The following is a 44,999-nucleotide window of genomic DNA, read 5'->3' on the forward strand; positions in this document are numbered from 1 at the left end:
CCGGACTGCGTGTAGGCGAGGTTGCCGGGCGCGGTGGGCGCCTGGGTGTCGCCGCTCGCCCCCTTGCGGGTGACGCTGTTGCTGTTGGCGGAGACGTTGCCCGCGGCGTCCTTGGCGCGCACGTAGTAGGTGATGTCGCTGTCGGCCGGCTGGGTGTCGGTGTAGGTCAGGACGTTCCCGGCGACGCTCGCCCGCAGTTGGCCGGTGGCGTAGACGTCGTAGCCGGTCACGGCCGTGTCGTCGGTGGCCGCGCTCCAGGTCAGCTTGATCTGCCCGGTGGCCGGCTCGGTGTAGCTCAGGTCGGCCGGCGCGGTGGGGGCCCGGGTGTCGCCGGTCGCCGGGCCGTAGACCTCCAGCTCGGACGCCTGGCCCGCGGGCCAGCCGCTGTTGGCGGTGAAGTACACGCGCACGTACCGCGTGGTGGTCGTGTCGAAGGAGATGGTCGCCGACTGGTCGTCGGAGCTGTCGAAGGTGTACGCCTTCGAGGCCGTGAGGTCGGTGAAGTTCTGGTTGTCGGTCGAGCCCTGGACCTTGAAGGTCTGGCTGCGGCCCGGCCAGCCGCTGGGCAGTCGCAGCGTCACCTGGTTCACCTGGACCGACGAGCCGAGGTCGACCTTGAGCCACTGCGGGAAGGCGTTGTTGGTGCTCTCCCAGTACGTGTCGCGGTTGCCGTCGCCGGCGTTGGCCGCGCCGTAGACGTCGGCGTGGCCGCTCTCGCTGAAGGTCTTGCCAAGGGCGAGGTTAGGGGTCGACGCGGCGGTCGTGAGGACCTGCAGCTCGGCGAGCTGGGCGGTGCCGGCCACCGAGTTGGCGGTGAAGTCGGCGCGTACGTACCGGGCGAGGGTCGCGGGGAAGGCGACCTTCACCGTGTTGTCGTTGCCCGGGCCGAAGACGTACTGCGCCGACGACTTGAGGGTGGCGAAGCTCTTTCCGTCCTCGCTGCCCCGCAGTGCCAGTGTCTGCTTGCGGGTCTGCCAGTGCTCGGGCAGGCGCAGCACGACCGCGCGGACCCGCTTGGTCCGCCCGAGGTCGGTCTGCACCCACTGGGCCGACTTCTTTCCGGCCTGCCAGTAGGTGTCGGTGTCACCGTCGGTGACGTTGGCTGCCGGGTGGGCCCCTCTGACGCTGCCCGCGCCGGTCGCCGCGTGGGCGCCGACGGCGGGCAGGCCCAGCACCATGACGGCGGAGGCGAGCGCGGCGGTGGCGGCGCGCCGTCTCCAGGATCTCGGCTTGTGTCGAGTCATGCGGGGTCACTTCCTGCTCAGGCTCGCGCGCCGGAAGGCGGCGAGGGCGGCTCGTTCCTGGCGGAGTGGTGCAGAAAGATGCGGTGCGCAGAATCTTGCGTCGTTTCATCGAAATATTGCAGAGCAATATGGACTCGTCTACCGGCAGAACTGAACTCCTTGCGTACTCCCGCGTCGGCAGCCACCGCTCCAGGTCCCGGAGAAACGACGAACGCCCCCCGAACCCTTGCGGGTCGGGGGGCGTTCGAAGAGCTCTGGTCAGCCGCGCGGGCGCTCGAAGGTGAGCAGCAGACCCTCGACGGCTCCGGGGCCTATGCGGCCCTTGACGTCGGCGGACGTGATGGCCTTGAGGGCCCAGCCGTCCTCGGCGTGCTTGTTGAGGACCTTCTCCAGTTTGTCGCTGTCCAGGGCGTCGCCGATCAGCGACTCCCGGAAGGTGACGACCTTGTACTCGTAGGTGTAGGCGCTGCTCATGACTGCGGGTCCTCCTGCCGGCCTGGCCGGATCGGGGTGGATGGGCCAGGGCCAAGACAATCATCCCCGGGTTCCGCCGCGCACAGGTGGCCGCCGTTTTCTCCGTCAGGGGCGGTCGACGCGGAAGGGGAAGCAGCCGAACTCGACGGCGCGCACGTGCACCTGGGCCGTGCCGGGGTCGTGGAAGGCCTCGGCCAGGGCGTGTTCGAAAGCCGCGTGGGCGTCGTCGGGAAGGAGCACCATGCGGCCGCCCGTGATGTGCCCCCGGTCGTCGTAGCGGCGCAGCACGCGCAGCGCCCCGGGACGGGCCCATGGGTAACCGGAGTTGTCACTCGCCGGGCCACCGCACTCCTCGGCGTGCACGAAGACCGGCCCCTGTTCGTCGTAGGCCCCGGGATCGGCGCCGGTCCGTGCGGCCCAGCGGCGCAGCGGGGCGTAGGAGACCAGGGCGATGCGCTCTCCCACCGTGCTGGACCGCAGACAGCAGCGCAGGGGCGCGCCGCCCTCGTCGTCCGGGTACGGGCGCGGCGGACGGCCGGCGTCGTCGCGCACCCGGAGTTCCTTCAGTACCGCGGACGGGATGGGGAGGGGAGGAAAGGTGGTGGTCATGGCGTCCAGTGTGGCGCCGGCCGGGCCGGAACACCGGCGGGAACCGGACGCCGTCATGATGCCCGGGGATCTTCGGCGGAGGGTCCGGTACGCACCGGTGCGTTCCCTGAGGCTCACGAGGTGTGCGACGGCGCACTTTCCGAAGCATTCACGCCACCTCGCACTCCCCGAATGCTTCAGCACCTCCTGGGCAGAGATCCCACGGTCAGCTCCGCACCCGACGGACCGCTCCCGCCGACTCCGGCCGCCCCTCTGGCGGACCACGCCCACGCCGGAGACCATGGCGCCCTGCTCACACGATCGCGACGCACCAGACGGCGTCCCGGACGACCGGCGCAACCGGCTTCGCACGCTCTTCCGACCGCACGGCGTGCGGTCACCCGAACCGCTCTCCCCGCACGCGGTCCGCCGCACCCGGGCCCGGTCCCCTACGAGGAGTCGCCGAAATGTCCTACGATCCCCCCGAGTTACCCTCGGAACGACCCCCGTACGACCGCCCGTCCCCCACCTGGTCGACCGAACCGGAGCCGTCCGGCGCCCGGTCGGCGACCCCCCGCTCCGGCGCCCACCGCACCCTGCGCCTGCTGCGGCGCGCGTACCGCTGGCAGCGGCGGGTGGCGACCGTCACCGCGCTCGGCTACTTCGCCGCCTTCCTCACCCTGACCGTCAAGGCGCCTTCCCTGATGGCCCGCCCCGGCCCCGGCGGCCTGCCCACCGGCCTGGTGCTGGCCCTCACGCAGATCCCCGTCACCTGGCTGGCGGTCCTCCTCTACGAGGCCGCCGCGCACCGCTTCGTGGACCCCCTGGCCCGCCGCGCCCGCCGTCTGACACGGGTGACCGTCGTGGACCGGGAGCAGGCGCCATGACCGGGTTCGGCGGTTCCGCCCAGTCCTGGTCCCTCGTCGCGTTCTGCTCGGTCGTCGCCCTCACCCTGCTGCTCTGTGTGCTCACCGGCCCGGAGGCCGACGACCTCCCCGAGTTCTACACCGGCTACCGGTCCCTGTCGCCGTTGCGCAACGGGCTCGCCGTCGCCGGTGACTACATCTCGGCGGCCACCGTCCTCACCATCGGGGGGATCATCGCGCTGTGCGGCTACGACGGCATCGTGCTGGCGCTCAGTGCCCTGCTGTCCCTGCTGTTGCTGATGTTCCTGCTGGCCGAACCCCTCCACAACACCGGCCGTTACACGATGGGCGACGCGCTCGCCCGCCGGCACCCGGCGCGGTCCGTACGCGTCACGGCCTGCCTGGTCACCCTCGCCGCGCTCGTCCCGATGATGGTCGTACAGCTCGCCGGGGTCGGTGAACTCCTGGCGTACGTCCTCGGGTTCACCGACGCGGGCATGAAGAACGGGTGCGTGGCCGGCGCGGGCGTCCTCATGATCAGTTACGCGGCACTGGGCGGGATGCCCGGCACGGCGCTGGTCCAGATCATCAAGACGGTGGCGCTGCTCGGCTCCGGGCTGGTGGTGAGCGTGCTGATCCTGCGCCTCTTCGACTGGCAGCCCCAGGCCCTCTTCCACGCGGCGGCCCGGCACAGCGGCGCGGGACCCGCCTATCTGACCTGGGGCCTGCAGTACTCCGGCAGTCCGCATCCCGCGCTGGACATGGCCAGCACCCAGTGCGCCATCGTGCTCGGCGGTGCCTGTCTGCCGCACGTCACCATGCGGATGTACACGGCGGGCACACCGCGGCAGGTGCGCCGGGCCATGTCCTGGGCGGTCTCCTCGGTGACCCTCTTCATCCTGATGCTCACGGTGATCTGCGTCGGCGCCACCGCGCTCGTCGGCCACGACCGCATCAGCGCCGCCGACGCGCACGGCACGACCGCCTACCTGCTGGGCGCCCGCGCCGCGTTCGGCACCGACCTGTCCCGGCCGGAGAGCCTGCTCTTCGCCACCGTCACCACCGCCGTCTTCCTCACCCTGCTGGCCTCCGTCGCCAGCATGACCCTCGCCTGCGCCAACACCCTCGCCCACGACCTGACGGCGTCCCGCGCCACTCCCCCGGCGCCGGCCCGGGAACTCGCCCTGGCCCGGTTCAGCGCCCTGGCCGTGGGCGTCCCCACCGTCCTCCTCGCCGTACTCGCCCAGCACCGCAGCCTGCAGCCGCTGGCCACGGTCTCCTTCACGCTCGGCGCCTCCGCCATCGCCCCGGCGCTTCTCTACACGCTCTTCTGGCGCCGCTACACGCGCAGGGCACTCCTGGCCACCCTCGTCGTGGGCACCCTCAGCGTGCTCGCCCTGACCCCCGGCACCACCCTGGTCTCCGGGACACCGCTGTCGGCGTTCCCGGACGCCGACTTCGCCTGGTTCCCCTACAACACGCCCGCGCTCGTCTCGGTGCCCGCGGGCTTCCTCGCCGGCTGGCTCACCACCGTGCTGTCCGGCCGCCGGGCCGGCGCCCGCGAACGCAGCCGCTACGAGTCCCACGAGCACCACCTGCTCACCGGCCCGCCGCCGCCCCACCGTTCGCCCCGGTAGTCACCGGCCGGAGCGCGCTCAGGCCCGGGGAAGGCCGCCTGGACGGACCTTCCCCGGGCCTGAGCGGACGGCCGGACCCTACTTCTTCGCCGCGGGCGGGTCCTCCAGGCCGCCGGCCATGGAGGTGGCGGCCGCGTTCAGGCCCGCCACCGCGGCCTTGGGCAGTGCCCCCGCGACCTTGGTGGCGAGGTCACGGGTGTGACCGGGGGCCGGTCCGTCCGCGGCGTGGGCAGGGGCGGCGAGAGCCACGCCCGTCAGGGCGAGCGCGGCGGCGGTGATGATCCTCTTCATGCCCTCAGGAACGACCGTCCGCGGCCCGGGACACGATGCCTGGGCCTTTCGGCGTCCCGTTCCCGGCCCGCCGCGGCGAGGCGGGGGCCGCCCGCCGGAGTGAGGCGCGGTCCGGCGCCGGAGTGAGGCAGGACCCGCCGCCGGGCCGTGCCCCGAGTGGCGGCCCCGGTCCGCTGGGACCACCCTGGATGCCGGAGAGAGCCCGGCCGGGCCGCGCCCGCCCGGGTCCGCGGGCGCGCGGTGTTTGCCCGGCAACCGCAGGGTCACCCGTTCGGCCGGAGCCCGCGGGCTCCGTCGACGACGGACGCGAGCGCACCGGTACGGCGCCGTCCCGCGGCGAGCCCACGGGCGCACCCGCCGGTCCCCGGACACCGCAAGGGCCGGTTCCCCCACTGCCCCGTGCGGAGAAAGGCAGAGCCATGACGCAGAAACCACCCCTCACCACCACCGACTCCGGTGCCCCCGTCGAGAGCGACGAGCACTCGCTGACCGTGGGGCCCGGGGGGCCGATCCTGCTCCAGGACGCCTATCTGATCGAGCAGATGGCACAGTTCAACCGGGAACGCATCCCCGAGCGCCAGCCGCACGCCAAGGGAAGCGGCGCGTTCGGCCGCTTCGAGGTGACCGAGGACGTCAGCGCGTACACCATGGCGGGCCTCTTCCAGCCCGGCACCCGCACCGACCTCGTCATCCGCTTCTCGACGGTCGCCGGTGAGCGCGGCAGCCCCGACACCTGGCGCGACCCGCGCGGCTTCGCGGTGAAGTTCTACACCGGCCAGGGCAACTACGACATGGTCGGCAACAACACGCCGGTGTTCTTCGTGAAGGACCCGATGAAGTTCCAGCACTTCATCCGGTCCCAGAAGCGCCGCGCGGACAGCAATCTGCGCGACCACGACATGCAGTGGGACTTCTGGACGCTCTCCCCGGAGTCCGCGCACCAGGTCACCTGGCTGATGGGCGACCGCGGTGTCCCCCGGACCTGGCGCCACATGAACGGCTACACCTCCCACACCTACATGTGGATCAACGCCAAGGGCGAACGGTTCTGGGTGAAGTACCACTTCAAGACCGACCAGGGCATCGAGTTCCTCACCCAGCACGAGGCCGACCAGATGGCCGCCGTCGACACGGACTACCACGTGCGTGACCTGTTCGAGCACATCCGTGACGGCCAGTTCCCGAGCTGGACCCTGTACGTGCAGCTCATGCCGTACGCGGAGGCGGCCGGCTACCGCTTCAACCCGTTCGACCTCACCAAGGTGTGGCCGCACGGCGACTATCCGCTCGTCCCGGTCGGCCGGATGACCCTGGACCGCAATCCGACCGACAACCACGCGGAGATCGAACAGGCGGCGTTCCAGCCCAACAACTTCGTGCCCGGCATCGGGCCCAGCCCCGACCGGATGCTGCTGGCCCGGCTGTTCTCCTACGCGGACGCCCACCGGCACCGGATCGGCGCCAACTACCAGCAGCTCCCGGTGAACGCACCCGTCGTCGACGTCCACAGCTACTCGAAGGACGGCGCGATGGCCTACCGGAAGACCAGCGATCCGGTGTACGCCCCCAACTCCAAGGGCGGTCCCGCCGCCGACCCCGCGAGCTTCGGCCCGCCGCCCAGCTGGGCCGCGGACGGCGAGATCACCCGCGCCGCCTATGTCTCCCATCCCGAGGACGACGACTGGGGGCAACCCGGCACCCTGGTCCGCGAGGTGCTGGACGACGCCGCCCGCGACCGGCTGGTCGACAACGTCGTCGGGCATCTCCTCGACGGCGTCACCGAACCCGTCCTGGAGCGCGCCTTCGCGTACTGGTCGAACATCGACGAGACGACCGGCAAGCGCATCGCCTACGGCGTACGCGCCAAGACGGGCCAGCGGGCCGCCCGAGGCGCCGCCCGGACACAGCCGAACCACGCCAACTGATATGAATACCTCACCGCAGGTCATGTCCACGCGGATGCCAAGGGGGCTCCGCACACCGGTGGCGGCCCGCCCGGTTGCGACGCGCTCACCGCCCGGAGACGTTGATGAGAAGTCTGGATCCCTCGGATCCGCCCGCCGTCGGCGGCTACCCGCTGCTGGCGCGGCTCGGGGAGGGCGGCATGGGGCAGGTCTTCCTCTCCCGGACGTCCTCCGGCCGCCCGCTGGCGCTGAAGACGGTGCGGAGCGAGTTCGGTCTGGATCCGGGCTTCGAGGAGCGGTTCGCACGGGAGATCGCCAGCAGTGACCAGGTGCGTTCGCCGTGGACGGTCTCGGTGGTCGACTACAGCGCGCCGGGGCAGCGGCCGCAGTGGCTGGCCACGGAGTACGTCCCGGCGCCCACCCTGGCCGACCGGGTGCAGCGGCACGGTCCGCTGCCCGAGGCGGTCGTCCGGGCCCTGGGCGCGGAGCTGGCCGAGGGTCTCCGGGCCGTGCACCGGGCGGGGCTCGCGCACCGGGACGTGAAGCCGTCCAACGTGCTGCTCGCCCGCCGTCATCCGCTGCTCATCGACTTCGGCATCGCCCGGGCCGCCGACGACACCCGCCACACCCGCACGGGCGGTGTCATCGGCTCGCCCGGGTACATGGCTCCCGAGCAGATCACGGGCGGGGCGGCGGCGGAGCCCGGCGACGTCTTCGCGCTCGCGGCGGTGCTGGTGTACGCGGCCACCGGGCAGGGGCCCTTCCTGCGCCGCGGGGAGGAGCCGTCGGCGGCGCAGCTGCTCTACCGGATCGTCCACGCGGAGCCCCGGCTCGACGACGTACCGCCGTCGCTGGTGCCGATACTGACGGACTGTCTGAACAAGGCACCGCGATCCCGCCCCACGGCACAGGAGTTGCTGGAGCGGCTCGGACCGGGTGCCGAGGAGTGGGCCGCGGTCCCGCCGCCGGGTCTGGCCGAGGACCTCGCCGCACGGGAGGCCGAGCTGCGGGCGCTGCCGGCGGCGCCGACCGCCGTCACGGCACCGCCGGTGCCGCCCGCGCCGCCGGGATTCGGGCCGCCGCCGACGGCGTACGGTCCCCCACAGACCGCCCCTCCTGCCGTCCCTGCCGCTGCCGGGAGCGGGTCGGCACGGATCCGGACGGCCCTCGCGGGCGCGGGCGTGCTGGCCGTGGTCGCGGTCGTCGCCGCAGCGACCTGGTCGGGGTGGGCCGGGGACGGGCAGGGCACGCGCGGAAAGGCCCCGTCACCGACCCCGACCCCGTCGTCGTCCTCATCCTCGGCCTCGTCCTCGTCCGGCTCGACCGCCGCCGACGCGCTGCCGGCGTCCTGGGTGGGGACCTGGCGGGGTTCCGGTCCCGGCTCCACCGCGGGCGACGGGGTGTTCACCGCCCGGACGACGGGCGTGTCGGTGACGCTCAAGCTGCACGCGGCGAAGCGGGGCGGTCTGGTGGGCCGTCAGGTCAGCCAGGTGACCGAGGCGGGCAGCGGCGACGACATCGGCTGCACCGAGACCCTGCGGCTGCAGGAGACGCACGCGACGACGATGGTGTTCCAGGCGGTCACCAGCGCCCCCACGGATCCCTCGGTCGGTGTCGTGTGCCGGCCGGGCAACCTCTACACCCTCACCAAGGACGGGGCGGACACCCTGGCGCTCGGGGACGAGGGCAGCCAGACGGCCGGATCGCCGTCCCGCCTGCATCGCGTCGGCTGACGGATCCACAGGAATCCCCCACGCCCGGACACCCACGCACACTTTCAAGCCTGGTCTGAACCAAAAAGGAAACAAATATTGACCCGGCCGAACAGGGTGCGTAGGTTCCGGGCCGAGCCGGTCGAAGAGCTGGGTCGCCGCGCCGTCGGCGCGGCCTCCCCCACTCCAGCTTCGAAGGGACGTGCCGTGCGTGGATCCCCGTCCGCCTGGAATGTCATGAGCGCGCCAAGATCATGGACGCGGAGGCCACGGGTGGCCGCCGTCCTGGCCGCCCTCGGTCTCGCGCTCGGTCTGCTGCTCGGGTTCCCGGCCGCCTCGCAGGCCGCGGGCTCGCTGCCGTGCGACATCTACGCCGCCGCCGGCACCCCGTGCGTGGCCGCGCACAGCGTCACCCGGGCCCTGCTCGCCTCCTACGACGGCCCGCTCTACCAGGTGACCCGGGTCTCGGACGGCGCGACCGCCGACATCGGGACGCTGGCGCAGGGCGGGTACGCGAACGCGGCGGCCCAGGACGCGTTCTGCGCGAACAGCGGAGGCTGCCGGGTGACGAAAATCTACGACCAGAGCGGCCGCCACAACGACCTCACCCCCGGCCCGGCCGGCACCGCCGGCATGGGCGACGACCGGGGTGCCGACGCCTCCGAGATCGCCGTCAGCGCGGGCGGGCACAAGGTGTACGGGCTGTGGATCTCGCCGGGCGTCGGCTACCGCTACACCGGGGTCGCCTCCGGCGTCGCCGTCGACGGCCAACCCGAGGGCGCCTACATGGTGGCCAGCGGCACCCATGTCGGGTCCGCCTGCTGCTTCGACTACGGCAACGCCGAGCGCACCCCGGCCGACACCGGCAACGGGCACATGGACGCCGTGTCGATCGCCACCACCTGCTACTTCGCCCCGTGCACCGGCAACGGCCCCTGGGTGGAGGCCGACCTGGAGAACGGCATGTTCCAGGGCGACAACGGCTCCAACACCGCCAACCTGGGCAACAGCAGCACCTTCGTCACCGCCGTCCTGAAGAACAACGGGCAGACCAGGTACGCGCTCAAGGGCGGCAACTCGCAGTCGGGCGGGCTGAGTACCTGGTGGGACGGGGCACTGCCCACCCGGGGCGGCTATCAGCCCATGCAGCAGGAGGGCGGCATCATCCTGGGCATCGGCGGCGACAACAGCAACTGGAACCGGGGCACCTTCTTCGAGGGCGTCATGGTCTCCGGCTATCCCACCGACGCCGCGGAGAACGCCGTCCAGGCGAACATCGTCTCCGTCGGCTACAGCGGCGAGACCGACGTGCCCAACGGTCCGCAGGGCACGATCACCGGGCCGGGCGGCACGTGCGTGGACGTCGCCGCCGACGACACCGGCACCAACGGCGCCGCCGTACAGCTGTGGGACTGCCAGACGTACGCCGAGGACCAGCACTGGACCCACAACCCGGACGGTTCGCTCTCCACCCTCGGCCGGTGCCTCGACATCGAGAACAACGGCACGACGGGCGGAGCCAAGCTGGAGCTGTGGGACTGCAACGGCGTCGGCGGCCAGAAATGGGTCCAACAGGCCGACGGCTCCCTCCTCAACCCCCAGTCAGGACGCTGCCTCGACTCCCCCAGCGGCGCCACCACCAACGGCACCCGCCTGCAGATCTGGGACTGCAACGGCGCCACCGCGCAGAAGTTCTCGGTGAACGGGGGCGGGCCGGTCAAGGGGCCGGGCGGCACCTGCGTGGACGTCGCCGCCGACGACACCGGCACCAACGGCGCCGCCGTACAGCTGTGGGGCTGCCAGTCGTACGCGATCGACCAGCACTGGTACCACCGGTCCGACAACTCGCTGTCCACGCTGGGACGTTGCCTGGACATCGTGGGCAACGGCACGGCGAACGGCACCAAGGTCGAGCTGTGGGACTGCAACGGCGTCGGCGGCCAGAAATGGGTCCAACAGGCCGACGGCTCCCTCCTCAACCCCCAGTCAGGACGCTGCCTCGACTCCCCCAGCGGCGCCACCGCCAACGGCACCCGCCTGCAGATCTGGGACTGCAACGGCGCCGACGCACAGAAGTTCGGTCTGAGCTGAGCGTGGGCCTGGCGCTATTCCGTCGAAGGGTGTCACTCATGCCACTGGGAGGTGGCTCGGCCGCTCGTTACGTTCGGTGCGTGCCCGGCAGCGGCCGGGTGCGCCGCCGTCCGGAGGAGCCGTCATGCACGCCCAGATCGTCCTGTTCGAGGGCTTCGATCCGCTCGACGTGATCGCTCCCTACGAAGTGCTGTCCGCCGGCGGAGCCGCCTCCGAAGGTGCGGTGACCGTCGAACTCGTCTCGGCCGAGGGGCCCGGTGACGTGGTCGGCGGTGTCGGCGGACTCGCGCTGCGGGCCACCGCGCGGCTGGACCCGGACCGCGCCGGACTGGTCCTGGTCCCGGGCGCGGCGGGCCGTGTCGGCGATCCCGGCGAGGTGCCCGGCCACGCGGCCGGGACAGCGGAGTCGGGGCCGGACGCGACCGTCCCCGAACTGCTGGGCCGCACCCTGAGCACCGAACTGCCCGCGCTGCTCAGGGCCGCCGCGGCCAACCCCGACGTGCTCCTCACCGCCGTCTGCGGCGGCTCGGTCGTGCTGGCGATGGCCGGTCTGCTGGAGGGGCGCCATGCCACCACGCACCACATGGGCCTGGACCTGCTCGACGCCACCGGAGCGCACGCCGTACGTGCCCGGGTGGTCGACGACGGCGACCTCGTCACCGGCGCCGGGGTGACCTCCGGCCTCGACCTGGGCCTGTACCTGCTGGAACGCGAGGTCGGCCCGCAGGTCGCACACGCCGTCGAGGAGCTGTTCGCCCATGAGCGTCGCGGCACCGTCTGGCGGAACACGGGCCCGCGGCCCGCCCGCTTCTGAGCCCCCATCCCCTTTTCCGGGCGGCGGCGGGCGCGGATGTCGGCGAGGTTTTCCTCCGGCGGGTGCCCGCTCTTCATGTGGACGCCTTCGCACCGCACTGGGATGTGCGGGCGCGGTGCGGGTGTGCCGGGTGGCATCGCGGGAGTCGTAGGTCGGGAGAGGTATGTCTGTCACAGCCGGGACGCGGGGGCGCGCAGCGCGCGGTGGACGACGCAGAGCCGGACAGGGGTTCGCGCTGGGGACCGCTCTGGCCCTGATCGCGTTCGTCCCGCCGGCCGCCGCGAGTACGGAGGTCACCGCACCGGCGGCCGGCACGTACTCCTGGACCACGCAGGACGTGGCGCCCGGTGTCCAGGTCCGCACCGGGGTGCTCGACGACTCGCGGGCGGCCGGCGTGTGGACGGTCACCGTCCAGGCCCCGGCCGTCAGCCGTCTCACCGGCGCCGCCGCCTGGGCCCCGCTCGGGGACCGCGACTGGGCCGACGCCACCGCCGAGCGGCTGCGGTCCGCCGGGTTCGCCCCGCGCCTGGAAGAGGTGACGTGGGACCGGTACGCCGACACCCCGCACGGCACCATGGGGTGGCAGGTCAGGGTCGGGCGCTACGCCACGCAGGCCGAGGCGGGCACGCTCAACTCGGCGGTGTCGGCGGCGGGTTTCCGGACGGCCGTGGAGTGGACGGGCTACGACGGGCGGCAGTTGGCCGACGCGGAGCGCGTCCATGTCGCCGTGGTCGATCCGGCCCGGCTCGCGGGTACGGTCGAGGTGAGCGACGGCGGTGACGCCGCCGACCGTGAGAAGACCTCGGCGGTGGCCGCCCGGCTGGGCTCCCTGGTGGGCGTCAACGGCGGATTCTTCATCACCTCCGACGCGGACGGCGTCCAGGGCACCTCGGCCGGACTGTCCGTGGTGCACGGGGAGTTGCAGTCCATGGCGGCCGGCTCGCGCGCCGCGCTGATCCTCCAGGACGGTGGCCGGCGGGTGCGGGTCGCGGACCTGTCGAGCACGGTCACCGTGCGCGCCGGTTCCGCCGCGCACGCGGTGGAGGGCATCAACCGGGTCCCGGGCAAGGTGCGCAACTGCGGCCGTCCCGGCGCCGTGCCCACGGCGCTCCCCCGGCAGGACGTCACCTGCACCCTCGCGGACGATCTCGTCAAGTTCACCGACGCGTTCGGGGCCGCGCTGCCGACGGGGGCCGGGGTTCAGGTGGTCCTGGACGGGCACGGTGCCGTGGTCTCGGTCGGCGACCGGGGCGGTTCGGTGCCCGCCGGGGGTTCGGTGCTCCAGGGCACCGGGGCGGCCGCCGCCTGGCTGACCGAGCACGCCGAGCCGGGGCACCGGCTGACGGTCCGCGAGGTCGTCCGGGACGCCTCGGGGCGGCAGGTGCGGCTCGGTCCCGACGACAGTGTCGTCAGCGCGGCGCCCACCCTGGTCGAGGACGGCCGGGTGTACATCGACGCGGCCGGCGAGGGCACGCTCGACCCGCTCGACCTGTCCTTCGGCTTCGCCTGGTCCAATGTGCGCCAGCCGCGCACCCTGGCCGGTGTCGACCGCCACGGCCGGCTGCTCCTGGTCACGGTCGACGGCCGCCAGCCCGGCGTCAGCGAGGGCTTCACGCTCGCCGAGGCCGCCGCGTTCATGCGGTCCCTGGGCGCCGTGCAGGCGCTGAACCTCGACGGCGGCGGCTCCACCGCGATGGCGGTCGACGGCACCCTCGTCAACACCACGTCGGACGCGACCGGCGAGCGTGCCGTCGGGGACACGATCCAGGTCCTGCCGGACGTCCGGAAGGACTGACCCGGAGCGCCCCGCCCCACGCGCCACGGGCGGGGCGCTCCTGCCGGGTCACCCGGCTACTGGTTGCTGAACGCGGCGTCGAAGGACGCCTTCGGCAGGGGCCACAGCAGCGATCGTACGAAGGTGATCGCCTCGGCGGCGCCGTGCAGGCGGTCCATGCCGGCGTCCTCCCACTCGATGGAGATGGGACCGGCGTAGCCGATGGACTCCAGGGCGCGGAAGGCGTCCTCCCAGGGGACGTCGCCGTGGCCGGTGGAGACGAAGTCCCAGCCGCGGCGCGGATCGCCCCACGGCTGGTGCGAACCGAGCACGCCGGCCCGGCCGTTGCGGGGGCGCAGCCGGGTGTCCTTGCAGTCGACGTGGTAGATGCGGTTCTTGAAGTCGGTGATGAACCCAACCGGGTCGATGTTCTGCCACATCATGTGGCTGGGGTCCCAGTTGAAGCCGAAGGCCTCCCGGTGGCCGATCGCCTCCAGGGTGCGGACACTGGTCCAGTAGTCGTAGGCGATCTCGCCGGGATGGACCTCGTGGGCGAAGCGCACGCCCTCGGCGTCGAACACGTCGAGGATCGGGTTCCAGCGGGTGGCGAAATCCTCGTAGCCCGCGTCGATGACGGACGCCGGTACCGGCGGGAACATGGCGACGTAGGGCCAGATCGAGGATCCCGTGAAGCCGACCACGGTGTCGACGCCGAGTTTGCGGGCCACGCGCGCGGCGCGCTTCATGTCCTCGGCGGCGCGCTGCCGGACGCCCTCCGGGTCGCCGTCGCCCCAGACGTACGGGCGCAGGATCGCCTGGTGGCGGAAGTCGATGGGGGCGTCGCAGACGGCCTGTCCGGCGAGGTGGTTGGAGATGGCGTGGACCGTGAGGCCGTGCCGGTCGAGGATCTCCAGGCGGGATGCCGCGTAGGCGTCGTCCTCGTCGGCGCGCCGAAGGTCGAGGTGGTCTCCCGAGGCGGCGATCTCCAGGCCGTCGTAGCCCCACTGCGCGGCGAGGCAGGCGACCTCCTCGAAGGGCAGGTCGGCCCACTGTCCGGTGAACAGGGTGACGGGGTGGGTGGCTGCGGTCATGCGGGGTCCTCCGGCTCGGGTGGGGTCTCGATCCAGGCGCCGTCCTGCGCGGCGGAGGCCAGGACGGCCTCGGTGAGCCGTGCGGCGCGCAGTCCGTCGGCGAAGGTCGGCATCCCTTCGGGGTGTCCGCCCTGTACGGCGCTGTAGACGTCGGTGACGAACGCGGTGAAGGCGTCCTGGTAGCCCAGGGCGTGGCCGGGCGGCAGGACGGACATCCGGGCGGAGTCGGGGGCGGCGGTGGCGGGGTCGCGCAGGAGCAGCCGCGACCCTTCGCGTCCGCCGATCCAGAGTTCCTCGGGGCGTTCCTGTTCGAAGCGCACGCTCTGCCGGGTGCCGTGGAGTTCGAAGGTGAGGCTGTTCTTGCGGCCGGGGGCGAGCTGGCTGACGAGCAGGGTGCCGAGCGCCCCGTTGCCGAGTTCCACGAGGAGGGCGGCGGCGTCCTCGTTGGTCACCTCGGTGTCGGCGCGCCGGCCGAAGACGGTCCGGGTGCGGGCGGCGAGGCGGTGAATGCGCTGGCCGGAGACGAACTCGACGAGGTCGCAGAGGTGGGAGCCGATGTCGGCGAACGCGCGGGAGGCACCGCCCGCCGCCGGGTCGGCGCGCCAGTTGGTGTCGCCGGGGTCCAGGAGCCAGTCCTGGAGGTAGGCGGCGTCCAGGGTGAGGACCGTGCCCAGCTGTCCGTCGGCCACGAGGGAACGGGCCTGCCGGGCCATCGGGTGGTAGCGGTAGACGAACGGGACCGCCGCCACCCGCCCGGCCTCCCGCGCGGCCCGGACCAGGCGTTCGGCGTCCGCCGCCGTGGTCGCGAGGGGCTTCTCGCAGATGACGTGGGCACCGGCCGCCAGCGCCGCCGACGCGTGTTCGGTGTGCAGGCGGTTGGGGCTGCACACGTGTACGACGTCGAGGTCGCCGGCCGCGGCGAGGCTGCGGGCGTCCGGCTCGGCACGTTCGACGCCGAGGCTCCGGGCGGCCTCCTCGCCGCGTTCGGGCGTCGAGGAGGCGAGGGCGGTCGGCCGACCGCGCGCGGCCCGGCTCGCCCGGGTGTGCACGGCCGCCATGAAGCCACCGCCGATGAATCCGGCGCGCAGCGGTGCGTTCACAGAGTGGCTCCGTAGGGGTCGCGGTCCTCGGGGACCAGCGGGGGCGCGGGGGCGGTGCTGGCGACGGGCACGGTCTCGCCGGAGACGACAGCCTCGTCGATGGAGATCATGGTGTCCAGGACGTGGTACCCGAGGTCGCCGGTGGCGATGTGGGGGTGTCCGCCTCGGATCGCCCGGGCCATGTCGAGGACGCCGAGCCCGCGGCCGGCCTCGATGCCGACGGGCGGGACGGTCTCCCACTCCGGGTCCCGGTCCCGCTGCTGCACCCGGGTGATCCGGACGTCTCCGGCGAAGGTGTTGGGGTCGGGCAGGACCAGGGTGCCCTCGGTGCCGGTGACCTCGACGAACCCGGTGCGGGTGAGCGGGGAGTCGAAGCTGAACACGCTCTGGCCGACCCCGCCGCCCTCGAACCGGGTGAGCGCGGAGACATGGGTGGGCACCGCCACGGTGAACTCGGTGCCGGCGCGTTCACCGCTCCGTACGGTCCGCACCTCGCGGGCGGTCGAGCCGAGCGCGGCGACCCGGTCGACCGGCCCGAACAGGCAGACCAGCGCGGTGAGGTAGTAGGGCCCCATGTCGAAGAGGGGCCCGGCGCCCTCGGCGAACAGGAACTCGGGGTTCGGGTGCCAGAGGTCGGGTCCGGCGTACTGCATCACGGTCTGCGCGGACAGCGGGGTGCCGATGTCGCCGCGCGCGATGGCCCGCCGGGCCGTCTGCAGGCCGGGGCCGAGGATCGTGTCGGGGGCGACGCCGACCCGCAGGCCCGCCTCGGCCGCCCGGTCGAGCAGGGCGCGGGCGTCGGCGCGGTCCACGGCGATGGGCTTCTCGGACCAGACGTGCCTGCCCGCCGCGAGGATCGCCGAGCTGACCTCCGCGTGGACGGCGGGGACGGTCAGGTTGACGACGATGTCGACGTCCGGGTGGGCGAGGACGTCCGCGGCGGTACCCCACTGCTCGACGCCGTACTTGCGGGCCTGGGTCTCGGCGCGCCCGGTGTCGAGGTCGCCCACGACGGCCACGCGCAGGTCGGGGAAGGCGGTGAGGTGGGTGAGGTACTGGTCGCTGATGTTGCCGGCGCCGATGAGGCCCACGCCGACCGGGTTGGGCGCCGCCATCAGGCGATGCCCTTCGCGTTGAGGTAGGCGACGCCGGTGGCGATGCCCTCGAAGATGGCGCCGTCGTAGTGGTCGAACTCGAGGATGGCGTACTCGGCGTGCGGGGCCGCGTCCAGCGAGGCGTCCAGCGGGATCCGGCCGCGGCCCGCGGGGACCTGCCCGGTGTCGGCCGGGTCGAAGGGGGCGCCGGAGGTGAACGGGTCGTCGATGACGGGACCGTCCTTCACATGCAGGGCGCGCACCCGTGAACCGAGGCGGTGCAGCAGGGAGACGACGTCGTTGCCGCCCGCGGAGGCCCAGAACAGGTCGATCTCCAGGGCGACTTCCGGGTTCAGCAGGTCGGCGAAGCGGTCGAAGGCGTTGACCCCGGCGACGGTGTGCACGAACTCCTGCGAGTGGTTGTGGTAGCCGACCCGGAGCCCGTGGTCGGCGGCGCGCTCGGCGGCCTCGTTCAGGAGGGTGGCGGTGCGGGTGATCTCCTTCTCGTCGGCCCACCGGGAGGCGGGGACGAACGGGTCGAAGAGGATCTCCAGGCCCAGGCGGCGGGCGGCCCGGAAGGTGTTGTCCAGGGCATCCGGTGACGCTCCTTCGGGCGACAGGAATCCGGCGTGTCCGGTCCGTGCGGACAGGCCGTGGGCGGCGAGGGCGTCGGCGAGTTCGTCGGCGCGGTCCACGAAGCCGAAGACCTCGACGTTGCTCAGTCCGAGGGCGGCCAGGCGGCCGAGGGTCGCGGCTTCGTCGTCCTGCAGAGCCTGGCGTACGGAGTAGAGCTGAACCGACAGCTGTGGTGTCGACATGAGGAACTCCTCTCGTGGCGGACGGCCGACAACAGAATACCGACAGGGGTGCTGGTTTCTAGAGGTGGTTAGCATCTCGTTCATGGCAAGGGAGACGGCGGCGCGGCCGGGGACGGCCCCACGGAACTACCCCAAGGGGGAGCGCCGGCGCGCCCAGATCATCGAGGCCGCGTTCGCCGCGTTCGGACAGGTCGGCTACCGCAACGCGAGCATGGTCCAGCTCGCCGCCGCCTGCGGAGTCTCGCGCGCGGGGCTGCTGCACCACTTCCCGACGAAGGAGTCGCTGCTGGAGGCGGTCCTGGAGCAACGCGACCGGCAGGACGGCGTGGACTTCTTCCAGTCGGGCGCGGTCGCCCACGACGGTCTCGCCTACTTCGCGAGCATGGTCCGGCTCCTCGCGCACAACCAGGCCAACCCGCTGATCGTGAGCCTCTTCGCCGTGCTGTCGAGCGAGGCCACGGCCGCGGACCACCCGGCGCGCCCGTACTTCGTCGCCCGCTACGAACGCACCCGCCGGGAGATGCAGCTGGCCGTCGACGACCTGACCCGACGTGACCTCCTGCGCCCCGGCGTGGACCCGTCCGGGCTGGCGGCGGACCTCATCGCGTTCATCGACGGACTGCAGGTCCAGTGGCTGCTCAGCCCGGACGCCATCGACATGCCGACCCATCTGCGCACCATGCTGCGCCGGCTCATCCGCGTCGAACTCCCCTAGCCGTCCCGGCCGTTCGCTCTTCCCCGTCCGTCCTGCCCCGTCGACCAGCTCCGAGAGGACGAGCCGCCATGGATGTGTACGAAGCCGTGGACAGCCGCCGGGCCGTACGGGCGTTCAGCGACGAGCCGGTGGACCGCGAGGTGCTCGCACGGGTGCTGGCCGCGGCGGCCCGGGCGCCGTCGAGCGGGAACCTCCAGCCCTGGCGGGTGTACGTGGTGACCGGGGAGCCCCTGGCCGAACTGAAGCGGCGGGCGACGGCCAGGGCCCGGGCGGGCGACCCGGGCGACGAGCGGGAGTACCCGATGTACCCGGCCGAGCTGGGCCCGCCGTACCGGGACCGTTTCGCGGAGGCGGCGGCCCAGCGGTACGCGGCGCTGGGCATCGAACGCCACGACCCGGACCGGCCCTCGAAGATCGCCGCCCTGAACTCGGAGGCGTTCGGGGCACCCGTCGTGCTGTTCTGCTACCTCGACCGGACCATGGGTCCCGGGCAGTGGGCGGACGCCGGGATGTACCTGCAGACGGTCATGCTGTTGCTGCGGGCCGAAGGGCTGCACAGCTGCCCCCAGGTGATGTGGACGATGTACCGCGAGACCGTCGGCCGGCTGGTCGGGGCCGCCGACGGACTCGTACTGCTCTGCGGAGTCGCGGTGGGCTTCGAGCGGCAGGGCGTGCCACCGGTGCGCACCGGACGGGCGGACCTGGCGGAGACGGTGCGGTTCGTCGGGGAGTGACCAGGGGCCGGTGAGCCTCGGTTCGGCCATGTGCTTGAATGCCCGCCATGGACGGCTCCGCCCGCATGTGGATCAGCGCGATTCCCTCGCTCGACCCGGACTACCGGGCCGTGATCCTGGACCTCGACCACACCTCCTCCGACCCGGCCGAGCGCATGGCCGGTGTGCTGCTGAACCGGGGTCACGAGGGCGAGGAGGGCGTGTTCTACCTGCTGCCGCACGATCTCTGGGCCCGCTACGAGCGGACCGGCGACCGGCTCGCCGTGTCCCTGCTGACCTACCGCAGCCTCCTCGCCGACGACCTGACCTCGCATCCGGCCGAGCTGCGCGCCCACTTGGACGCGCTTCCCCGCGATCCCCTGGACGAGGACCGGGTCGTCCTCGTGCGCCGCGAGACCGTCACCGATTTCGAACCCGCCGAACGGGACGGTTTCCGGCAGCCGGTCGCGCTGATCGGCCACGGCCGCGGACCGGTCTCCCTGGCCGAGCTGCTCGGCCTGTTCGAGAAGCTGGAGGTGGGTGTGGCCGTCGTCGCCGCACCCGAGCCGCCACCGGCCTGACCGTCCGACCGGCCGCGCGGCCCCCGGCACCCGGCACCCGGTGTCTTGGTCAGACCCCGAACAGGCGCGCCGCGTTGTCGTGGCACACCGCCCGCAGCCACTCCGGTCCGAGGTCCAGCCGTTCCAGGGCCTGGAGCTGGTGCAGGTAGGGGTAGGGGATGTTGGGGAAGTCGGAGCCGAGCAGGATGCGGTCGCCCAGGTCGGCGACCCGGGGCAGGGCACGGCCGGGGAACGGCATGAACTGCTCGGTGAAGTCCGTGAACGCCATCGTCGTGTCCAGCCGCACCTCCGCGTAGCGCTCGGCGAGGCCGAGGAACTCCTCGTACTCGGGCATCCCCATGTGCGCGACGATCAGCCGCAGTCGCGGATGCCGGGCCAGCACCCGGGCGATCGACTCGGGGCCGGTGTGCTTGCCGGGGGCGGGACCGGAGCCGCAGTGGATCACGACCGGTGTCCCGGCGTCGGCCAGCAACCCCCAGGCAGGGTCGAGGAGTTCGTCGGCCGGGTCGTAGGCCCCCACCTGGACGTGCGCCTTGAACACCCGGGCGCCCGCCGCGACGGCCTCGCCGACGTACGTCTCGACGCCGGGCTCGGGGAAGAGAGTCGCGGTGTGCAGGCAGTCGGGGGTACGGCCGGCGAAGTCGGCGGCCCACGCGTTCAGCCAGGTCGCCATGGCGGGCTTGTGCGGGTAGAGCATCGAGGTGAAGGCCCGGACGCCGAACTCCCGCAGCAGAGCGGTCCGTTCCGCCTCCTCCTTGCGGTAGGTGATCGGCCACTCCAGACCGCCGATCAGCGGTCCGTTCGTGTCGAAGTAGTCCCAGACCTTGTGCAGCACGCGCTCGGGCATGAAGTGCGTGTGGACGTCGACCAGTCCGGGCAGCCCGAGCCGCTCCGTGAAACGGCGTACCGCCGCGGCCTCCGCGGCACCGGCGGCCCCGCTCGGCGCCGGTGTTCCCGCCGGGTGGAAGTGGCCATGGTCGGAGGCGGGTTCGGCAGGGCCCGCGGGTGCCGTGCGGTGATCGTTCATACCGCCCACGATCGGTGCCGGCGGGCGGCGCGTCCAGCCCTTACCGGGCGGCACCACCCGAGGGGCTCGTCACGCCGCCATGGCCGCGCGGGGGCGTGGCGAGCGGCACCCGGGCACGCGGGTGCCGCCCTTCCGGCGCCTCGGACCGGCCGGGCCCTCAGGACAGGTTCCCCTCCACCTCGGCCTCTGGTCCTGTCGTGGCTGCCTCTTTCCGGACGGCGGAGTGGTTCGGCGTACGACGAGGCGCCCACCCCTCTCCCCCACCGGGTGTACGGTGATCGGCGGAAAGCGGTTGCTGAAGGCCGGGCGCACCAGGGGGGACACCGTCGATGGCATCGACGTCGCAGAGACCGCTCGACCACCGCTACCGGGGCGAACACCCCGTCCGCACCCTCGCCTACCTGCTGCGCGCCGACCGCCGCAGCCTGGCGGTGGCGGTCCTGGTGTTCACCGTCAAGCACAGTCCCATCTGGCTGCTGCCGCTGATCACCGCGTCCGTCGTCGACACGGTCGTCGGGCACCGGCCGGTCTCCCGGCTGTGGACCGCCGTGGCGCTGATCATGGCGATCCTGCTGGTCAACTACCCGTTGCACGTGCTGTACGTTCGGCTGCTCTACGGCAGCGTCCGCCGGATGGGCACCACGCTGCGCTCGGCGCTGTGCACGCGCATGCAGCAGCTGTCGATCGGCTACCACTCCCGGGTCAGCGCGGGCGTGCTGCAGGCCAAGGTGGTGCGGGACGTCGAGACCGTCGAGCAGATGGTCCAGCAGACCGCCGAACAGGGCCTGGGCGCGCTGACCGTGCTGGCCGGCGGACTGGTCATCATCGGTGTCCGCACACCGGAGTTCCTGCCGGTCTTCCTGATCGTGGTGCCGGGCGCGACGCTGATCGTGGCCCGGCTGCGGTCGCGCCTGCGCAGCCACAACGAGCACTTCCGGCACGAGGTGGAGACCCTGTCCTCCCGGGTGACCGAGATGACGCGGCTCATCCCGGTCACCCGCGCCCACGGCCTGGAGGGCAAGGCGCTGCGCCGGATGGACGGCACCCTGCGCCGGCTGCTCACCTCCGGGATGCGCCTGGACCTGGTCAACGGCCGTTTCGGCTCGCTGGCCTGGGTGGTCCTCAACGTGATCGGCGTCTCCGTGCTGGCCGCCGCCGCGCTGGTGTCGTACTACGGCGTCTGGGGTGTCAGCGCCGGCGACGTCGTCATGCTCAGCGCCTTCCTGACCACCCTCACCAACTCCACGACGACGCTGACCAGTCTGGCCCCGGTCATCACCAAGGGGCTGGAGTCGGTGCGTTCGGTGGGCGAAGTGCTGCAGGCGCCCGAACTGGAGGACAACGAGGGCCGGACGGAGGTCACCGCCGTGCGCGGCGCCGTCGCCTTCGACCGGGTGGGCTTCGCCTACGAGGACACCGGCCGCCCGGCCGTAGCGGACTTCACCCTCGATGTCGTCCCCGGCGAGACCGTCGCCCTGGTGGGTGCCTCGGGCGCCGGCAAGTCCACCGTGCTCAACCTCGTCATCGGGTTCATCCGGCCCACCGCCGGTCGGCTGCTCCTGGACGGCACCGACATGAGCGGCCTCGATCTGCGCACCTACCGGCGGTTCGTCTCGGTCGTGCCGCAGGAGTCGATCCTCTTCGACGGCACGGTCCGGGAGAACGTCGCCTACGGCATGGAGGACGAGGCCGACGAGGAGGCGGTGCGCGCGGCGCTGCGTGACGCCAACGCCCTGGAGTTCGTGGACCGGCTGCCCCAGGGCCTGGACACCGTGGTCGGCGAGCGGGGCGCCCGCCTCTCCGGCGGTCAGCGCCAACGCCTGGCCATCGCACGGGCGTTGATCCGCGATCCACGGGTGCTGGTGCTGGACGAGGCCACCTCGGCACTGGACACCCGCTCCGAGGCACTGGTGCAGCAGGCCCTGGCCCGGCTGCTGCGGGGCCGTACCACCTTCGTGGTGGCCCACCGGCTGTCCACCGTGCGCGGCGCCGACCGGATCGTGGTGATGGACGAGGGCCGTATCCGCGAGATCGGCACCCACGAGGAACTGCTGCGCCGGGGCGGTGTCTACACCGCGCTGCACGGCGGACAGGTGGCCTGACGGAACGGGGACACGGCAGGCGCGCGCGGTGGCCGGCCGCGTGTCCGGAAGAGCGGGCGGCCCGCTGACGGCATGCTGGAAGCATGATGGTGCTCGCCGTGCTCTTCGCCGTCCTGGGTGCCGTCAGCAATGCCACGGGCACGGCCTTCCAGCGCAAGGCCGCCGCCACCGCGCCCGGCAGCCGTGGGGTGCGCCTGCTGCTCACCCTGATGCGGCGGCCCGCCTGGGCCATCGGCATCGCCGGGGTCGCGGGCGCCGCCGTGTTCCAGGCGCTGGCCCTGGTGAACGGCCCGATGGCGCTGGTCCAGCCGCTGTTCATGCTGGAGCTGCCGTTCGCCCTGCTGATCGCCGTACCGCTGCTGCACCGGCGGCCGAACGCGCAGGGCTGGTGGGCGGTCGCCGTGGTGGTGGGCGGCCTGGCCCTGCTGCTCGGCTCGGCGGCGCCGTCCGGCGGGCGGGACCAGGCGTCCATGGAGCGGTGGATCCCGGCCCTGGCCCTCACCCTGGGCGCCATGGGCGGCACCGTGCTGCTGGAGCGGTCCTCCTCGTCGCCGCTGTTCCGGGCGGCGGCCCTGGCGACGGGGGCCGCGATCGGCAACGCGCTGACCGCCGCGCTCATGAAGTCCGCCACCGACCGGCTCGCCCAGGCGGGTCTGCCCGCCTTTCTCACCACCTGGCAGACCTACGGTTTCGCGCTCGCCGGGATCACCGCGCTGATCCTCCTGGAGAACGCGTTGCAGGCCGGTCCGCTCGTGGCCTCCCAGCCCGCGCTGACCATCGGCGACGCGGCGGTCAGCCTGCTGCTGGGCGTCGCCCTGTTCGACGAGTCGGTACGGACCGGCTGGTGGCTGCTGCCCGAGGCGATGGGCGCCGGCCTCATCCTGTGGGGGGTGGTCCGGCTGACGCGTGTGGTGCCCCATCTCGCCGATGTCGTGCACTGAGCGGGCGCCCCGCGCCGCGCGTTCGCGCGCGGACGGCAAGCGGACGGCAAGGCGAAGGGCCCGTCCACCGTGTGGACGGGCCCTTTCGTCGAGCGCCGGGCAGGCCTTGCACCTGCATTTCTCCGCAGGAAGCGAAGCGTCTTTCCTTGGACCACCAACGCGTCACCGAGCGCCGGGACTTCACGGCGACCGGCTCTGGATCAAGAATAGCGCACCCGATGGTGTGATGGTCACACCGGACCCGCGGGCCCGCCCCGCACTCAGCCGTCACCGGTGGAGAGTTCCGGGGCGGCGGCGACGATCGCGTGCACGGTCTCGGTGACCAGGCGCCGGTCCAGGGGGGCGTCGGCGAAGGCGCGGTGCATCGGCCAGCCCTCGATCAGCGCGTCGAGCGCGCGGGACACCCCGGGCGTGAAGTGCAGGGCGAGGCTGTCCCTGCTGCGCTCCAGCCAGGTGCGGGTGGTGGCGGAGACCGCCTCGTTGTGGTTGGCGTAGGCGTACATCTCGAAGATGAGCGTCATGTCGCGCTCGGTCGCGTAGGCCGGTCCGCAGATCAGCTCGACGACGGCCGCCTCGGCCTCGGCCGTCGAGGCGGCGGACTGCAGGGTCCGCCGGTAGAGATGCGACATCGTGTCCGAGAGCCGGGCGAAGGCCTGGGCCAGCAGGTCCGCGATGCCGTCGAAGTAGTACGTCAGCGAACCGAGCGGGACCTCCGCCCGCGCCGCGATCTTCCGATGGGTGGTCCGGTGCACACCCCCCTCGGCGATCACCTCGAGGGCGGCGTCCAGAATGCGCTCCTTGCGTCCTGGGTCGTTCGGGATCTCGCGTCGTGTGCCGCTCACGCCCTCAATGTGCCATGGGTGAAGCGGTCCCGAGTGTGTACAGATGTACAAGCAAGTGTGTACGGTCGTACAGACTCGGTCGCACAGACTCCTGCACGACACCTCTGGAGACCCCGCCCATGACCGCCGATCCCACCCGGCGCCGTACCGCCGTCTTCGTCCTGTTCTTCGCCCCCGGCCTGACGCTCTCCTCCTGGGTCACCCGCACCCCCGACGTACGCGATCTGCTCGGCGTGTCCACCGCGCAGATGGGTCTGATCCTGTTCGGGCTCTCGGTCGGTTCGATGGCCGGGATCCTGTGCTCGGGCGCGGTCGTGGCCCGCTGGGGCGCCCGGCTGGTCATCCTGGTCGGCACCTCGATCGTGGCGGCCGGTACGGCGGTCGTCGGGGTCGGCGCCGCCGTCGGCTCGGGTGCCGCCGTGGCGCTGGGCCTGGGACTGTTCGGTCTCGGCATGGGCGGCGACGAGGTGGCCCTGAACATCGAGGGCGCGGAGGTGGAACGGCTGCTGGGGCGCTCCACGCTGCCCGCCATGCACGGCTTCTTCAGCCTGGGCACCGTCGTCGGCGCGGTCGGCGGCATGTGCCTGACGGCGATCGACTTCCCCGTCCTGGTCCATCTCCTCGCCGTCACCGCCGTCGTCCTGGTCGCACTCGCCCTGGTCATCCGGCGCGTACCGGCCGAGGTCGGCCGGCAGGCCGCCACCGGCGCCCGTGAACCGGGCGCGCCCCGTACGGCGGTCTGGAAGGACCCCACGCTCCTGCTCATCGGCTGTGTCATCCTCGCCCTCGCCCTGGCCGAGGGCACCGCGAACGACTGGCTGCCGCTGGTCATGGTGGACGGGCACGGCTTCGACGCCGCGCTGGGCTCGGCCGTGTACGCCGTGTTCGCCGCCGCGATGACCGTCGGGCGGTTCGCCGGCGGGCGGTTCGTCGACCGGTTCGGGCGGGCGGCGGCGCTGTGCGGGAGCGCGCTGGTGGGGGCCGCCGGCCTGGCCCTGGTGATCTTCGTCGACAACCAGGCCGTGGCGGCGGCCGCCGCGGTCCTGTGGGGACTCGGGGCCTCGCTCGGGTTCCCCGTCGCGCTCTCCGCCGCGGGCGACTCCGGCGAGGACGCGGCCGCGCGGGTCTCGCTCGCCGCGACCGTCGGCTATGTCGCCTTCCTGGTGGGCCCGCCGTCCCTCGGCTATCTCGGTGAGCACTTCGGACTGCGGCACGCGCTGATCCCGGTGCTCCTCCTGGTGGTGGCCGCGGCCTTCGCCACGCCTGCCGCGCGTTCGCCGCGGACGGTGCCGGGGGCGCGGGAAGTACGGGCGGTACGGGACCCGGAGGCGGCCCGCAGGTACCTGTCGGAATCCGCAGCCGCGTCGGCATCGGCATCGGCATCGGCATCGGCGCCGACGTCGACGTCGACGGCGACGCCGTCCGTCAGCTCGTCGGATGCGAGCCCGGAGTGTGACCGAAAGCCCGACGGAAGGCGTCGATGAAGGCGCTGGCCGACGACCAGCCGCAGGCGTGGGCCACCGTCGTCACCGGGGTGCGGTCGGCGAGCAGGACCAGCGCGTGGTGCAGCCGCAGTTGGGTGCGCCACTGCGGGAAACTCATGCCGAGGTCGCTGCGGAACAGCCGGGACAGGGTGCGGTCACTGGCGCCGACGACGCGGCCGAGTTCCTTGAGCGTGCGGTCGTCGGCCGGGTCCGCCCGCAGGACCGCGCACAGTTCGCGCAGCAGGGGTGTGGTCGGGGTGGGCAGGTGGAGCGGCTGCTGCGGTGCGGCCCTCAGCTGGTCGAGGAGGACCGCGCGGAGCCGGGCCCGTTCGGGGCTGTCGTCGTCCTCGGCGCGGGTGTAGGCGATGATCAGCTCGCGCAGCAGCGGGCCGACGGCCAGGACCGTCGGGGCGTCGAGCCCGAGGGGGTTCTCGGTGGCGGGCAGCCCGAGGAAGTGCAGTTCGAGTTCGCCGTAGGCCCGGTGCGCGTGGACGGTGCCGGCCGGTACCCAGATGGCCCGGGTGCCCGGGGCGACCCAGGAGCCCGCGCCGGTCGTCACGGCCAGCACTCCGCGGCCCGCGTAGACGATCTGGTGGTCGTCGTGCCGGTGGGCGTCGATCTCGTGGCCGGGGGCCAGCCGCCGGGTGCGGGTCGGGGCGACCGGATCGTGGCGGACTTCCGTCATCACTTGGCAGATTACCGGAAGTGCGACAGGCGGCCGGGCCCGGAGCATGGCGGGGTGCGCAGGAACACCTCGATCACTCTGCTGTCCGTCGGCCATGGCTGTGTCGACATCTACCAAGGTGCCGTGGCGGCACTGCTGCCGTTCTTCGTCTCCGAGCGCGGCTATTCGTACGCGGTGGCCTCCGGTGTCGTCCTGGCCGCGTCCGTCCTCTCGTCGGTGGCCCAGCCGTTGTTCGGCATGCTCACCGACCGCCGGCCGCTGCCCTGGCTGCTGCCGGCCAGCACCCTGCTGAGCGGTGCCGGTGTCGCGCTGAGCGGGGTGGGCGGCTCCTACCCGCTCACCCTCGCCTGCATGGCGCTGTCCGGGATCGGGGTGGCCGCCTATCACCCCGAGTCCGCGCGGGTCGCGCGCCTCGCCGGCGGGGGCGGTCACAGCGCGATGGCGGTGTTCGCCACCGGCGGCAACATCGGCTTCGCGCTGGCCCCGCTGACGGTGGGCGCCGTCGTGGCGGGCGGCGGGCTGCGCTGGACGCCCCTGCTGCTGATACCGGCGCTGGCCGGTACCGCGCTGTGCCTGCCGGCGCTGCGCGCCCTGCGGGACGGGAAGGCCCTGGGCGCCGCCGCGCGGATGCCGGCCGGGAAGGACGACGTGCCCTCCTTCGTACGGCTGTCCCTGGCCGTGGTGTTCCGGTCGGTCGTGTTCGTCGGCCTGAGCACCTTCGTCTCGCTGTACGCCCGGCAGCGCACGGGCGGCGGCACCGGCGCCGGTACGGCGGCGCTGACCGTCCTCTACCTCGGGGGCGCGGTCGGTTCCGTACTGGGCGGGTCCCTGGCGGGCCGCTGGGGACGGGTGGCCGTCTGCCGCTGGTCGTACACGCTCGCCGCCTTGGCCGTCGCGGGTGTGGTGTGGGTGCCGGGCCCGGCCCTCTACCTGTTCGTGGCGCTGACGTCGGCCGGGCTGTACGTGCCGTTCTCGCTCCAGGTGACGCTCGGGCAGGACTATCTGCCCTCGCGGATCGGCACGGCCAGCGGGGTCACCCTCGGCCTGACCGTGAGCATCGGCGGCCTGGCCGGCCCCGCCCTCGGCAGCCTCGCCGACGCCACCTCGCTGCAGACGGCCCTGGCGCCGCTGGTCCTGATGCCGGTCCTGAGCGGCCTGCTGTTCGGCACCCTGCGCGAACCCGGTGTGCCCGGCCACCAGCCGGACCCGCACCGGGAAGTGAGCGACCGAGCCCCCTGCTAAGGTGCGCCGATGTCATCGATCAAGAAGGTCCAAGTCACCTTCGACTGCGCGCAGCCCGAGCGCGTCGCCCGCTTCTGGTGCGAGGTGCTGGGGTACGAACCACCGCCGCCACCGGAGGGGTTCGCCACTTGGGACGATTTCAACAGCTCCCTGTCTCCGGAGGACCGGGACAAGTGGTTCTCCTGCAGCGATCCCTCGGGTGTGGGCCCCCGGCTGTACTTCCAGCGCGTTCCCGAGGGCAAGGTCGTCAAGAACCGGGTGCACCTCGACGTACGGGTGGCCACCGGGCTCGTGGGGGAAGAGCGCCTGGCGACGCTGGAGGCCGAATGTGCGCGGCTGGTCGCGCTCGGCGCGGTGCGCGTGCAGGTGCTGCTCGCCGACGACGAGAACGAGTCCTGCATGGTGATGCAGGACGTCGAGGGCAACGAGTTCTGCCTCGACTGAGCGCGCCGCGATGACCGCGAGCCGGTGAACCGCCTCCCATCCCCCGCGCGCCGCACGGTTGTTGGCGACGGTGGATGGAAAGGCGGTGCCGGTCCGTTACCGCTTGTTCCGTTACCGCCCGTCCCGTTACTGCTCGTCGTGCTCGGCCCGCCGTCGGGCGATCTCGGCCTTGACGGACTCGTGCAACTCGTCCGACGTGAAGCCGAGGTTGCGCAGGATCCGCGCGGCCGGGCTCTCCTCGACGCGGATCAGACCCAGCAGTGTGTGTTCCGTGCCGACCCAGTCGTGGCCGAGGTCCGCCGACGCGCGGCGCGCCTGCCCGATCGCGTCCTTGCTCTCCTCCCGGAACGGGATGTGGCCCCGCAGCGCCTTCGGCCCGGCCGCCGGCATCACTTCCGTGATCGCGTCGCGGACGCGCTGCTCCGACTCGGTCCTCGCCACCAGCACCTCGTACGCCAGGCCCCGCGGTTCGCCGAGCAGGCCGAGCAGCAGGTGTTCGGTGCCGATGGAGTCGTGCTTGTACGTGCGCGCGGCCTCCTGCGCCAGCACGATGCTGTGCCGGTTCAGATGGGTGAACCCCTCGAACGCGGAGGGCGCGTGGCGTTGCTGGGCGGCCTGCTTGGACACCCCGATGGCGTCGCCGATCTCGGTCCAGGACGCGCCGGTCTGCTTGGCCTTGCTGACGTAGTGGTCGATGAGCTGGTCACCGAGGTCGGACAGCGTCTGCGCACGAAGTCGCGCCTCGCTGATGCGGGCCAGCTCGTCGGCTTCAGGGAGTTCCTCGTCGAGACGGGCGATCAGGTCCGCGAGGCTGATGTCGAGTGGACTCATGCGTCAATCTTAAGTTGACGATGCCTCAGCGTCAACTTGTAATTGACGATCAGAGCCGGGTGACGCGGCGCTCGAAAATCAGTGGAGCGCAGCCACCGTGCGCCCGTACCGTGCTGCGGATCCCAGTCGTCTGGCCAAGGACGTGCCGTTGTACACCGTGTGAGACCCCCCGAGCGCTGATCTGTCGCGCGTCGCACCTGTGCGCCGCGCTGCTTCTTGCTGCGGTCTTCTCACTGAAACCGGTGTACTGCTGTGCTCAACATCTGGGTGGTCATGCCCACCTGCCTGCCGCTCGTTCTCCGCCGTTGCCACACGTGCGCGTCCGGGACCTTCCGGGCGAGCGGCAAGTTCCGCGTCAACGCACACCACAAACTCATCGACGTCTGGCTCCTCGTGCTCTGCACCGGCTGCGGGGAAACGGCGAAACTCACGGTCCTGGAGCGGGTCAACGTGCGCTCCGTACGGCCGGAACTGCTGGACCGGCTGCACGACAACGACCTCGACCTGACAGCCGAGTTGCTCCAGGACCCGGTGGTGCAGCGCCGCAACCGCATCGCCCTCGACTGGGCCGGCGCCTGGCGCCTCGACACCGGCGACGCGCACCACCTGGACCGCGAGGCCATCGACGTCTCCGTCCGCTTCGCCGCCCCGATCCCCGTCCGGCCGGTGCGGCTGATCGCCGAGGGGTGCGGTCTCTCCCGAGCCGAGGTCGAGCGGCTGCTCACGGACGGGCAACTCGTCTCCGCGATCCGGCTGAACGGCAAGCTCTCCGGCGACTTCACCTTCACACTCAAGCGCCGGGAGGGCCGGCCGGGCACGGTCCCGCCGCGAACAGGGCTGATTTGACGGGGATTTCAGGTGAGAGATTCGGTAAGCAAATCCCATCCAACCCTCAACTGGCGTCTTGAATCGGCGTTCTCACGGCGCCGTATTCACGCTCGAACCGCACACGCGGGACGTACGGGAGAGAAAGGGAGGAGTGGCTGTGTCCTTCGCGAAGATCACGTTGGCAAAGAAGGCCAAGAAGAAGGAAGTCGGGTGTGCCGCCAAGGAGGCGCATCACCCGCACCACCACAAGAAGCACCACCGTAAGCACAAGAAGCACGCCAAGTAACGCGACCGCCGGACGGCGCCGGGGTCCGACCGCCCTTCGTCACAGGGTGGACGGCCCCGGCGCGCCCATGGAGTCAGGGAGTACCGGCCGGTCATGTCCACCGCCGCACCGCTCGACAGATCCGCCCACGCCGGCCCCGCGAGTCCCACCAACCCCATCGACCCCACCGGCCCCGCCAGTCCTGCCAGACCCGCCGCCGCGTCGGCGCGGATGCGGCACGCCCGGCTCTCACCGTGGGCCGCGTTCCGTACGTTCTGGCCGTTGGTCAGCGGCAATCGCACCGCCGTACTGGTGTCGGCGCTGCTCCTGGTGGTGTCGGCGGGCTGTGACGCGGGCGCGATCGGCCTCGCGGGCCGGCTCACCGACGACGTGCTCACGCCCGGAGACCTCGCCGCCTTCTGGAATCCCGCCGCCCTGTGGCTGGGGCTCGCCGTGTGCGGCGCGGTCGCCGCCGCGGCCGGTGGCTGTCTGGCCGGCTGGACGAGCGAGCACTTCCTGCTCGGTCTGCGGGACCGTCTCTTCGCCCATCTCCAGCGGCTGCCACCGGACGGCCTTGACCGCTTCGGCACCGGCGACCTCGTCTCCCGTCTCACCGGGGACGTCGAGGTCGTGGAGACCCTGGTGGCCTCCGCGCCCGTCGAACTGCTCACCTCGGCCGTCGGCGCGCTCGTCTTCGCCGCCGCCGCGCTGTACACCAGCTGGCGGCTGGCGCTGATCACGTTCGCCGCCGCCCCGCTGATCTGGCTCGGCGCCCGGGTCTTCGGCACCCTGATGCGCAGCGCCACCCGCGCGGAACGCGACAGCAACGGACGGCTGGCCTCCCTGCTGGAGGAGAGCCTCGCCAACATGCCGCTGGTGCAGGCCTACGGCCGTCAGCAGGCCGAGCGCGCCAAGGTGCACCGCGAGGGACGGCACTGGATGCGCGCCGGGCTCCGGCAGATCCGGCTGTCGTCGGTGTACGGCCCGCTCGGCGAACTCCTGGAGACGGTCAGCGTGCTGACCGTGATCGGAGCCGGCGCCTGGCAGATCTCCGCGCACCACCTCAGCGTCGGCGGACTGCTCGCCTTCGCCGCCTACCTCGGCTATCTCCACCCGCGGCTGCAGGAACTCGGCGAACTGGTCGTCGGCGCCTCCTCGGCGACCGCCGCCTGCGAACGGCTCGTCGAGGTCCTGCGCACCGCCCCGGGTCCGGACGTGTCCGGTCCGGGTGTCCCGGCGCCGACCGGGCCGGTGCGGGGTGCCGTCACCTTCGAGGACGTCGGTTTCGCCTATCCCGGCGAGCGGTGGCCCGTGCTGGACCGGGTGCACCTCGATGTTCCGCCGGGTCTGCTGGTCGCGGTCACCGGGCCGAGCGGCGCGGGCAAGTCCACGCTGGCCGGTCTGCTGCTGCGGTTCCACGAGCCCTCGCGGGGCCGCATCCTGCTCGACGGGCAGGACATCGCCTCCCTCCCCGTGGACGAGGTGCGCCGGCACGTCACACTGCTGCCCCAGGAGAGCATGCTCTTCGACGGCACGGTCCGCGAGAACATCGCCTTCGGCCGGCCCGACGCCGACGACGCGGAGGTGCGCGCCGCCGCCGTCGCGGCCGACGCCCATGACTTCGTGGCCGCGCTTCCCGACGGCTACGACACCCCGGTCGGCAGACGGGGCAGCGCGCTCTCCGGGGGCCAGCGCCGCAGGATCGCGCTGGCCCGCGCCCTGCTGCGGACCGCTCCCGTGCTCGTCCTCGACGAGCCCACCGCCGGCCTCGACGACGCCGCCGCGGCCCGCGTGATGGGGCCCCTGGGCCGGCTGGCGGCGGGCCGTACGACGTTTCTGATCACCCATGACCTACGGCTGACCGCCCGGGCCGACCTCGTCCTGCACCTGTCCGACGGCACCGTGACCAGCACGGCACCGCCCGCGCCTGAAGGCGCGGGCGGGTAGGGAGGGGCGAGGACGGACAGGGAGCGGCGCAGGCGCATAGCGAGGGGCGCGGGCGGACAGGTAGGGGCGCGGACAGCTGTGGGCAGGCAGTCGGACTCGGCGAGGGCGCGGCCGGCTGCCGGCGTGCGCGGACAGGCGAAGGCGGGTGCGGACGGACGAAGACGGGTGCGGACGGACGAGGGCGCGCGCGAACGGACGAAGGCGCGCGCGAACGGACGAGGGCGCGTGCGAACGGACGAAGGCGCGTGCGAACGGACGAGGGCGCGCGCGAACGGACGAGGGCGCGTGCGAACGGACGAAGGCGCGTGCGAACGGACGAGGGCGCGTGCAGACGAGCGAGGGCGGGTGTGTCAGACGGTCGGCCGACGGTCTTCGACGGCGCGGTCCCGCACGCCCCCGCCCTCGCCCCCGGCCCCGCCCCCGGCCTCGCCTTCGGACGCGGAGGCGTGGCCCCCCTCGCCGACGCCCTGCGCGGTGACGACCTTCGAGGGACGGTCGCCGCGGTCCAGGAAGCCGCCGGTGACGGCGAGTCCCAGGCCCGCCATGGCGAGCACCGCGCCGACCAGGTTGGGCGCGGCCCAGCCCCAGCCCGCCGAGATGACGAGGCCGCCGAGCCAGGCACCGGCCGCGTTGGCCATGTTGAAGGCGGAGTGGTTGGAGGCCGCCGCCATCGTCGGGGCGTCCTTCGCGTTGATCATCAGCAGCATCTGGACGGGCGTGGTGATGAGCGCGCCCATCGCACCGATGAAGGTGACCGTCACCAGGGCCGGCACCGTGCTGTGGACGGTGAAGTAGAAGGTTACGAGCGCGGCGGCGAGCAGGGTGATGCCGGCGTACAGCGTGGGACGCAGGGCGCGGTCGGTGAGGGGGCCCGCGACCAGGGTGCCGACGGTCATGCCGACGCCGTAGAGGGCGAGGACCAGGGTGGTCGACGCGTCGGAGATCCCGGTCAGGTGCGTCAGCATGGGGACGAGGTAGCTGTACACGGCGAAGAAGCCGCCGAAGCCGACGACGGCGGTGGCCAGGCCGATGAAGACCTGCCGGTTGCCCATCGCGCGCAGTTCCCGACGGATGCCCGCCTGCGGGCCGCGCGGCTGGTGGGGCACGAGGAGGGCGAGGGCGGCGAGCGCCACCAGGCCGATGACGGCGACCGCGCAGTAGGCGTAGCGCCAGCCCAGGTGCTGGCCGAGGGCCGTGCCGGCGGGGACACCGATGATGTTCGCGATGGTGAGGCCGAGGAACACCCGGGAGACGGCGCGTGCCGCGCGGTCGGGGGCGACCAGCCTGGAGGCGACGACGGCGCCGACGCCGAAGAGTGCGCCGTGCGGCAGACCGGCGAGGAAGCGGGCGGCGAAGAGCAGGCCGAAGTTCGGGGCGAGCGCGGACGCCGTGTTGCCCACCACGAACAGCCCGGTGAGCAGGAGCAGCAGCCGCTTGTGGGGAACCCGCGCGCCGATGCCGGTGAGGACGGGGGCACCGACGACGACGCCGAGCGCGTACGCCGACACGAGGTTGCCCGCGTGCGGCACCGACACCCCGAGTCCGTCCGCGATCTGGGGCAGCAGGCCCATGGTGGCGAACTCGGTGGTGCCGATGCCGAAGGTGACGACGGCAAGGGCCAGCAGAGCCAATGGCATGGTGGCGGAGGGGCCTTTCGGGGACGGTTGATCCGGGGACGGGGAGCGGGGCGGAACCGGGACGGTGTCTCCGGGACCGGCCGCGCCGAGCGTCCTTGCCCAGCACACCCCAAGAACGTTGCAGCGAGATCAACCGAGCGTGCATTCCGGGATCGGCCCCCGCAACGGGGTGAGCTGCGTCACCACGCGGGACGTCGGGATCCTCAGCCCCGCGCGAGGACCTCCTGGCATCCCGCGCACAGGCCCCACCAGGTGATCTCGGCCTCGTCGACGGCGAAGCCCAGGTCCTTCTCGGGGCTGAGGCAGGGTGCGGCACCCACGCTGCAGTCGACGTCCTCGATCAGGCCGCAGCGGCGGCAGACCAGGTGATGGTGGTTGTCCCCGACCCGCAGCTCGTACCGGGCGGGCGAACCGGCCGGCTCGATGCAGCGGATCAGCTGTGCCTTGGTGAGGTCTTCGAGGACGTTGTAGAGGCCCTGCCGGGAGAGTCCGCCGGCCGCGGCCGGGTCCGTGCCGATACGGGTCTCGAGGTCCGCCGCCGTGGAGTGCGGATGGCCCTGCAGCGCCGTCAGCACCGCCCGGCGCTGGGCGGTGCTGCGCAGCCCGTTGCGCCTGAGCAGATCGGCCACCGGCTGCTCCATGGTCATGTCACTCTCCTAGGGCCTGCCTGCCGGGCGGCACTCCTGCGCGGCCCCGGCGCCTCCCGCCCCACGATAACAACCCAGAGTTGACTGAGTCAGTTCTAGGCGACTCTAGGCGACCTCGGCCGTACGGCATGCGCCGCACACCAGACGCCGCGCCTGGACGGCACTGGTCATGGGGATGACCCCGACGGGCCGCTGAACGGTCGTACGCGTGATCCGCGAGTGGTCGGCGCAGGTGAAGAGTCCGCAGCGCGCGCAGGCGCCGATCCCGGTGCGGTCGGTGCGGCCCTCCTGGGCGCAGTCGTAACAGTGCATGGCGTTTCCCGAAGTGAACTGGCCCACTCACCTTGCGCGGTGGGGTGTCGGATGTCTGCGCGACGGGCGCTCACGCCCTCGCCGCCCTTCGAACATAGCCCGCTAGTTTTGACAGAGTCAACTCTAGGAATCCATGGAACCACCCCCGGAACCACCCGCGGGACCACCCATCGAACTCCCGGCACCTCTGGACCACGAGCACTTGTTCACCTACTGCCTAGACATGCCTGGACAGGTTTACAAACACCAACGCATCGCTCACGTTCTGGCCGACGAGATCCGCGCCGGGGTCCACGCCGACGGCAGCCGGCTCCCCGGGGAGCACGCGCTCAGGGAGCGGTTCGGCGTCAGCCGGACCACCCTTCGGCAGGCCCTTCAGGTCCTCGGCGAGGAGGGCCTCATCGCCACCCACGCGGGGATCGGCTCGTTCGTCACCTTCGACGGGACACCGCTCGACAACCGGCTGGGCTGGACCCGGGCGCTGGCCGAGCAGGGCACCGAGCTGACGACCGAGATCCTCCGCTTCGAGGAGGTCCCCGATCCGGAGCTGGCCGCCCGGCTGGGGCTCGCGTCGGGCGCGTTCATCGCCCTGGACCGGGTCCGGCGGCTCGCCGGGGGGCCGGGCGTGTCCCTGGAGCGCAGCAGGGTGCCGGCCGTCGGCGGCCTGGCCGGGCTGCCCGGGCGCGGGCTGGACGGCGGTTCGCTCAGCCGGGCGCTGATCGCGGCGGGCCGGGTCACCGACTCCGGTGAGGGCGTGGTGTCGGTGCGCGGCCTCACGGAGGCCGAGACGGCGGTGCTGCACCGCTCCCCCGGTGAGTCCTTCCTCCGCCTGGACCAGGTCTACCGGGCCGCCGACGGCTCGGTGGTCGAGCAGGTGAGCAGTCTGCTCGACCCCGCCCACTTCGAACTGCACGTCCGCTCGGGCAGGGGAGGCCGGCCGTGACCGACCGGCTCGACCGCGCCCTGGGCGCCTTCTACGGACTCGCCCTCGGTGACGCCCTCGGTATGCCCACGCAGGTGATGTCCCGTCAGGACGTCGTGCGCGTGTACGGCGCCATCACCGGGTTCGCGTCCGCCCGGCCCGACAACCCGGTCAGCGCGGGCATGCCCGCGGGGTCCGTCACCGACGACACCGAGCAGGCCGTCCTCGTCGGCCGGCTCCTCGTCGAGGGCGACGGACGGATCGATCCGCTCCGGCTGGCCCGCGAACTCCTCGACTGTGAGCGGGAGATGAAGGCCAAGGGGTCCTTCGACCTCTCCCCCGTCCTGGCCCGCACCGACTGGCTCAGCGCCAACGCCCGCGAGGCCCGCCTGATGACCGGGCACGAGGACCCCCGCAGCGCGGCGGCGGCGCTCGGGCGACGGCTGGCACCGGGGGCGGGCGTGCTCGTACGGGCCGACAAGGACGGCTGCTGGCTGGCCGCCGCCGATCAACCTCCCGTCCACGTACCGAGGTTCCCAGTCACCGCGATCGACAGCAACGGCGCGGGCGACGCGCACGTCGGTGCGTTCCTCGCCCTTCTCGCCGAGGGCCTCGACCCGGTGACGGCCGCGCGGGGCGCCAACGCGGCGGCGGCCTGCGCGGTGACCCGCCGCGGTCCCGCCACGGCACCCGACCGGGCCGAACTGGCCGCCTTCCTGGCCGGCGACCCCCTCGCGGAACGGCTCTCCCTCCCCCGGGGCCGCTGAGCCGCCGACCGGCCCGGTTCTCAGGTCCACGGCCGGCTACCGCCCGCCCTGCCGGGACTCCGGGCAGGGCGGGCGGTAGCGCACTCCGGGGAGGTACCGCTTCCATTCGGCGCGGGTGAGGGGCGGGTGGGCGGTGGCGCAGACGCGTGCGGTGGCGCGGCCGATGTCGGTTTCCCACAGCCGCAGGGTGTGGTCGTTGCCGCCGGCGGCGACGGTGTGGCCGTCGGGGCTGAACGCCACGGCGGGAACGGCGAGTTCGTTCCCGGTGAGGTTGGCCAGCTCCCTGGGCTGCCGGGGGTTGCTCACGTCCCACACGCGGGCCTTCTTGCCGCTGTCACCGGTGACGAGGCGGCGGCCGTCGGGGGCGAACGCCACCGCGTACACGAAGCCGGTGTAGCCGGTCAGCAGGGCCAGTTGCCGGGGGCGGCGGGGATCGGTCATGTCCAGCAGTCGTACGGTGTTGTCGGCGGTGTCCACGGTGGCCAGGACGCGGCCGTCGGGGCTGAAGGAACCGGGCCGCACGAAGTCGGAGGCGTAGGCGAAATCGAGTGCGCTCGGTCGTCGTGGGTCGCCGATGTCCCACAGCACCGACTTCTCGTTGCCGCCCGTGGCCAGGAAGCGGCCGTCCGGACTGAACACGGCCGCCGCGCCGTCTCCTTGGTACCCGCCGAGGCGGGCCAGCGGTCCGGGCTTGTCGCGCTCGGTCACGTCCCACAGCCGCACCGTCCGGAACCCGGCGATGGCGAGGGTGCGGCCGTCCGGGCTGAAGGAACAGGAGGCCACCTCGCCCGCGTGCGGCTCGACCACGGCCAGCCGCCGTGGGCCACGGGGGTCCGTCACGTCCCAGAGCCAGACCGTGCCGTCGTTGCTCGCGGTCGCCAGTGTGTGTCCGTCGGGGCTGAACGCCACCGCGCGGATGAAGTCCCGCTGGCCGGTGAGTGTGGCCAGCAGGAGCCGGGGGTGTCCGGCGGCGATGTCCCAGAGCCGTACGGTGGTGTCCCAGCTTCCCGAGGCGAGGACCGTGCCGTCCGGGCTGAACGCGACCGCGTCGATGACGTCATGGTGGAAGAACAAGGGCAGTTCGCGCAGGTCGTGCAGTGCGGAGCCGGTTGCCAGGACGTTCCCGTCCGGGCTGAACCCGGCGGCGTAGACCCCGTCCGGCAGGGTGGTGAGCAGGCTCGGATGCCGGGGGTCGGACATGTCCCAGAGGAGGGTGCCGCCGCCGGTGGAGGCCAGGGTGCGGCCGTCCGGGCTGAAGGCCACGGCCCAGACCAGGGCGGTGTGGCCGGTCAGGGTGGCCAGTCCGCGCGGTGCGGCCGGGCCGCTGAGGTCCCAGACGCGGACCGTGTGGTCCCAGCTCGCGGTGGCGAGCGTGCGCCCGTCCGGGCTGAACGCCGCCGACCAGACCGCGCGGGTGTGTCCTCTGAGCACTCCCCGTGGCTGCGGGGTGTGCGGGTCGCCGACGTCCCACAGCCGTACGGTGGTGTCGCCGGTGGTGGCCAGCATGCGTCCGTCGGAGCTGAACGTGACCGACGTCAGAGCGCCGGTGTGACCGCGCAGCGTGGCCAGCCGCCCGGGCCGGCGGGCATCGCTCACGTCCCACAGCTCCGCCGTCCGGTCCTGGTCGGCCGTGGCCATGGTCCGGCCGTCCGGGCTGAGGGCCACCCAGGTGACCTCGCCGGTCCGGTGGGTGATCGTGGTGAGCGGGGCGGGGTGCCGGATGTCGGTCAGGTCCCACAGCGTCGCCTCGTCGCCGTCGGCCGTGGCGAGGACGTGGCCCGTGCGGTCGAAGGTCACGGCGTGGAACGCGCCTGGTCCGCGCAGGACGGTCAGCGGGCGGGGACGGTGTGCGTCCCGTACGTCCCACAGCCGGACGGTCCGGTCCCAGCCGGCGGTGGCGAGGGTCCGCCCGTCCGGGGAGAAGGCCAGCGAGACCAGGTCGCTGGTGTGGCCGATCAGCGGTGCCGCGTACGGCGTGGCCGAGGCGCTGAGCAGGCCGTCACGGGTCGCCTGGGTCGGGGCCACCTGGTACGCGGCAAGGCCCAGTTGGGCCGCGAGCGCCGGATTGGTCGCGCGGATGTCGGCTGTCGCCGCCGTCGCCTGCCGGGCGACGGCCGTGTCGCGTTCCTCGGTGGCGGCCTGCCGGGCCTGGACCGCCAGCACGGTCGAGGTGACGGCGGCCATCAACGCGGCCGTGAGCAGCGCGAGGAGCTGCCACAACCTGCGGGCACGGCGACGGGCGGCGGCCTCCACGGCGGCCTCGGCGGCACGGCTCGCGGCCAGGAAACGGCGTTCGCGCTCGGTGAGCAGGTTCTCGTGGGCGTCGGCCCATTCGGCCGCCAGAGCCAGCCGGGGGCCCCGCAGGAGACTGTGCTCGTCGCGGTGGCCGCTCTCCCAGGTGTCGGTGGCGTCGGTGAGGCGGCGGTGGATCCGCAGGCCGTTGCGGTCCTCGGTGAGCCAGTCCCGTAAGCGTGGCCAGTTGCCGATGAGGGCTTCGTGGGTGATGTCGATCCAGTCCCGGTCGAGCGTGAGCAGCCGGCGCCCGGCCAGCGCCTCGACCACGGCGTCGGTGCCGGGACGTGCGTCGAGTTCGCGCCGGTGGATACGGCGTTTGGTGTCCTCGGTGCCCTCGCCGAGGGCGGTCAGGCGCAGGAAGATCCCGCGTGCCAGGTCCTGCTGGGCCGGGGTCAGTGCCGTGTACGCCGCCTCGGCGCTGTGCGCGACCGCGTGCCGGATGCCGCCGGCCGCCCGGTAGCCGGCCAGGGTGAGCCGGTTGCCGCTGCGCCGTCGCCAGGTCTCCGCCATGGCGTGCGAGACCAGCGGCAGCGCACCGGGCTGGCCCGTCGCGTCGGCGACCACGGCCGCCAGCAGGGGGCCTTCCACGCTGCACCCCGCGTCGATCGCCGGCCGGGTGACGGCTTCGCGCAGTTCCTCGCCGCTCATGGGCCCGACCATGACCTGCGCGTCGCGCAACGCCTCGGCCAGGGCCGGGTGCTGGGCGCAGTGGCCGTAGAAGTCGGCACGGACGCCGAGGACGACCCGGGCCCGGCTGGTCGCGGCGCCGACCGCGGTGAGCAGGGCCGCGATGAACGCGTCGCGTTCGGCGCGGCCCGTGCACAGGGTGAAGACCTCCTCGAACTGGTCGACCACGATCAGCAGGTCGGCCTCCTCGGGCCGGTCCACCAGGGCTTGCCGGACGCGCAGATGGAGATTGCCGGGATCGTCGAGGAACTCGGCCTTGAGTGTGCCCGGGGAATCACCGGCGAGTTCCGCCAGCCGGACGGCGCACTCCTCCAGCGGACTGGTCCCCGGCGAGAGCAGAAGGACGGGCAGGGGTGTGCCGTTCAGTCCGGTCTTTTTCGCCACGGCGACCAGGCCCGCCCTCAACAACGAGGATTTCCCGCACCCCGACGGGCCGAAAACCGCCGTGAGGCGCTGTCGGCCCACCTTCGCCACCAGTTCGCCGACGAGTCTTGACCGGCCGAAGAAACGGTAGGCGTCATCAGGTTGAAACGCAGCCAATCCTACATACGGCGCGGTGGAATCGGCTTCGTGAAAAGCTCCGCCCATGGCGCCGGTCACGGGGGCGACATCGGCCGCCGTGGCGTGCCACCGCTCCTCCCATTCCGCGCGATCCCCGTGGCACGCTTCGACATAGGCCAAGGTCACCGCAAGGCTTGGCAGAGAGCGACCGCCCGCGGCGTCCGAGAGTGTCGTGGCCGAGTAATGGGCCCGCTTGGCGAGTTCCCGGTAAGGAGGCGTGCCCGCTGCCTTTCTCAACCGCCGTAACTCGGTCGCGAATCGAACAAGCGGGCTGTCCGTCTGGTCGAGCGGACTTTCGGAGCGCGGCATGACGGCAATCCCCCTGAGATGACGACAGCACGGATTCTCCGGACGGCGCCGCCCGTTGTCCATCCCCGATTCCGCCACCGGACCGGATTCGAATTCACGGCGCCGCAATCCCCGTTGTCCGGTGTTTGTCTGTCCGGCGCCCCGCCGCCGGAGCCGGACAACGGCGACCCGGTACACAACAGGCATGCGACGCCGACATCCGGACGGCGGGCACAGGGAGAGAACACATGGCCAAGAAAGCGCGCAGCCTGCTTCGACTGATCGCGGTCGCCGCGGCATCGGCGGTGACCGCCATCGGCATCGCGGTACCCACGCAGGCGGCACCGGCTTCCGTCTTCACGTTCACCAACAGCTTCGAGGGGAACCCCTGGAACGACTGGCAGGGCCTGCAGAGCGGCGACGGCGTGGCGGGCGCCGACGTCAACGGGAACCCGGTCGTCGCCCGTAGCGGCGTCAACAACGGATGGCTCTACACCGGCAACGGCTGGGCCGCCGAGAAGATCGCGGTGCCGATCGGCTCCTGGACGAATCGGTCCAACTGCTCCGCGAGCATCTACGCCAACCCCGTCAGCTACGGCGCCGGAGTCGGCCTCGAGGTCTGGGACCCCAACGGGGCGGGCGGATGGGTGCGTCTGACCAGCACCGCACCGGGCCTCAGCGCCGGAAGGTACCAGCAGATCACCACCGCGCCGCTGAACCTCACCGGAATCAGCACCGTGTACGTCCAGGCGATCTACGGCAACGACAGCGGGGTGGCGCAGTTCGTCCGCATCGACGACGTGAGTCTCACCTGCGTCTCCTGACCACAGGCCAACGGGGGCCCCGGCCGGGCCCGGGCAGCCGGCCGGGGCCCTGTCGCCACACCTGCTCGCACGGATGCGGCCCAACTCGCCTGCTCCCACGAGGAATTCAACCGAGACCACTGGCGCAGCACACATCGCAACAGGTATGTCATGCCACTGACAGCTATTGGCATCTCGTGCCAGAGTGAAGGGAAAACCCGTGCGCCTGCGCCCCCTGCGCGTTCTGTGCTGTTCCGCCGTCCTCGCCCTGTCGGCACCCGCCCTGCTCCCGGGCACCGCCTCGGCCGCGGTCCCCACCGCCTCGGTCTACCTGCAGAACTACACCACCGGCCTCAACGCGGCCGACAGCGGTGGCACCGTGGCCGCCCACAATCCCAAGGGCAACGAGGACCACCAGCAGTGGACGCCCGTCGCGGTCAGCGGCGGCTACCAGCTGCAGAACGCCGACGAGTCCGGCACCTGCCTGGGACGCAGCGGCACCGCCGCGGTCACCGCCGCCTGCGGTGCGGACGGCACCACCTGGACCGTCACCGCCGGTGCCGACAGCACCTACACCGTCACGGTCCCCGGCACCTCCCAGTACCTCACCGCCGCTTCCGCAGACTCCGCCGCCGTACAGCTCGGTGCCGCGGGCGACCTCGCCCGCTGGTACCTGACCCCGGTCTCGTACGCCACCACGGCGATGCCCTCCGCCGACACCCGCACCCTCGACCAGGTCACCTTCCTCACCGCGCACAACGCCTTCGCCAACGGCTCCGACGGCAACTTCGCCTCGTTCCCGGTGAACCTGTTCCCCAACCAGAACTACGGCATCAGCCGGCAGCTGTCCGACGGCGTCCGCGGCTTCATGCTGGACGACTACACCGTGGGCGGCCAGGCCGTCCTCTGCCACAACAGCTGCGACGGCGTCAGCAGCCCGGTCCCGCTCGCCACCGATCTCCAGCGCATGGTCGACTTCCTCAAGGCCAACCCGGGCCAGTTCGCCACCGTCTTCCTGGAGGACTACGCCTCCTCCGACGTGCTGAAGTCCTCCCTCGCCGCCGTCAACGGCCTCTCCGACGTGCTGTACCGGCCGGACCAGGAGGGCGTGGCCACCAAGGGCTGGCCCACGATGGCCGATCTCGCCGCCCGGGGCAAGCAGCTCCTGATCTTCAGCGACCGGACCCGGGCGAGCGACACCTCGAACGGCTGGGCCACCCGGGACACCTTCGGCGTGATGTACCAGCGCGAGTGGACCGTGGAGAACTACTGGTCCATGGGCGCCGGCCTCGGTGACTCCGACTGGTCCTGCTACAGCCGCTGGGGCACCGGCAGGCCGCTCACCACGGACTCCGCCGCCTTCCACCCGCTGTTCGTGATGAACCACTTCCGGGACTACCCGATCAGCTCCACCGCCGCGACCGACAACGGCAAACTCCTCAACCGCGCCCAGAACTTCTGCACACCGGCCGCCCGCAAGAAGCCCAACTACCTCGCCGTGGACCGCTACGACACGGGCTCGCCGACCCCGCTCACGACCGTGGGCACCCTCAACACCTACATCCTCACGCCGGGACAGTGAGGGCCCGGCCCTCCCTGACCCGCGGATGAGGGGGAGCGGCGGGCTCAGCCGCACGGCCGGGCCCGCCGTCACTCCGGCGAAGCGCTCGGCGGCGGAGCCGGCTGCTCGCTCCGCCCGCCGGCTACGGCCTGGCCGCCGGTTCCAGTGCCTCCACCGCGGCGGCCGCCGCCGAGGAGTCCTGGCCGTAGAAGATGTCGATGTCGACCTCCTCGCCGCCCATGGTCAGGGTGTCCCAGGCGCCGCTGAGGACGAGCATGCGCAGGGTGGCGGGCTGCAGGGTGCCGAGGCGTTCCAGGATCGCCTCGTCGTCCGGCATGCCCGCCAGCCTGGGGGCGAGCCGGGCGCGGATGGCCTGCATGCGCTCCAGCAGCGTCTTGGTGTCCGCCGCGCGGTCGGGCTCGTCGGGGATGCCGTCGATGCCGTGCCCGATGATGTCCTTGATCGCCCAGGTGACGCCCCGGTCGTCCGTGGTGACCATCGCCTTCCAGGCCCGGCTCTTGTGCCGGTACTGCAGCATCGACATCGCCGCCTCGTGCCGCAGGAAGTCCGCGTCCCGGAACGACCGCCCGTTCCAGGCCCCGTTGAGGGAGCGGGCCAGCGAGATGGCGGAGGCCAGACCGCTGTTGAGGCCGCGGCCGGGCCAGAAGTGGATGGCGTTCGCGGCGTCGCCGAGGAGGAAGCCGTACGTGCCGGGGGTCTTCGCGGTGGGCGGCAGCAACTCCGCCGAGAATCGCGGGCGTTGCACCATGTCCAGGCGGAAGCTGGTGACCGCGGACAGGTCGTCGGCCTCGACGCCGAACAGCAGCAGTCCCTCGCGTACCCGCCGCCACAGCGGTGAGCCCTTGACCAGCGCGGGCAGGAACAGGGTGCCGTGGGTGGAGCACTGGAAGTCGCCGTACTCGTCGCGGTCCATCAGACACGGCCGGGAGGCGATGCACTCCTCGAAGACCCGGCGGACCGGGTCGAGGCCGATGACCTCGGCCGCCTCGGCGTCGGTCAGCCGCATGTTGAGGAAGCCCTCGCCGCGCAGCGAGTTGAGCAGGAAGCGGTTCTGGGCGACCGTCATCAGGACCGCCATGGGGTCCGTCAGGCCCGACTTCACGCGCAGGCCGAGGACGACGTCCTGCAGATGGCGGCCGTCCAGGGAGTAGATCGACTCGTCGGCCTTGCCGAACCGGGCGGCGAAGTGCTCCCGGGTGCGGGACCGGCCGCCGTCGCAGATCGCGAGCACATGCCGGCCCGCCAGGGCCTCCTGCTGTTCCGCCGCGTCGAAGCGGCCGGGTATCAGCCGGATCCGGTCCCGCTTCTCGTTGGCCAGCTCCAGCAGCCGGTCCTCGATGTAGGCGATGCGCATGTTGCGCGGATGGTGGTCGCCGACCGAGTCCGGGCCGGAGGGCCACATCTCCGTGTAGTGCTCCGGGTCGAACAGCCGCGTGCGGACCTCCTCCGGCCACGCGAGGTACTGGCGGCTCTGCACGGTCACCACCTGCTGGCGCCGTACGTTGCCCTCCTCCTGGCTCTTCCAGACGACGGTCCGGCCCTGCTTGCGCCACCTGCCGTCGTACACGGCGATCTGGACCTGGGAGCCGAGGAAGTGCTCCAGCAGCAGGGCGAGGGAGAGGCCGACCGGGCCGCCGCCGGCCACCGTGACCCGCAGGACGGGCCCCTGCCCGGTGTCCACCGAGCCATGAGTGACGGACCGGGGCAGGGAGAGCGCCATGAGCGTCTCCATGGCGTCGGCGACCTCGAAGCGGAACTCCTGGTCGCCCAGGGCGATCTCGTCGCCGGGCTGCAGCAGCCGGGACTCCACCTCCTCGCCGTTGACCAGCGTGCCGTTGCTGCTCTCCAGGTCATGCAGGACGTAGCCCTTGTCCTCGTCGAAGACGATCTCCGCGTGGAAGCGGGAGACGCTCAGGCTGGAGATGACGACGGTGTTCTCCGCGTTGCGCCCGAAGGTGACGCGGGTGTCCAGGACCGGGATGCGCTCCCCCGCCAGCAGACCTTCGAGCCCGACCAGCACCGGTGCCACGGCTCTTCCTTCCAGGAGTGGTTGACCTCGACGTCACCGCGGCACCACCGGACACCGCACGTCCACGGCGGCGTGCTGCCTTCTTCGTTTGTCGCCCCCGTCGGCGAGCATATACTTGCTCAGCCAAGTAGTTCCAGTGGGCGTTTCACCTCGATCTCGCACGGTCCGGCGGGAGTTCGCCGTTTTCGGCCAGTCGACCGTTTCGGAGTACGGCGGCGGGGGGGGGGGGGGGGGGGGGCCCCGCCGCCCCCCCCCCCCCGCCCCGCCAGCTCGCGCACGCCGCCCGCCAGGCGCGCCGGGCGGTGGGGGGGTTACATAATGGGG

39 protein-coding genes (1 of these 39 only partly in view) are annotated in these 44,999 nt (G+C 72.4%); 22 read left to right on the forward strand and 17 right to left on the reverse strand.

All coding sequences use genetic code 11. The features are described 5' to 3' along the window. The 3 genes from ACGFZS_RS41150 to ACGFZS_RS41160 all read right to left on the reverse strand — a co-directional run. Positions 1-1,244: the 5' portion of a discoidin domain-containing protein gene (locus ACGFZS_RS41150; protein ID WP_393799444.1), read on the reverse strand. Its footprint begins 2,998 nt before the window's first position; the window shows 1,244 of its 4,242 coding nt (coding positions 1-1,244); its start codon is at positions 1,242-1,244; the stop codon falls past the left edge of the window. A 258-nt stretch (positions 1,245-1,502) separates the two neighbouring features. Beyond that, the gene (locus ACGFZS_RS41155) at positions 1,503-1,718 is read right to left on the reverse strand and encodes a DUF4177 domain-containing protein (protein WP_046728804.1); all 216 of its coding nucleotides are present in this window, start codon (positions 1,716-1,718) and stop codon (positions 1,503-1,505) included. 105 nt (positions 1,719-1,823) lie between these two features. Beyond that, positions 1,824-2,327 carry a DUF1203 domain-containing protein gene (locus tag ACGFZS_RS41160; protein ID WP_393799445.1) on the reverse strand — a complete coding sequence of 168 codons (504 nt, stop codon included), beginning with the start codon at positions 2,325-2,327 and terminating at the stop codon, positions 1,824-1,826. Positions 2,328-2,773: 446 nt separating this feature from the next. On the opposite strand from ACGFZS_RS41160, the gene ACGFZS_RS41165 reads away from it, so the two are divergent. Both ACGFZS_RS41165 and ACGFZS_RS41170 read left to right on the forward strand, forming a co-directional pair. Then, a complete protein-coding gene (locus ACGFZS_RS41165; RefSeq protein ID WP_393799446.1) occupies positions 2,774-3,193 on the forward strand; it encodes a DUF485 domain-containing protein in 420 nt (139 codons plus the stop codon). Beyond that, positions 3,190-4,809: a cation acetate symporter gene (locus tag ACGFZS_RS41170; RefSeq protein WP_393539550.1), complete on the forward strand. Its 1,620-nt coding sequence runs from the start codon at positions 3,190-3,192 to the stop codon at positions 4,807-4,809. Before ACGFZS_RS41165 ends, ACGFZS_RS41170 begins: the two co-directional genes overlap by 4 nt. A 78-nt stretch (positions 4,810-4,887) precedes the next feature. Here ACGFZS_RS41170 and ACGFZS_RS41175 read toward each other — a convergent pair whose 3' ends face one another. After that, positions 4,888-5,100 (reverse strand): hypothetical protein, encoded by a 213-nt coding sequence (locus ACGFZS_RS41175; RefSeq protein ID WP_359217950.1) that lies wholly within the window; start codon positions 5,098-5,100, stop codon positions 4,888-4,890. Between the two features lie 419 nt (positions 5,101-5,519). On the opposite strand from ACGFZS_RS41175, the gene ACGFZS_RS41180 reads away from it, so the two are divergent. From ACGFZS_RS41180 to ACGFZS_RS41200, 5 genes are all read left to right on the forward strand, one after another. After that, entirely contained in the window at positions 5,520-7,025 is a 1,506-nt protein-coding gene (locus ACGFZS_RS41180; RefSeq protein ID WP_393799447.1) for a catalase, read from the forward strand. A 104-nt stretch (positions 7,026-7,129) separates the two neighbouring features. Continuing rightward, positions 7,130-8,737, forward strand: a complete 1,608-nt coding sequence (locus tag ACGFZS_RS41185; protein WP_393799448.1) for a serine/threonine-protein kinase — start codon at positions 7,130-7,132, stop codon at positions 8,735-8,737. A gap of 216 nt (positions 8,738-8,953) precedes the next feature. Beyond that, entirely contained in the window at positions 8,954-10,807 is a 1,854-nt protein-coding gene (locus ACGFZS_RS41190) for an arabinofuranosidase catalytic domain-containing protein (protein ID WP_393799449.1), read from the forward strand. Positions 10,808-10,931: 124 nt separating this feature from the next. Further along, positions 10,932-11,621, forward strand: a complete 690-nt coding sequence (locus ACGFZS_RS41195; protein WP_393799450.1) for a DJ-1/PfpI family protein — start codon at positions 10,932-10,934, stop codon at positions 11,619-11,621. 163 nt (positions 11,622-11,784) lie between these two features. Further along, positions 11,785-13,416 (forward strand): phosphodiester glycosidase family protein, encoded by a 1,632-nt coding sequence (locus tag ACGFZS_RS41200; protein WP_393799451.1) that lies wholly within the window; start codon positions 11,785-11,787, stop codon positions 13,414-13,416. Between the two features lie 56 nt (positions 13,417-13,472). On the opposite strand, the gene ACGFZS_RS41205 is transcribed toward ACGFZS_RS41200, so the two are convergent. From ACGFZS_RS41205 to ACGFZS_RS41220, 4 genes are read right to left on the reverse strand one after another with little or no spacing between them, the layout of a single operon-like run. Then, positions 13,473-14,486 carry a sugar phosphate isomerase/epimerase family protein gene (locus tag ACGFZS_RS41205; protein WP_393799452.1) on the reverse strand — a complete coding sequence of 338 codons (1,014 nt, stop codon included), beginning with the start codon at positions 14,484-14,486 and terminating at the stop codon, positions 13,473-13,475. Next, positions 14,483-15,586: a Gfo/Idh/MocA family protein gene (locus ACGFZS_RS41210; RefSeq protein WP_393799453.1), complete on the reverse strand. Its 1,104-nt coding sequence runs from the start codon at positions 15,584-15,586 to the stop codon at positions 14,483-14,485. Before ACGFZS_RS41210 ends, ACGFZS_RS41205 begins: the two co-directional genes overlap by 4 nt. Then, positions 15,583-16,701, reverse strand: a complete 1,119-nt coding sequence (locus ACGFZS_RS41215; RefSeq protein ID WP_393799454.1) for a Gfo/Idh/MocA family protein — start codon at positions 16,699-16,701, stop codon at positions 15,583-15,585. The genes ACGFZS_RS41210 and ACGFZS_RS41215 overlap by 4 nt, the downstream gene beginning before the upstream one ends. After that, positions 16,701-17,498, reverse strand: a complete 798-nt coding sequence (locus ACGFZS_RS41220) for a sugar phosphate isomerase/epimerase family protein (RefSeq protein WP_393799455.1) — start codon at positions 17,496-17,498, stop codon at positions 16,701-16,703. Before ACGFZS_RS41220 ends, ACGFZS_RS41215 begins: the two co-directional genes overlap by 1 nt. Before the next feature lie 82 nt (positions 17,499-17,580). Here ACGFZS_RS41220 and ACGFZS_RS41225 point away from each other — a divergent pair, with 82 nt between their 5' ends. From ACGFZS_RS41225 to ACGFZS_RS41235, 3 genes are all read left to right on the forward strand, one after another. Further along, on the forward strand, positions 17,581-18,213 hold the full coding sequence (locus ACGFZS_RS41225) for a TetR/AcrR family transcriptional regulator (RefSeq protein WP_393799456.1): 633 nt from the start codon (positions 17,581-17,583) through the stop codon (positions 18,211-18,213). 68 nt (positions 18,214-18,281) lie between these two features. Next, positions 18,282-18,947 (forward strand): nitroreductase, encoded by a 666-nt coding sequence (locus ACGFZS_RS41230; RefSeq protein WP_393799457.1) that lies wholly within the window; start codon positions 18,282-18,284, stop codon positions 18,945-18,947. Positions 18,948-18,994: 47 nt separating this feature from the next. After that, complete coding sequence (locus ACGFZS_RS41235) at positions 18,995-19,507, forward strand: hypothetical protein (RefSeq protein WP_393799458.1); 513 nt, start codon at positions 18,995-18,997, stop codon at positions 19,505-19,507. Positions 19,508-19,556: 49 nt separating this feature from the next. On the opposite strand, the gene ACGFZS_RS41240 is transcribed toward ACGFZS_RS41235, so the two are convergent. Beyond that, positions 19,557-20,534, reverse strand: a complete 978-nt coding sequence (locus tag ACGFZS_RS41240) for an amidohydrolase family protein (protein ID WP_393799459.1) — start codon at positions 20,532-20,534, stop codon at positions 19,557-19,559. A 329-nt stretch (positions 20,535-20,863) separates the two neighbouring features. On the opposite strand from ACGFZS_RS41240, the gene ACGFZS_RS41245 reads away from it, so the two are divergent. Both ACGFZS_RS41245 and ACGFZS_RS41250 read left to right on the forward strand, forming a co-directional pair. After that, positions 20,864-22,636 carry an ABC transporter ATP-binding protein gene (locus tag ACGFZS_RS41245; RefSeq protein ID WP_393799460.1) on the forward strand — a complete coding sequence of 591 codons (1,773 nt, stop codon included), beginning with the start codon at positions 20,864-20,866 and terminating at the stop codon, positions 22,634-22,636. Positions 22,637-22,719: 83 nt separating this feature from the next. Beyond that, positions 22,720-23,577, forward strand: a complete 858-nt coding sequence (locus tag ACGFZS_RS41250; RefSeq protein ID WP_393799461.1) for a DMT family transporter — start codon at positions 22,720-22,722, stop codon at positions 23,575-23,577. Between the two features lie 260 nt (positions 23,578-23,837). Here the strand turns inward: ACGFZS_RS41250 and ACGFZS_RS41255 are convergent, their stop codons facing one another. After that, a complete protein-coding gene (locus tag ACGFZS_RS41255; protein WP_355723897.1) occupies positions 23,838-24,419 on the reverse strand; it encodes a TetR family transcriptional regulator in 582 nt (193 codons plus the stop codon). A gap of 119 nt (positions 24,420-24,538) precedes the next feature. Here ACGFZS_RS41255 and ACGFZS_RS41260 point away from each other — a divergent pair, with 119 nt between their 5' ends. Next, on the forward strand, positions 24,539-25,903 hold the full coding sequence (locus tag ACGFZS_RS41260; RefSeq protein ID WP_393799462.1) for an MFS transporter: 1,365 nt from the start codon (positions 24,539-24,541) through the stop codon (positions 25,901-25,903). On the opposite strand, the gene ACGFZS_RS41265 is transcribed toward ACGFZS_RS41260, so the two are convergent. Beyond that, complete coding sequence (locus ACGFZS_RS41265) at positions 25,845-26,588, reverse strand: AraC family transcriptional regulator (protein WP_393799463.1); 744 nt, start codon at positions 26,586-26,588, stop codon at positions 25,845-25,847. The two genes, ACGFZS_RS41260 and ACGFZS_RS41265, sit on opposite strands and share 59 nt — an antisense overlap. Positions 26,589-26,642: 54 nt before the next feature. Here ACGFZS_RS41265 and ACGFZS_RS41270 point away from each other — a divergent pair, with 54 nt between their 5' ends. Beyond that, on the forward strand, positions 26,643-27,830 hold the full coding sequence (locus ACGFZS_RS41270) for an MFS transporter (RefSeq protein WP_393799464.1): 1,188 nt from the start codon (positions 26,643-26,645) through the stop codon (positions 27,828-27,830). A 9-nt stretch (positions 27,831-27,839) separates the two neighbouring features. After that, positions 27,840-28,274: a VOC family protein gene (locus ACGFZS_RS41275; protein WP_393799465.1), complete on the forward strand. Its 435-nt coding sequence runs from the start codon at positions 27,840-27,842 to the stop codon at positions 28,272-28,274. 126 nt (positions 28,275-28,400) lie between these two features. Here ACGFZS_RS41275 and ACGFZS_RS41280 read toward each other — a convergent pair whose 3' ends face one another. Beyond that, a complete protein-coding gene (locus tag ACGFZS_RS41280) occupies positions 28,401-29,105 on the reverse strand; it encodes a Clp protease N-terminal domain-containing protein (protein ID WP_393799466.1) in 705 nt (234 codons plus the stop codon). 252 nt (positions 29,106-29,357) lie between these two features. On the opposite strand from ACGFZS_RS41280, the gene ACGFZS_RS41285 reads away from it, so the two are divergent. From ACGFZS_RS41285 to ACGFZS_RS41295, 3 genes are all read left to right on the forward strand, one after another. Beyond that, complete coding sequence (locus ACGFZS_RS41285) at positions 29,358-29,951, forward strand: DUF1062 domain-containing protein (RefSeq protein ID WP_393799467.1); 594 nt, start codon at positions 29,358-29,360, stop codon at positions 29,949-29,951. 133 nt (positions 29,952-30,084) lie between these two features. Then, positions 30,085-30,219 (forward strand): hypothetical protein, encoded by a 135-nt coding sequence (locus ACGFZS_RS41290; RefSeq protein ID WP_355723885.1) that lies wholly within the window; start codon positions 30,085-30,087, stop codon positions 30,217-30,219. A 93-nt stretch (positions 30,220-30,312) separates the two neighbouring features. After that, positions 30,313-32,145, forward strand: coding sequence for an ABC transporter ATP-binding protein (locus ACGFZS_RS41295; RefSeq protein ID WP_393799468.1), 1,833 nt, complete (start codon positions 30,313-30,315; stop codon positions 32,143-32,145). Between the two features lie 350 nt (positions 32,146-32,495). Here the strand turns inward: ACGFZS_RS41295 and ACGFZS_RS41300 are convergent, their stop codons facing one another. The 3 genes from ACGFZS_RS41300 to ACGFZS_RS41310 form a co-directional block, all read right to left on the reverse strand. Next, positions 32,496-33,782 (reverse strand): MFS transporter, encoded by a 1,287-nt coding sequence (locus tag ACGFZS_RS41300; protein WP_393799469.1) that lies wholly within the window; start codon positions 33,780-33,782, stop codon positions 32,496-32,498. A 203-nt stretch (positions 33,783-33,985) separates the two neighbouring features. After that, on the reverse strand, positions 33,986-34,429 hold the full coding sequence (locus ACGFZS_RS41305) for a Fur family transcriptional regulator (protein WP_393799470.1): 444 nt from the start codon (positions 34,427-34,429) through the stop codon (positions 33,986-33,988). Positions 34,430-34,534: 105 nt separating this feature from the next. Continuing rightward, positions 34,535-34,741, reverse strand: coding sequence for a DUF2180 family protein (locus tag ACGFZS_RS41310; RefSeq protein ID WP_393799471.1), 207 nt, complete (start codon positions 34,739-34,741; stop codon positions 34,535-34,537). A 223-nt stretch (positions 34,742-34,964) separates the two neighbouring features. Here ACGFZS_RS41310 and ACGFZS_RS41315 point away from each other — a divergent pair, with 223 nt between their 5' ends. Next, entirely contained in the window at positions 34,965-35,684 is a 720-nt protein-coding gene (locus ACGFZS_RS41315; protein ID WP_393799472.1) for a GntR family transcriptional regulator, read from the forward strand. Next, positions 35,681-36,430 carry a PfkB family carbohydrate kinase gene (locus ACGFZS_RS41320; RefSeq protein WP_393799473.1) on the forward strand — a complete coding sequence of 250 codons (750 nt, stop codon included), beginning with the start codon at positions 35,681-35,683 and terminating at the stop codon, positions 36,428-36,430. Before ACGFZS_RS41315 ends, ACGFZS_RS41320 begins: the two co-directional genes overlap by 4 nt. A 36-nt stretch (positions 36,431-36,466) precedes the next feature. On the opposite strand, the gene ACGFZS_RS41325 is transcribed toward ACGFZS_RS41320, so the two are convergent. Beyond that, positions 36,467-40,345: a hypothetical protein gene (locus ACGFZS_RS41325; RefSeq protein ID WP_393799474.1), complete on the reverse strand. Its 3,879-nt coding sequence runs from the start codon at positions 40,343-40,345 to the stop codon at positions 36,467-36,469. Between the two features lie 164 nt (positions 40,346-40,509). Between ACGFZS_RS41325 and ACGFZS_RS41330 the strand changes: the two genes are divergently transcribed. Both ACGFZS_RS41330 and ACGFZS_RS41335 read left to right on the forward strand, forming a co-directional pair. After that, positions 40,510-41,085, forward strand: coding sequence for a hypothetical protein (locus ACGFZS_RS41330; RefSeq protein WP_393799475.1), 576 nt, complete (start codon positions 40,510-40,512; stop codon positions 41,083-41,085). 199 nt (positions 41,086-41,284) lie between these two features. Beyond that, positions 41,285-42,646, forward strand: a complete 1,362-nt coding sequence (locus ACGFZS_RS41335; protein ID WP_393799476.1) for an RICIN domain-containing protein — start codon at positions 41,285-41,287, stop codon at positions 42,644-42,646. 121 nt (positions 42,647-42,767) lie between these two features. On the opposite strand, the gene ACGFZS_RS41340 is transcribed toward ACGFZS_RS41335, so the two are convergent. Beyond that, positions 42,768-44,675 (reverse strand): FHA domain-containing protein, encoded by a 1,908-nt coding sequence (locus ACGFZS_RS41340; protein WP_393799477.1) that lies wholly within the window; start codon positions 44,673-44,675, stop codon positions 42,768-42,770. Between the last annotated feature and the right edge of the window lie 324 nt (positions 44,676-44,999).

Source organism: Streptomyces sp. NPDC048288 (assembly GCF_043201555.1).
In the GTDB taxonomy this organism is placed as follows: domain Bacteria; phylum Actinomycetota; class Actinomycetes; order Streptomycetales; family Streptomycetaceae; genus Streptomyces.

Coding starts and splice junctions, on each gene's coding strand:
- ACGFZS_RS41155 (WP_046728804.1), bottom strand. CDS start 1,718: ATGAGCAGCGCCTACACCTACGAGTACAAGGTCGTCACCTTCCGGGAG.
- ACGFZS_RS41160 (WP_393799445.1), bottom strand. CDS start 2,327: ATGACCACCACCTTTCCTCCCCTCCCCATCCCGTCCGCGGTACTGAAG.
- ACGFZS_RS41165 (WP_393799446.1), top strand. CDS start 2,774: ATGTCCTACGATCCCCCCGAGTTACCCTCGGAACGACCCCCGTACGAC.
- ACGFZS_RS41170 (WP_393539550.1), top strand. CDS start 3,190: ATGACCGGGTTCGGCGGTTCCGCCCAGTCCTGGTCCCTCGTCGCGTTC.
- ACGFZS_RS41175 (WP_359217950.1), bottom strand. CDS start 5,100: ATGAAGAGGATCATCACCGCCGCCGCGCTCGCCCTGACGGGCGTGGCT.
- ACGFZS_RS41180 (WP_393799447.1), top strand. CDS start 5,520: ATGACGCAGAAACCACCCCTCACCACCACCGACTCCGGTGCCCCCGTC.
- ACGFZS_RS41185 (WP_393799448.1), top strand. CDS start 7,130: ATGAGAAGTCTGGATCCCTCGGATCCGCCCGCCGTCGGCGGCTACCCG.
- ACGFZS_RS41190 (WP_393799449.1), top strand. CDS start 8,954: ATGAGCGCGCCAAGATCATGGACGCGGAGGCCACGGGTGGCCGCCGTC.
- ACGFZS_RS41195 (WP_393799450.1), top strand. CDS start 10,932: ATGCACGCCCAGATCGTCCTGTTCGAGGGCTTCGATCCGCTCGACGTG.
- ACGFZS_RS41200 (WP_393799451.1), top strand. CDS start 11,785: ATGTCTGTCACAGCCGGGACGCGGGGGCGCGCAGCGCGCGGTGGACGA.
- ACGFZS_RS41205 (WP_393799452.1), bottom strand. CDS start 14,486: ATGACCGCAGCCACCCACCCCGTCACCCTGTTCACCGGACAGTGGGCC.
- ACGFZS_RS41215 (WP_393799454.1), bottom strand. CDS start 16,701: ATGGCGGCGCCCAACCCGGTCGGCGTGGGCCTCATCGGCGCCGGCAAC.
- ACGFZS_RS41220 (WP_393799455.1), bottom strand. CDS start 17,498: ATGTCGACACCACAGCTGTCGGTTCAGCTCTACTCCGTACGCCAGGCT.
- ACGFZS_RS41225 (WP_393799456.1), top strand. CDS start 17,581: ATGGCAAGGGAGACGGCGGCGCGGCCGGGGACGGCCCCACGGAACTAC.
- ACGFZS_RS41230 (WP_393799457.1), top strand. CDS start 18,282: ATGGATGTGTACGAAGCCGTGGACAGCCGCCGGGCCGTACGGGCGTTC.
- ACGFZS_RS41235 (WP_393799458.1), top strand. CDS start 18,995: ATGGACGGCTCCGCCCGCATGTGGATCAGCGCGATTCCCTCGCTCGAC.
- ACGFZS_RS41240 (WP_393799459.1), bottom strand. CDS start 20,534: ATGAACGATCACCGCACGGCACCCGCGGGCCCTGCCGAACCCGCCTCC.
- ACGFZS_RS41245 (WP_393799460.1), top strand. CDS start 20,864: ATGGCATCGACGTCGCAGAGACCGCTCGACCACCGCTACCGGGGCGAA.
- ACGFZS_RS41250 (WP_393799461.1), top strand. CDS start 22,720: ATGATGGTGCTCGCCGTGCTCTTCGCCGTCCTGGGTGCCGTCAGCAAT.
- ACGFZS_RS41260 (WP_393799462.1), top strand. CDS start 24,539: ATGACCGCCGATCCCACCCGGCGCCGTACCGCCGTCTTCGTCCTGTTC.
- ACGFZS_RS41265 (WP_393799463.1), bottom strand. CDS start 26,588: ATGACGGAAGTCCGCCACGATCCGGTCGCCCCGACCCGCACCCGGCGG.
- ACGFZS_RS41275 (WP_393799465.1), top strand. CDS start 27,840: ATGTCATCGATCAAGAAGGTCCAAGTCACCTTCGACTGCGCGCAGCCC.
- ACGFZS_RS41280 (WP_393799466.1), bottom strand. CDS start 29,105: ATGAGTCCACTCGACATCAGCCTCGCGGACCTGATCGCCCGTCTCGAC.
- ACGFZS_RS41295 (WP_393799468.1), top strand. CDS start 30,313: ATGTCCACCGCCGCACCGCTCGACAGATCCGCCCACGCCGGCCCCGCG.
- ACGFZS_RS41300 (WP_393799469.1), bottom strand. CDS start 33,782: ATGCCATTGGCTCTGCTGGCCCTTGCCGTCGTCACCTTCGGCATCGGC.
- ACGFZS_RS41305 (WP_393799470.1), bottom strand. CDS start 34,429: ATGACCATGGAGCAGCCGGTGGCCGATCTGCTCAGGCGCAACGGGCTG.
- ACGFZS_RS41310 (WP_393799471.1), bottom strand. CDS start 34,741: ATGCACTGTTACGACTGCGCCCAGGAGGGCCGCACCGACCGCACCGGG.
- ACGFZS_RS41315 (WP_393799472.1), top strand. CDS start 34,965: ATGCCTGGACAGGTTTACAAACACCAACGCATCGCTCACGTTCTGGCC.
- ACGFZS_RS41325 (WP_393799474.1), bottom strand. CDS start 40,345: ATGGACAACGGGCGGCGCCGTCCGGAGAATCCGTGCTGTCGTCATCTC.
- ACGFZS_RS41330 (WP_393799475.1), top strand. CDS start 40,510: ATGGCCAAGAAAGCGCGCAGCCTGCTTCGACTGATCGCGGTCGCCGCG.